The organism is Burkholderiales bacterium, assembly GCA_036262035.1.
In the GTDB taxonomy this organism is placed as follows: domain Bacteria; phylum Pseudomonadota; class Gammaproteobacteria; order Burkholderiales; family SG8-41; genus JAQGMV01.
Window position 1 is genome coordinate 568,789 of record DATAJS010000010.1, and the last position, 57,671, is coordinate 626,459.

Annotated in this window: 49 protein-coding genes (2 of these 49 only partly in view); 26 read left to right on the top strand and 23 right to left on the bottom strand. The window is 68.1% G+C overall.

The features are described 5' to 3' along the window. The 4 genes in view from VHP37_10640 to VHP37_10655 are tightly spaced (at most 52 nt apart) and all read left to right on the top strand, a layout consistent with a single transcriptional unit that may run on beyond the window. On the top strand, nucleotides 1–5,567 hold the 3' portion of the coding sequence (locus VHP37_10640) for a cadherin-like domain-containing protein (GenBank protein HEX2826793.1). 4,588 nt of this gene lie to the left of the window's left edge; only the last 5,567 of its 10,155 coding nucleotides appear in the window; its start codon lies beyond the left edge, outside the window; its stop codon occupies nucleotides 5,565–5,567. Next, nucleotides 5,564–8,824: an Hpt domain-containing protein gene (locus VHP37_10645; GenBank protein ID HEX2826794.1), complete on the top strand. Its 3,261-nt coding sequence runs from the start codon at nucleotides 5,564–5,566 to the stop codon at nucleotides 8,822–8,824. The genes VHP37_10640 and VHP37_10645 overlap by 4 nt, the downstream gene beginning before the upstream one ends. 52 nt (nucleotides 8,825–8,876) lie before the next feature. Further along, a complete protein-coding gene (locus VHP37_10650; protein HEX2826795.1) occupies nucleotides 8,877–9,323 on the top strand; it encodes a response regulator in 447 nt (148 codons plus the stop codon). Then, nucleotides 9,320–11,128: an EAL domain-containing protein gene (locus VHP37_10655; protein ID HEX2826796.1), complete on the top strand. Its 1,809-nt coding sequence runs from the start codon at nucleotides 9,320–9,322 to the stop codon at nucleotides 11,126–11,128. The genes VHP37_10650 and VHP37_10655 overlap by 4 nt, the downstream gene beginning before the upstream one ends. 54 nt (nucleotides 11,129–11,182) lie before the next feature. On the opposite strand, the gene VHP37_10660 is transcribed toward VHP37_10655, so the two are convergent. Beyond that, entirely contained in the window at nucleotides 11,183–12,169 is a 987-nt protein-coding gene (locus tag VHP37_10660) for a tripartite tricarboxylate transporter substrate binding protein (protein ID HEX2826797.1), read from the bottom strand. Between the two features lie 394 nt (nucleotides 12,170–12,563). After that, complete coding sequence (locus VHP37_10665; protein HEX2826798.1) at nucleotides 12,564–13,649, bottom strand: DUF1615 domain-containing protein; 1,086 nt, start codon at nucleotides 13,647–13,649, stop codon at nucleotides 12,564–12,566. Between the two features lie 54 nt (nucleotides 13,650–13,703). Between VHP37_10665 and VHP37_10670 the strand changes: the two genes are divergently transcribed. Together VHP37_10670 and VHP37_10675 are read left to right on the top strand one after the other, a co-directional pair. Beyond that, the gene (locus VHP37_10670) at nucleotides 13,704–13,892 is read left to right on the top strand and encodes a hypothetical protein (protein HEX2826799.1); all 189 of its coding nucleotides are present in this window, start codon (nucleotides 13,704–13,706) and stop codon (nucleotides 13,890–13,892) included. Next, a complete protein-coding gene (locus VHP37_10675) occupies nucleotides 13,885–14,559 on the top strand; it encodes a GNAT family protein (GenBank protein ID HEX2826800.1) in 675 nt (224 codons plus the stop codon). The genes VHP37_10670 and VHP37_10675 overlap by 8 nt, the downstream gene beginning before the upstream one ends. A 16-nt stretch (nucleotides 14,560–14,575) precedes the next feature. On the opposite strand, the gene VHP37_10680 is transcribed toward VHP37_10675, so the two are convergent. Beyond that, on the bottom strand, nucleotides 14,576–15,388 hold the full coding sequence (locus VHP37_10680; GenBank protein ID HEX2826801.1) for a response regulator: 813 nt from the start codon (nucleotides 15,386–15,388) through the stop codon (nucleotides 14,576–14,578). A gap of 242 nt (nucleotides 15,389–15,630) precedes the next feature. Between VHP37_10680 and VHP37_10685 the strand changes: the two genes are divergently transcribed. Continuing rightward, the gene (locus tag VHP37_10685) at nucleotides 15,631–15,885 is read left to right on the top strand and encodes a hypothetical protein (GenBank protein HEX2826802.1); all 255 of its coding nucleotides are present in this window, start codon (nucleotides 15,631–15,633) and stop codon (nucleotides 15,883–15,885) included. 93 nt (nucleotides 15,886–15,978) lie between these two features. On the opposite strand, the gene VHP37_10690 is transcribed toward VHP37_10685, so the two are convergent. Continuing rightward, complete coding sequence (locus tag VHP37_10690; GenBank protein ID HEX2826803.1) at nucleotides 15,979–16,929, bottom strand: fumarylacetoacetate hydrolase family protein; 951 nt, start codon at nucleotides 16,927–16,929, stop codon at nucleotides 15,979–15,981. A gap of 147 nt (nucleotides 16,930–17,076) precedes the next feature. Between VHP37_10690 and VHP37_10695 the strand changes: the two genes are divergently transcribed. From VHP37_10695 to VHP37_10710, 4 genes are read left to right on the top strand one after another with little or no spacing between them, the layout of a single operon-like run. Then, nucleotides 17,077–17,526: a hypothetical protein gene (locus VHP37_10695; protein HEX2826804.1), complete on the top strand. Its 450-nt coding sequence runs from the start codon at nucleotides 17,077–17,079 to the stop codon at nucleotides 17,524–17,526. Nucleotides 17,527–17,536: 10 nt separating this feature from the next. Further along, nucleotides 17,537–18,490, top strand: coding sequence for a tripartite tricarboxylate transporter substrate-binding protein (locus VHP37_10700; GenBank protein ID HEX2826805.1), 954 nt, complete (start codon nucleotides 17,537–17,539; stop codon nucleotides 18,488–18,490). After that, the gene (locus tag VHP37_10705; GenBank protein HEX2826806.1) at nucleotides 18,490–19,005 is read left to right on the top strand and encodes a DinB family protein; all 516 of its coding nucleotides are present in this window, start codon (nucleotides 18,490–18,492) and stop codon (nucleotides 19,003–19,005) included. The genes VHP37_10700 and VHP37_10705 overlap by 1 nt, the downstream gene beginning before the upstream one ends. A 47-nt stretch (nucleotides 19,006–19,052) precedes the next feature. Next, complete coding sequence (locus VHP37_10710) at nucleotides 19,053–19,361, top strand: monooxygenase (protein ID HEX2826807.1); 309 nt, start codon at nucleotides 19,053–19,055, stop codon at nucleotides 19,359–19,361. 46 nt (nucleotides 19,362–19,407) lie between these two features. Here VHP37_10710 and VHP37_10715 read toward each other — a convergent pair whose 3' ends face one another. After that, a complete protein-coding gene (locus tag VHP37_10715; GenBank protein ID HEX2826808.1) occupies nucleotides 19,408–20,265 on the bottom strand; it encodes an alpha/beta hydrolase in 858 nt (285 codons plus the stop codon). Nucleotides 20,266–20,325: 60 nt separating this feature from the next. Between VHP37_10715 and VHP37_10720 the strand changes: the two genes are divergently transcribed. From VHP37_10720 to VHP37_10730, 3 genes are read left to right on the top strand one after another with little or no spacing between them, the layout of a single operon-like run. Next, a complete protein-coding gene (locus tag VHP37_10720) occupies nucleotides 20,326–21,516 on the top strand; it encodes a hypothetical protein (protein HEX2826809.1) in 1,191 nt (396 codons plus the stop codon). Nucleotides 21,517–21,526: 10 nt separating this feature from the next. After that, entirely contained in the window at nucleotides 21,527–23,554 is a 2,028-nt protein-coding gene (locus VHP37_10725) for an ATP-binding protein (protein ID HEX2826810.1), read from the top strand. After that, nucleotides 23,551–25,659, top strand: coding sequence for an EAL domain-containing protein (locus VHP37_10730; protein ID HEX2826811.1), 2,109 nt, complete (start codon nucleotides 23,551–23,553; stop codon nucleotides 25,657–25,659). Before VHP37_10725 ends, VHP37_10730 begins: the two co-directional genes overlap by 4 nt. Before the next feature lie 102 nt (nucleotides 25,660–25,761). On the opposite strand, the gene VHP37_10735 is transcribed toward VHP37_10730, so the two are convergent. Further along, nucleotides 25,762–26,397 carry a tetratricopeptide repeat protein gene (locus VHP37_10735; GenBank protein HEX2826812.1) on the bottom strand — a complete coding sequence of 212 codons (636 nt, stop codon included), beginning with the start codon at nucleotides 26,395–26,397 and terminating at the stop codon, nucleotides 25,762–25,764. An 81-nt stretch (nucleotides 26,398–26,478) separates the two neighbouring features. Beyond that, nucleotides 26,479–27,126: a glucosaminidase domain-containing protein gene (locus tag VHP37_10740; protein HEX2826813.1), complete on the bottom strand. Its 648-nt coding sequence runs from the start codon at nucleotides 27,124–27,126 to the stop codon at nucleotides 26,479–26,481. A 145-nt stretch (nucleotides 27,127–27,271) separates the two neighbouring features. Between VHP37_10740 and VHP37_10745 the strand changes: the two genes are divergently transcribed. Then, nucleotides 27,272–28,345: a hypothetical protein gene (locus VHP37_10745; protein HEX2826814.1), complete on the top strand. Its 1,074-nt coding sequence runs from the start codon at nucleotides 27,272–27,274 to the stop codon at nucleotides 28,343–28,345. A 121-nt stretch (nucleotides 28,346–28,466) separates the two neighbouring features. Here the strand turns inward: VHP37_10745 and VHP37_10750 are convergent, their stop codons facing one another. From VHP37_10750 to VHP37_10785, 8 genes are all read right to left on the bottom strand, one after another. Then, nucleotides 28,467–29,780, bottom strand: coding sequence for a TRAP transporter large permease subunit (locus VHP37_10750; protein HEX2826815.1), 1,314 nt, complete (start codon nucleotides 29,778–29,780; stop codon nucleotides 28,467–28,469). Next, entirely contained in the window at nucleotides 29,777–30,310 is a 534-nt protein-coding gene (locus VHP37_10755) for a TRAP transporter small permease (protein ID HEX2826816.1), read from the bottom strand. Before VHP37_10755 ends, VHP37_10750 begins: the two co-directional genes overlap by 4 nt. A gap of 174 nt (nucleotides 30,311–30,484) precedes the next feature. After that, nucleotides 30,485–31,456 carry a TRAP transporter substrate-binding protein gene (locus tag VHP37_10760; protein HEX2826817.1) on the bottom strand — a complete coding sequence of 324 codons (972 nt, stop codon included), beginning with the start codon at nucleotides 31,454–31,456 and terminating at the stop codon, nucleotides 30,485–30,487. Between the two features lie 151 nt (nucleotides 31,457–31,607). Continuing rightward, nucleotides 31,608–32,144: a DUF3455 domain-containing protein gene (locus VHP37_10765; protein ID HEX2826818.1), complete on the bottom strand. Its 537-nt coding sequence runs from the start codon at nucleotides 32,142–32,144 to the stop codon at nucleotides 31,608–31,610. A 123-nt stretch (nucleotides 32,145–32,267) separates the two neighbouring features. Continuing rightward, nucleotides 32,268–33,209, bottom strand: coding sequence for a tripartite tricarboxylate transporter substrate binding protein (locus tag VHP37_10770; protein ID HEX2826819.1), 942 nt, complete (start codon nucleotides 33,207–33,209; stop codon nucleotides 32,268–32,270). Between the two features lie 71 nt (nucleotides 33,210–33,280). Further along, the gene (locus VHP37_10775; protein HEX2826820.1) at nucleotides 33,281–34,687 is read right to left on the bottom strand and encodes an NAD(P)/FAD-dependent oxidoreductase; all 1,407 of its coding nucleotides are present in this window, start codon (nucleotides 34,685–34,687) and stop codon (nucleotides 33,281–33,283) included. Beyond that, a complete protein-coding gene (locus tag VHP37_10780; GenBank protein HEX2826821.1) occupies nucleotides 34,684–35,004 on the bottom strand; it encodes a (2Fe-2S)-binding protein in 321 nt (106 codons plus the stop codon). The genes VHP37_10775 and VHP37_10780 overlap by 4 nt, the downstream gene beginning before the upstream one ends. Further along, nucleotides 34,982–36,121 carry an FAD-dependent oxidoreductase gene (locus VHP37_10785; GenBank protein ID HEX2826822.1) on the bottom strand — a complete coding sequence of 380 codons (1,140 nt, stop codon included), beginning with the start codon at nucleotides 36,119–36,121 and terminating at the stop codon, nucleotides 34,982–34,984. Before VHP37_10785 ends, VHP37_10780 begins: the two co-directional genes overlap by 23 nt. Before the next feature lie 233 nt (nucleotides 36,122–36,354). Between VHP37_10785 and VHP37_10790 the strand changes: the two genes are divergently transcribed. Beyond that, the gene (locus VHP37_10790) at nucleotides 36,355–38,067 is read left to right on the top strand and encodes a gamma-glutamyltransferase family protein (protein ID HEX2826823.1); all 1,713 of its coding nucleotides are present in this window, start codon (nucleotides 36,355–36,357) and stop codon (nucleotides 38,065–38,067) included. 171 nt (nucleotides 38,068–38,238) lie between these two features. After that, a complete protein-coding gene (locus VHP37_10795; protein ID HEX2826824.1) occupies nucleotides 38,239–38,961 on the top strand; it encodes an alpha/beta fold hydrolase in 723 nt (240 codons plus the stop codon). A gap of 4 nt (nucleotides 38,962–38,965) precedes the next feature. Here VHP37_10795 and VHP37_10800 read toward each other — a convergent pair whose 3' ends face one another. Then, the gene (locus VHP37_10800; GenBank protein HEX2826825.1) at nucleotides 38,966–39,925 is read right to left on the bottom strand and encodes a tripartite tricarboxylate transporter substrate binding protein; all 960 of its coding nucleotides are present in this window, start codon (nucleotides 39,923–39,925) and stop codon (nucleotides 38,966–38,968) included. A 130-nt stretch (nucleotides 39,926–40,055) separates the two neighbouring features. Between VHP37_10800 and VHP37_10805 the strand changes: the two genes are divergently transcribed. Continuing rightward, nucleotides 40,056–40,742 (top strand): glutathione S-transferase family protein, encoded by a 687-nt coding sequence (locus VHP37_10805; GenBank protein HEX2826826.1) that lies wholly within the window; start codon nucleotides 40,056–40,058, stop codon nucleotides 40,740–40,742. Here the strand turns inward: VHP37_10805 and VHP37_10810 are convergent, their stop codons facing one another. Next, nucleotides 40,743–40,937 carry a hypothetical protein gene (locus VHP37_10810; protein HEX2826827.1) on the bottom strand — a complete coding sequence of 65 codons (195 nt, stop codon included), beginning with the start codon at nucleotides 40,935–40,937 and terminating at the stop codon, nucleotides 40,743–40,745. It lies immediately after the preceding gene. A 321-nt stretch (nucleotides 40,938–41,258) separates the two neighbouring features. Here VHP37_10810 and VHP37_10815 point away from each other — a divergent pair, with 321 nt between their 5' ends. Together VHP37_10815 and VHP37_10820 are read left to right on the top strand one after the other, a co-directional pair. Continuing rightward, a complete protein-coding gene (locus VHP37_10815; GenBank protein HEX2826828.1) occupies nucleotides 41,259–41,969 on the top strand; it encodes a DNA repair exonuclease in 711 nt (236 codons plus the stop codon). 57 nt (nucleotides 41,970–42,026) lie between these two features. Beyond that, entirely contained in the window at nucleotides 42,027–43,295 is a 1,269-nt protein-coding gene (locus tag VHP37_10820) for a CinA family nicotinamide mononucleotide deamidase-related protein (protein HEX2826829.1), read from the top strand. A gap of 212 nt (nucleotides 43,296–43,507) precedes the next feature. Here the strand turns inward: VHP37_10820 and VHP37_10825 are convergent, their stop codons facing one another. Both VHP37_10825 and VHP37_10830 read right to left on the bottom strand, forming a co-directional pair. Beyond that, nucleotides 43,508–44,068 (bottom strand): polymer-forming cytoskeletal protein, encoded by a 561-nt coding sequence (locus VHP37_10825; protein HEX2826830.1) that lies wholly within the window; start codon nucleotides 44,066–44,068, stop codon nucleotides 43,508–43,510. A 535-nt stretch (nucleotides 44,069–44,603) separates the two neighbouring features. Further along, nucleotides 44,604–45,581: a tripartite tricarboxylate transporter substrate binding protein gene (locus tag VHP37_10830; GenBank protein ID HEX2826831.1), complete on the bottom strand. Its 978-nt coding sequence runs from the start codon at nucleotides 45,579–45,581 to the stop codon at nucleotides 44,604–44,606. A gap of 148 nt (nucleotides 45,582–45,729) precedes the next feature. Between VHP37_10830 and VHP37_10835 the strand changes: the two genes are divergently transcribed. Continuing rightward, on the top strand, nucleotides 45,730–46,062 hold the full coding sequence (locus VHP37_10835) for an HNH endonuclease (protein ID HEX2826832.1): 333 nt from the start codon (nucleotides 45,730–45,732) through the stop codon (nucleotides 46,060–46,062). 79 nt (nucleotides 46,063–46,141) lie between these two features. Here the strand turns inward: VHP37_10835 and VHP37_10840 are convergent, their stop codons facing one another. Then, the gene (locus VHP37_10840; protein HEX2826833.1) at nucleotides 46,142–47,524 is read right to left on the bottom strand and encodes a sensor histidine kinase N-terminal domain-containing protein; all 1,383 of its coding nucleotides are present in this window, start codon (nucleotides 47,522–47,524) and stop codon (nucleotides 46,142–46,144) included. After that, nucleotides 47,521–48,234, bottom strand: coding sequence for a response regulator transcription factor (locus tag VHP37_10845; protein HEX2826834.1), 714 nt, complete (start codon nucleotides 48,232–48,234; stop codon nucleotides 47,521–47,523). Before VHP37_10845 ends, VHP37_10840 begins: the two co-directional genes overlap by 4 nt. A gap of 41 nt (nucleotides 48,235–48,275) precedes the next feature. On the opposite strand from VHP37_10845, the gene VHP37_10850 reads away from it, so the two are divergent. From VHP37_10850 to VHP37_10860, 3 genes are read left to right on the top strand one after another with little or no spacing between them, the layout of a single operon-like run. Further along, nucleotides 48,276–49,550, top strand: a complete 1,275-nt coding sequence (locus tag VHP37_10850) for a TolC family protein (protein HEX2826835.1) — start codon at nucleotides 48,276–48,278, stop codon at nucleotides 49,548–49,550. Continuing rightward, on the top strand, nucleotides 49,547–50,683 hold the full coding sequence (locus VHP37_10855; GenBank protein HEX2826836.1) for an efflux RND transporter periplasmic adaptor subunit: 1,137 nt from the start codon (nucleotides 49,547–49,549) through the stop codon (nucleotides 50,681–50,683). Before VHP37_10850 ends, VHP37_10855 begins: the two co-directional genes overlap by 4 nt. Next, the gene (locus VHP37_10860; protein HEX2826837.1) at nucleotides 50,680–53,847 is read left to right on the top strand and encodes a CusA/CzcA family heavy metal efflux RND transporter; all 3,168 of its coding nucleotides are present in this window, start codon (nucleotides 50,680–50,682) and stop codon (nucleotides 53,845–53,847) included. The genes VHP37_10855 and VHP37_10860 overlap by 4 nt, the downstream gene beginning before the upstream one ends. A 47-nt stretch (nucleotides 53,848–53,894) precedes the next feature. On the opposite strand, the gene VHP37_10865 is transcribed toward VHP37_10860, so the two are convergent. Then, complete coding sequence (locus tag VHP37_10865; GenBank protein ID HEX2826838.1) at nucleotides 53,895–54,287, bottom strand: hypothetical protein; 393 nt, start codon at nucleotides 54,285–54,287, stop codon at nucleotides 53,895–53,897. Between the two features lie 41 nt (nucleotides 54,288–54,328). Then, nucleotides 54,329–55,486: an NAD(P)/FAD-dependent oxidoreductase gene (locus tag VHP37_10870; protein ID HEX2826839.1), complete on the bottom strand. Its 1,158-nt coding sequence runs from the start codon at nucleotides 55,484–55,486 to the stop codon at nucleotides 54,329–54,331. A 161-nt stretch (nucleotides 55,487–55,647) separates the two neighbouring features. Between VHP37_10870 and VHP37_10875 the strand changes: the two genes are divergently transcribed. Both VHP37_10875 and VHP37_10880 read left to right on the top strand, forming a co-directional pair. Then, nucleotides 55,648–56,229: a hypothetical protein gene (locus VHP37_10875; GenBank protein ID HEX2826840.1), complete on the top strand. Its 582-nt coding sequence runs from the start codon at nucleotides 55,648–55,650 to the stop codon at nucleotides 56,227–56,229. 59 nt (nucleotides 56,230–56,288) lie between these two features. Next, nucleotides 56,289–57,671, top strand: partial view of an ATP-binding protein gene (locus VHP37_10880; protein HEX2826841.1) — the beginning only. Its footprint extends 1,608 nt past the window's final position; 1,383 of the gene's 2,991 nt are visible here — the first part of the coding sequence; the start codon lies at nucleotides 56,289–56,291; its stop codon lies off the right edge, out of view.

The following is a 57,671-nucleotide window of genomic DNA, read 5'->3' on the forward strand; positions in this document are numbered from 1 at the left end:
GCGTCGACCTCGACGCGACCGCGCGCACCCTGGCGTTCAACGTCACCGCGGTGAACGACGCGCCGACCGGAACCAGCAACACCGTGACCACGAACGAAGACACCACGTTCACGTTCACGACCGCGCACTTCGGGTTCGCCGACGCGACCGACGCGAACGCGCACGGGCTCAAAGCGGTGAAGATCGCGACACTGCCCACCGCGGGCACGCTGGCGCTGAACGGCGTCGCGGTGACCGCGGGGCAGTTCGTCACCGCCGCCGACATCGCGGCGGGCAAGCTCAAGTTCACCCCGACGGCGAACGCCAACGGCACCGGTTACGCGAGCTTCACCTTCCAGGTGCAGGACGACGGCGGCACGGCGAACGGCGGCATCGACCTCGATCCGACCGCGCGCACCATGACGGTCAACGTGACGGCGGTGCAGGACGCGCCGACCCTCAACGGCGCGAACGATCTCACCTCGATCAACGAAGACGCGACGGGCAACACCGGCACGCAGGTGTCGACCCTGATCGCCGGCCGCTTCGGCGACGTCGACGCGGGCGCGCTGTCGGGCATCGCGGTGACCGCCGTCGACGACACCCACGGCACGTGGCAGTACTCGATCAACGGCGGCACGACCTGGAGCGACTTCGGCCTGACGACGTCCGGCAGCGCGCGCCTGCTCGCGGCCGACGCGCGGGTGCGCTTCGTGCCCGACGCGAACTGGAACGGCACGGTCGCCAACGGCATCACCTTCCGCGCCTGGGACCGCACGACCGGTGTCAACGGCGGCGTCGCGCCGACGATCTCGAACCCGGTGTTCCAGGACAACTTCAGCACGGTCTCGTACTCGAACAACGACGGCACCGCGGTCTGGAGCGGCTCGTGGAGCGATGCCGACCAGGACCCCAACGGCGGCCGCATCCGCGTGCGCAACGGCCTGCTCGAGATCAGCGGGAAGTCCGCGGCCGGCATCTACCGCGAGCTCGACCTCTCCGGCACGACCGGCGCGACGCTCTCGTTCACCTACGTCAACTCGCTCAATTCCAACGACGACGCGGTCATCACGATCCAGGTCTCGTCGAACGGCGGCGCGAGCTATACGACGATCGGCGCGTTCACCGCGACGAACGCCGGCATCGGCACTGCGTCCGGCGACATCAGCGCATTCCGCTCGGCGAACACCCGCATCCGCTTCGAGGTGACCACGCCCGACAACAAGGCGGGCACGGTGTACATCGGCACGCTGCAGGTCTCGGCGACCGCCCCGGGCAGCGGCGGCGCCACCGCGTTCAGCACCGCGACCGCGAGCAGCGACCTCACGGTCCTGCCGGTAAACGACGCGCCGGCGGGTGCGAACAAGACCGTGACCACGCTCGAAGACACCGCATACGTCTTCGGCGCCGCCGATTTCGGTTTCTCGGATGCGACCGATGCGGTGTCCAACTCGGGCGCGAACGCGCTCAACGCGGTGCGCATCACCACCGTGCCGGCCGCGGGCTCGCTCAAGCTGAACGGTGTCGCGGTCACGGCAGGACAGTTCGTCTCGGCCGCCGACATCGCCGCCGGCAAGCTCGTGTACACGCCGGGCGCCGATGCGAGCGGCAACAGCTACGCGAGCTTCACGTTCCAGGTCCAGGACAACGGCGGCACGACGGGCGGCGGCATCGATCTCGATCCCACCGCGGCCACGATGACGATCAAGGTCACCGAGGTGAACGACGCGCCGACCGGCGCGAGCACCACGCAGACCGTGCTCGAGGACGGCTCGTACGTCTTCAGCTCGGCGAGCTTCGGCTTCGCCGATACGCACGATACGCCCGACGACAAGCTGAAAGCGGTGAAGATCACCACGCTGCCGACCGCCGGCACGCTGACGCTCAAAGGCAACACGGTCACCGCCGGCCAGCTCGTCACGGCGAAGGACATCACCGACGGCAACCTCGTCTACCGCCCGGCGGCGAACGCGAACGGCGCGGGCTATGCGGGCTTCACCTTCCAGGTGCAGGACACCGGCGGCACCGCCAACGGCGGCGTCGATCTCGATCCGGTCGCTCGCACCTTCACCTTCGACGTCACCGCGGTGAACGACGCGCCGCGCGGCGCCGACAACACCGTGACGCTGCTCGAAGACACCACGCGCGCGTTCGCGCTCGCCGACTTCGGCTTTACCGACACCGCGGACGGCGGCGCGAACAACCTCTTCGCGGTGAAGGTCGTGACGGTCCCCGGCGCCGGCTCGCTCGCGCTCAATGGCGTCGCAGTCGTTGCAGGCCAGTCGGTGAGCGCCGCCGATATCGCGGCCGGCAGGCTCACCTTCCGCGCGGCCGCCAATGCGAACGGCGCCGGTTATGCCGCGTTCACCTTCCGCGTGCAGGACGACGGCGGCACGGCCAACGCGGGCATCGATACCGACCCGCTCGCGCGCACGATGCGTATGGACGTCACCGCGGTCAACGATACGCCGCGCGGCTCCGATACGTCCGTCGGAACGCTGGAGAACGAGCCCTTCGTGTTCACCGCCACGGCGTTCGGTTTCTCGGACGCGCGGGACGGCAACGCGCTGCTGGCGGTGAAGATCGCGTCGCTGCCGACCGCCGGGTCGCTCACGCTGAACGGCGCGGCGGTCGTCGCGGGACAGGTGGTGAGCGCGGCCGACCTCGCCGCCGGCAAGCTCGTCTATGCGCCCCCGGCGAACACGAGCGGGCTCGGCGTCGGCCGCTTCACGTTCCAGGTGCAGGACGACGGCGGCACTGCGAACGGCGGCATCGATATGGACCCCACGCCGAACACCCTCATCGTCGACATCGGCGCGATCAACCACGCGCCCACCGGCACCGACGCCACGGTGCAGATGAACGAAGACGGTCGCTTCGTTTTCGACGCGGCCACGTTCGGCTATTCGGACGAGAACGACGTGCTGCTCAACAACTTCGCGGCGGTGCGCATCACCACGCTGCCGAGCGCGGGCACGCTCACCCTGAACGGCGTCGCGGTGACCGCGGGTCAGTCCGTGTCGGTCGCCGATCTCGCGGCGGGCAGGCTCGTCTACGCGCCGGACGCCGACGCCAGCGGCAACGGCTACGCGAGCTTCACGTTCCAGGTGCAGGACGACGGGGGCACCGCCAACGGCGGCCTCGATCTCGACCAGAGCGAGAACACGATCACCTTCAACGTGCGCCCGGTGAACGACGCGCCGTCGGGTGCGGACCGCACCGCGCGCATCGACGAAGACACGAGCTACACCTTCGCGGTCGCCGATTTCGGCTTCAGCGATCCGGCCGAGGGCAACGGCTTCCGCGCGGTGCGCATCGACGGGCTGCCGACCGCCGGCGGACTCACGCTCGACGGCGTCGCGGTCAGCGCGGGGCAGACGATAGCCGCGGCGGACATCGCGGCGGGCAAGCTGGTGTATGCGCCCGCAGCCAACGCCGGCGGCGCGGCGTACGCGCGCTTCTCGTTCCAGGTGCAGGACGACGGCGGCGTCACGAACGGCGGTTCCGATATCGACGCGATCGCCCGCACGTTCACGCTCGACGTGACGGCGGTGAACGACGCGCCGGTCGGCACGAGCGCGACGGTCACGATGAACGAGGACGGTTCGCTGGTCCTCAACGCCGCCGCCTTCGGTTTCACCGATCCGGTGGATGCGCCGGCGAACGCGCTGAAAGCGGTGACCATCACGACCGTGCCCGTGACCGGGACGCTCGCGCTGAACGGTGTCGCGGTGACTGCGGGACAGTCGATCGGCGCGGCCGACCTCGCGGCGGGGCGCCTCGTCTACACGCCGCTCGCGAACGAAAGCGGCGCCGCCTACGCGACCTTCGGGTTCCTCGTGCAGGACGACGGCGGCGGCGCGGACACCGATTCGATCGAGCGCCTGCTGACGATCAACGTGCTGCCCGTGAACGACGCGCCGAGCGGCGCCGACGCTGCGCTCGCCGCGGTCGAGGACACGGCGATCGTGGTGCCTGCCGCGACCTTCGGCTTCGGCGACGCCGTCGAAGGCCACGGCCTGCTCGCGGTGAAGATCTCGACGCTGCCGAGCGCCGGCACGCTCACGCTGAACGGCTCGGCGGTCGCCGCCGGCCAGTTCGTGAGCGCGGCGGACATCGCGGCCGGCAAGCTCGTCTACACGCCGGGCGCGAACGGCAACGGCGCGGGTTACGCGAGCTTCACGTTCCAGGTCCAGGACGACGGCGGCACCGCGAACGGCGGCATCGACCTCGATACGGTCGCGCACCGGGTGAGCATCGACGTCGCCGCGGTCGACGACGCGCCGACCGGTCGCAGCACGACGGCGACGCTGAACCAGGACGGGAGCTACGCGCTCGCCGCGTCGTCGTTCGGCTTCAGCGACGATGCCGACCATCCGGGGCATACGTTCGTCGGCGTGAACATCTCGGCCACGCCGGGTGCGGGCACGCTCACACTCGGCGGCACGGCGGTGACGGCGGGACAGTTCGTGAGCCTCGCCGACATCAACGCCGGCAGGCTCGTCTACACTCCGTCCGCGGGCGGCAGCGGCAACGCCTACGCGAGCTTCAGCTTCAAGGTGCAGGACAGCGGCGCCGCCGGACTCAACGTCGACACGGTCGCCCGCACGGTCGCGTTCAACGTGACGCCGCGGATCGCGCCGATCGTCGTCGTCGAGACGCCGCCGGTCATGCCGGTGACGGCCCCGCCCGTGACGGTGACGCCGCCGCCGGTGCAGACGATCTCGCAGACGCCGTCTTCGAGCACTCCGTCCGGAACGTCGTCGGGGACGTCCTCCGGCGGCTCGTCGGGCACGTCGAGCGGCAGCTCGTCGTCATCGTCGTCCTCGTCGGACAAGCCGTCCTCGGGCACCACGCAGAGCGCGAGCAAGACGGTCGAGCAGGGCGCCTCGCAGCGCGCCGCGGCGGACGCCGCCGCGGGCGGTGCGGCGGCCGGCGCCGCAGCGGCCGCCGGCGCGGCGGGCGCTCCCGCGGGTCCCGGCGGCGCGGCCTCGATCGTCGTCGGCGCCACCGAAGTGCGCGCCATCGAGGCGACGGTGCAGGGCGTGGGCGGCGGCGTGCAGCGTCTCGACGGACAGGTGCGCAGCGAAACCCGCAACGCGATGGGCCCGGCGTTCAACGTGGTCTCCGACGCGCCGTTATTGCTGGCTCAGGTCCAGCAGGGCGACACGATGTCGGACCTCGGCAAGGCGTTCGGCCTCACCCAGTCGAGCTCGAGCTCGTCGTCGGCCCTGGCGGCGGCCAACGAGAAGCGCCACCTCGTCCAGCAGCTCGACGAAGTGCGCGACAACATCCGCGAGCAGCAGCGGCTCGAAGCGAGCACGGTCGCGGCGAGCGCGTCGGCGGCGGTCAGCCTCTCGGTCGGTTACGTGGTGTGGCTGCTGCGCGGCGGCGTGCTGGTGTCGACGTTCCTGTCGGCGATGCCGGCGTGGCGCCTGGTCGACCCGCTGCCCATCCTCGAGCGTCTCGACGAGGAAGGCGCCGAGGACGACGATTCGCTCGAATCGCTGGTCGCGCGCAACAACGTCGCGTCGACGGACAGCGACCAGCCCGCCGGGCCCGGCGCGCTCACGGTGGAGGCGGTATGAAGCTGAAATTCAAGCTCAACGCGAGGGCGTACGTCGCCTTCGGGCTGGCGTCGCTCGCGGCGAGCATCGTGCTCGTCTCGAGCGTGCTCGGCCTCTTCCCGGACCGCGACGGCGCGGTGCGCCAGGGCCGCGCGACCTTCGCCGAGACGCTCGCCGCGAGCGCGACCGTGCTCGTCGCGGACAAGCACATACCCCAGCTCGAGGCGCTGCTCCAGTTCACGGTCAAACGCAACGGCGACCTGTTGTCGGCCGCGGTGCGCACCGCCGAAGGCAAGCCGATCGTGTCGACCGCCGGCCACGAAGCGAATCGCGGCCATGCGGGGCAGTCGACCGATGCGTACATCGAAGTGCCGATCATGTCGAACGGCCAGCGATGGGGCCAGCTCGAGCTGCGCTACACGCCGCTCGGCGGCGGCATGTTCGACACCGCCTTGCTCCAGCTCGCGCTCTTCGTCGGCCTGTCGGGTTTCTGCTCGTTCTATTTCTATCTCGCGCGCGTGCTCTCTCAGCTCGATCCCTCGCGCGCGATTCCCGGCCGGGTGCGCGCGGCGCTCGACACGCTGACCGAGGGCCTGCTCGTCATCGACAAGCGCCAGAACATCGTGCTCGCGAACGAAGCGTTCGCGAACCTGCTGGGCACGACGCCCGACAAGCTGCTCGCGACGCTCGTCTCCAGCCTGCAATGGATGACCAACGACGGCGAGCCGCTCGCCGCGGAGAGCCATCCGTGGGCCAAGGCGCTGGCAGAGGGTAACGCGGTCACCAACGAATCGATCGCGCTGCGCGACGGCGAGGGCGTGAAGCGCACGTTCATCGTGAACTGCGCGCCGGTGCTCGGCAGCCGCGGCCGCGCCTCGGGCGTGCTCATCTCGCTCGACGACGTGACCCAGCTCGAGAACAACAAGGTCGAGCTGTCCGAAGCGAAGGAGCGCGCCGAGGCCGCCAACCGCGCCAAGAGCGACTTCCTCGCAAACATGAGCCACGACATCCGCACGCCGATGAACGCGATCCTCGGCTTCACGGAGCTGCTCAAGCGCGGGTATACGAAGAACGAGCGCGACGCGAAGAAGTACCTGGAGACGATCCACTCCTCGGGCAAGCACCTGCTCGAGCTCATCAACGACATCCTCGACCTGTCGAAGGTGGAAGCGGGGCAGCTCGACGTCGAGAAGCTCTCGTGCTCGCCGTACTCGCTGGCGCACGAGGTCGAGACCGTGCTCGGGGTGCGCGCGAAGGAGAAGGGCGTCGCGCTCGAGTTCGGCGTGGTCGACCGGATCCCCGAGACGATCACGACCGACCCGACGTACCTGCGGCGTATCGTGACGAACCTCGTCGGCAACGCGATCAAGTTCACCGAGAAAGGCGCGGTCGGCGTCGTGCTGCGGATGGACGGCGACAAGCTCGCGATCGACGTGAAGGACACCGGCATCGGCATCCAGCCCGACAAGGTCGCGAGCGTGTTCGAGCCGTTCACCCAGGCCGACAGCTCGGTGACGCGCCGCTTCGGCGGCACGGGCCTCGGCCTGACGATCAGCCGCCGCTTCGCGCGCGCGCTGGGCGGCGACATCGTCGTGGCGAGCGTCTTCGGCGAAGGCAGCACCTTCACGGTCACGGTCGATACCGGCTCGCTCGAGGGCGTGCGCATGCTCGCCGAGCAGGACCTCGCCGCGAAGCTCGAAGAAGGCGGCGACGCCAGCGAAGCGAGCTGGGCGTTCCCGCAGGACAAGCGCGTGCTCGTCGTCGACGACGGCCCGGAGAACCGCGAGCTGCTGCGTCTGGTGCTCACCGAAGCCGGTCTCGCCATGGACGAGGCCGAGAACGGCCTCGCGGGTGTCGAGGCGGCGCGCAAGGGCCGCTACGACGTCGTCCTGATGGACATGCAGATGCCGGTGATGGACGGCTTCACCGCCACGCGCACGCTGCGCGAGGAAGGCGTGACGATCCCCATCTACGCGCTCACCGCCAACGCGATGAAGGGCGCGGAGAAAGAGGTGCTCGCCGCCGGCTGCACCGCGCTCGTCGCCAAGCCGATCAACATCGATCTGCTGATGGAGACGCTCGCCGAGGTGCTGGGAGGCCGCCGCGTCGAAGGCGAAAAAGCGACGATCACGGTGCCGCAGTCGGTCGAGACCGAGGTTGCGGCCGCCGCCGACGGCCCGCCGGTCCGCTCGCGTCTCGCCGGCAATCCGCGACTCAAGCCCGCGATCGTGAAGTTCGCGAGCCGGCTCGACGAGCAGCTGCGGCTCATGGACCGCGCCCACGAGCAGGCCGACTACGCGCAGCTTGCGGCGCTGGCGCACTGGCTCAAGGGCGCGGCCGGCACGGTCGGCTACAACGAGTTCACCGAGCCCGCGGCGGAGCTGGAGGACGCGGCGAAGACCGGCAACGCGGGCGCGGTGCGCACGATGATGGCCGAGGTGAAAAGCCTGGCCTCGCGCCTGGAGACGCCGGACGCGCCGGCTGTAGCGGCCGATGCGGCTGCGCCGGTTCAGGCGCAGCCGGCCCGGCCGGTGCTCAAGGTCGTCGGCGCGCCGGTGCGCTCGCGCCTCGCCGGCAATGCGCGCCTGCACCCGGCGATCCTCAAGTTCACCGGCCGGTTGCAGGAGCAGCTCGCGGGCATGGAGCAGGCGCTTGCCGCGCAGGACGCGGCCGCGCTCGCCGCGCTGGCGCACTGGCTCAAGGGCGCGGCGGGGACGGTCGGCTACGTCGATTTCACCGAGCCCGCGGCCGGCCTCGAGGACGCGGCCAGGTCGCGGAACTTCCAGGCGATCGACGCGATGATGGAGGAAATCCGCAGCCTCGCGTCGCGCATCGAAGCCCCGGGTGTCGCCGCCGCTCCGGTCGCGGCACAATCTCCGCTTTCCGCACCGGTCGAGCCGCCCGCGGCTCAAGGCCTCATGGCGCCTGCCGTTGTTCAGAAACCGGAGTCCGGCGAGCCGGTGCGCTCACGCCTCGCGGGTAACCCGCGCCTGCGCCCCGCGATCCGCAAGTTCGCCGAGCGCCTCGACGCGCAGCTCAAGCTGATGGAAGAGGCGTACGCCGCGGAGGACCTCGCGCAGCTCGCCGCACTCGCGCATTGGCTCAAGGGCGCCGCCGGTACGGTCGGGTACAACGATTTCACCGAGCCCGCTGCGGCGCTCGAAGACGCGGCGAAGACGAAGAACCTCACCGCCCTGCCAGCGGTGATGGCGGAAGTGTGCGGCCTCGCCCGACGGCTCGAAACGCCGCCCGCGGACGAGCCGGCCGCCGTGGCGTAACCGCAACACCTGGGCGACGATGAAACGCACGATCCAGAACGACGAGAGGCCAGTGAACGTCCAGCGGACGTTCGCGAACGCGCTCGTCATGATGGTGGACGACGAGCCGCTCACCATCGACGTCACGCGCGTGCACCTGCTCGACGCGGGTTACAGCCGTTTCACCTCGACGACCGATCCGCTGCAGGCGCTCGACATGATCGAGCGCACGCGCCCCGACGTGCTGCTGCTCGATCTCATGATGCCGGGCATCAGCGGCCTGGAGATCCTGGCGCTGATGGAAGAGCGCGGGCTGCTGCGCTTCGTTCCGACGATCATGCTCACCGGCTCGCGCGATCCGGCGAACAAGCTCAAGGCGCTGTCGCTCGGCGTCTCCGAATTCCTCATGAAGCCGCTCGACCCGAGCGAGCTGGTGCTGCGCCTGACCAACACGCTCGCGGCCAAGGCGTACTGGCAGGGCGGCGCCGCGGCGCGCTGGCCGGTGAGGGACGCGCGATGACCGCGGTGAGGGCGATGGTCGAGCCGCTGCCGTCGATGCCGGCAGGCTCGCCCGCGGACGCGGCGCGCGACCGCGCCGGGGAGAGCCGGAAGCTCCTCGACGCGCTCGTCATGATGGTCGACGACGAGCCGCTGAACATCGAAGTCACGCAGATCCACCTCGAGGAAGCCGGCTACACGCGCTTCGTCTCGACGTCGAACCCGCTCGAGACGCTCGATCTCCTCGTCGACCGCAGGCCCGACGTGCTGCTGCTCGACCTGATGATGCCGGGCATGAGCGGCCTCGAGATCCTCGCGGCGATGGCGGACCGCAACATCCTGCGCGACGTGCCGACGATCATCCTGACCTCGTCGAAGGACGCGGCGGTGAAGTATCAGGCCCTCGAGCTCGGCGCGACCGACTTCCTGGCGAAGCCGGTCGATCCGAGCGAGCTGCTGCTGCGCCTGCGCAACACGCTCGCGGCGAAAGCGTATCGCGACCGCCTCGCGAACTACGACCTGCTGACCGGCCTTCCGAACCGCAACACCTTCATGGAGCGGCTCGACTGGGGCATGCGCCACGCGGAGCGCTACAAGCACAGCGGCGCGGTGCTGCAGATCGGGCTCGACGAGTTCAAGCGCGTGAACGAGGCGCTCGGCCCCGCGGTCGGCGACGCGATGCTCCAGGGCGTCGCGCAGCGTCTCGAGCAGTGCCTGCGCAACACCGACACCGTCGGGCGGCTCGACGAGGACAGCCCGCGGCCCAGCCTGTCGCGCCTGTCGGGCGACGAGTTCACCGTGCTGCTGCCGGTCGTGCGCAGCGGCGACGACGCCTCGCACGTCGGGCAGCGGCTGCTCGAAGCGATCGCCGAGCCGTTCCACCTCTCCGGTCACGAGATCAACGCCACGTGCAGCGTCGGCATCGCGGTGTTCCCGAGCGACGGCGTCGAGGCCGACACCATCCTCAAGAACGCCGGCGCGGCCATGCTGCACGCGAAGCAGCGCGGCAAGAACTATTCGGCTTTCTATTCGAGCGAGCTCAACGCGCGCGCGCTGCAGCGCCTCCAGCTCACCGCGCAGCTTCGCCGCGGGCTGGAGCGTGACGAGCTCGTGCTGCACTACCAGCCCAAGGTCGACGTGAAGACCGGCGAGGTGGTCGGCGCCGAGGCGCTCGTGCGCTGGCGGCATCCCGACCGCGGCATGGTGCCGCCGGGCGAGTTCATCCCGCTCGCGGAGGAGAACGGCCTCATCGTGCCGCTCGGCGAGTGGGTGCTGAAGAACGCGTGCCGGCAGATCCGCCAGTGGCAGGAAGCGGGCTACCGCGTGCCGTGCGTGTCGGTGAACGTGTCGAGCCAGCAGTTCAGGCAGGGCGACCTCACCGCCGTGGTGAGCCGCATCCTCGGCGAAGCGCAGGTCGACATCTCGCGTCTGTGCCTCGAGCTCACCGAAGGCGTGATCATGGAGAACGCGCAGCAGAACATCGAGACGCTGCGCGATCTCAAGGCGATGGGCGTCAAGCTCTCGATCGACGATTTCGGCACGGGGTATTCGTCGCTGTCGTACCTCTCGCGCTTCCCGCTGGACGAGCTCAAGATCGACCGCTCGTTCATCATGCAGATCAAGGCGCCCGACGATCGCGCCGCCATCGTCACCGCGATCATCGCCATGGCGCACAGCCTGGGACTGTCGGTCGTCGCCGAAGGCATCGAGACCGAGCCGCAGCTCGCGTTCCTCGGCGCGCAGGGCTGCGACGAGTATCAGGGCTACTTCAAGTCCAAGCCCGTGCCGGCGTCCGAGTTCACGCAGAAGTTTCTCGCGGCGGCGTAACAGCGCCTCGTCATTCCCGACGCGCGCCGTGCGCGCGATCGGGAATCCGTTCCGCTACTCCACCCTGATCCCGGCGCTCTTGATGATCCCGGCCCACGTCGCGGTCTCTTTCCTGATGCGCGCGACGAGCTCCTCCGGAGTGCTGGGCTCCTGTTGCAGGCCGAGGCGCTCCATCGAGGATCGCACGTCGCCGTTCTGCAGTGCCTTGACCGAGTCCTTGTGGATGTGCTCGACGATGCTCTTCGGCGTCGCGTGCGGCACCACCAGGCCGTACCACTGGATCGCCTCGAATCCCGGATAACCGGACTCGGCGACCGTCGGCAGGTCCGGTAGCGCATGGCCGCGCTTGGCGCCGGTGCTTGCGAGCGCGCGCAGGCGCCCGGACTTGATGAAGGGGAGCGTCGAGGCGGTGGAGCTGACGTTCATCTGGATCTCGCCCGCGAGTATGGCGGCGAGCGCGGGCCCTGCGCCTTTATACGGCACGTGCACGACGTCGATGCCGGTAGTCTTCTTGAACAGCTCGGCGGCGAGGTGGTTCGAGCTCCCCACGCCGGCCGATCCATGACGGAACGCGCCGGGCTTCTGCTTGGCCAGCGCGACGAACTCCTTGACCGTCTTGGCCGGAACGCCGGGATGCACCACGACGATCTGGTCGCTCACCGCGAGGATGACGACGGGCTGCAGATCTTTTTCGACGCTGAAAGGCAGCTTGTAGAGGCTCGGATTTGCGGTGAGCTGGGTGTCGAGCGCCAACAAGACCGTGTAACCGTCCGGGCTTGCGTGCGCGACAATCTCGCTGCCGATGTTGCCGGCGGCGCCCGTGCGGTTGTCCACCACCCAGTTCTGGCCCATCGATTCGCTCAGCTTCGGGGCGACGATGCGCGCCGTCGTGTCGACGCCGCCGCCCGGCGCGAAAGGCACGACCAAACGCACAGGTCGGGTCGGGTACGCGGAATCGGCTGCGTGCGCGACCCCGGCGGCGATGCAAAAGCCCAGCAGGGCAATGGCGTTCGTGATGCGACTCGGGGGAATGCGGTTCATCATAGTGCTCTCCTCGTTCTGATTCATTTCCCCCTTTTGGAAACGACAGTCGTCAAGCTGTTTGCTTACGCGACTGTATTGCGCGCGGGTTCGGAGATCAATCGCCGTGCCTTTCTCATCGTCATTCCCGACCCGCGACAGCGGAGGGGATCGGGAATCCATTTTGACTTTCAACCGCCGAACGGTGAACGGTGAACGGTGCGATGCGGCGACAAGAAATGGATTCCCGCCTTCGCGGGAATGACGATCATGCGCCTTCGCGGGAATGACGATCGTCCGCCTTCGAGGGGATGACGATCGTCCGCCTTCGAGGGGATGACGATTTGTCGCATTCGCGGGAATGACGATGTCCCGTGCGCGGGAATGACGGGCGCGTGCTTCGGAAGTGACGATCCTACGATGATGCGGCGCGCGTGAGGCACGCGCGATAGCGCGTGTCGACGCGATTGGCGAACCAGTCGGTGGTGAGCTTGCGCGTGATCTTCGGGCTGGTCAGCAGGATCTTCGGCAGCACGGCGCGCGGCGCGGGGTGGCCGCTGACTTTGTCGGCGAGCGCGAAGACCCGCGCGTAAAGCTTCGTCTTCTCGAACGCGAGAGTACGGCCCTGTTCGAGGTCGTCGCGGATCTCGCCGACGCTTATGCCGATGCGTTTACCCAGCGTGCGTGTCGCGAGCTCGGTCGCGCCGGGCTCTTTGGCGGGCTGGCCCTGCTCGTAGCGCAGCAGGTCGCCGTCGAGCGCGAGCGGCACGCCGGTGACGAGCGTCACCGCGTTCTGGAAAGCCGCGTTGCGGCTCGCGTAGTGCCCCGCGTTGTAATCGGCGAAGCGATAGAGGTGGCTCGCGTACGACGCCGGATAATCGAGGAGGTGCGCGATGCCGAAATACATGCCGCCGCGCCGCGTGAACACTTCATTGCGTATCGCGCCCGCTTTCGGATACGGATAGGGCCGCGAAGCCGCGTGCGATTCGGCGTACGCGATCGACACCTGCATCGGGCCGCCGGTGCGCACCGGGTTCCTGTCGGCGAAGAAGGTGCGGCCGAGCGGCACCATGCCGATGAAGTCATCGAAGATCTCCGAGAGCTGCTGCTCGGTCTTCACCGCGTCGATGCGCTCGCGGTAGCTCCTGCCGTTCGGCGACGGGATCATGAGCGCGCCCTGCAGCACCACGCCGGGCACGCCGGCGCGCTCGCGCTGGCGCTCGATCTCCTTCCACGCGATCTGCGAGAGATTCGGCACCGCCGGATCGACGCGGAAGTTCGACTCCTGGTCGGTGATCGCGACGACCGCGCACACGTTCTCGCGCGTCGCCGGTATCTCCATCGCGGCGAACGCGGCGTAGATGTCGGTCGCCCATGCGGGACGATTCGTGACGCCGCCGGGCAGCACGCGCGCGATGAAGGCGCGCGCCTCGGCCGGCGTCATCGTCTTGGCGGGCGGCTGCGTGGACGCGGGCTCCGGTGCGCTCGCGCAGCCGGCCACGACCGCGCAAGCTAGTGTCACAATGAGGGCGCGCAAGAAACGGGGAAGGGTGGCATGAAGACAGCGCGCATTATCGCTGCTTTGGGTCGCGCTTTCCGCGCCGATCAGGCAGACGGGGATGAAGGTGCGGTGATGCGTGGAAAGGTGACGGGTGAACTCGCGCGATCGCTTTTCGCCACCGCTTTACCCGTCACCGTTTTTCGTCACTTTTTTCCAACTGAAAAGGAGTTGACCGTTGGCTGATCTCTCGACCTGGCAGACGCGGCCGCGGCCGGAGCGGATTACGCTGGAAGGGCGGTACTGCCGGCTGGAGCCGCTGGACCCGGCGCGGCACGGCGATGCGCTGTTCGACGCGTCGATGGCGCCGGGTGCGGAGGAGCGCTTTCGATGGCTTCCCGACGGACCGCAGGACCGCGCGAGCTACCAGCAGTGGCTCGAGCGTACCGCGCGCTCGGAGGATCCCCTGTTCTTCGCGGTGATCGACCGCACGAGCGGGCGCGCGGAAGGGCGGCAGGCGCTGATGCGCACGACGCCCGAGCACGGCGTCATCGAGATCGGCAACATCCTGTGGGGCCCGCGCATGGCGCGCACGCGCATCGCGACCGAAGCCTTCTTCCTCCACGCGCGCTACGCTTTCGACGACCTCGGCTATCGGCGCTTCGAATGGAAGTGCAACGACCTGAACCAGCCGTCGCGGAATGCCGCGGCGCGCTTCGGCTTCACCTTCGAAGGCGTGTTCAGGCAGCACATGGTCGTCAAAGGCCGAAACCGCGACAGCGCGTGGTTCTCGATGCTCGACGGCGAGTGGCCGCGTATCAAGGCGGCCTACGAGCGCTGGCTCGATCCCGACAACTTCGATCGGGAGGGTCGGCAGCGCAGCGCGCTGGCGAGCTTCAGATCGGCCGTTTGATCGACCGCGTTCGCCCTTACGCCAGCGCGGCGTCCGCCGCCGCGATCAGCGCATCCGCATCGAGCGGCGCCGACGAGTCCGCGGTCGCGACGCCGACGCTCGCGTTAATCCTGACCGGCTGCACCGATGGATCGAACGGCTCGGCGAGCGAGGCGCGCATGCGCTCGGCCGCGGCCGTCGCTTCGGCCTTGCCGCAGGCGGGCAGGACCGCGAGAAATTCCGCGCCGGCCACGCGGCCCATCTCGTCGTAGGGCCTCAGGTGCGCGGTCATGCGCCACACCGCCTGGCGCACGCGCTCGTCGTCCACGGCTTCCGCGAGCTGCACGACGATCGCGCTGACCGGCGTACCCGTTCTGGCCGATTCGGCCAGCCGCTGCTGGAGCCTCTCGCGGATGCCGGCACCGTTCAAAAGGCCGGTCGGCTCGTCGATGGTCGCCTGCGCGCGCATCTCGTCCTGCAGCAGTAACACCCGCTCGGCCTTGTGCAGGCGCGCGCGCAGCTCCCGCGGGTCGAGCGGCTTGCGCAGGTAGTCGTCCGCGCCGCCCTCGAAGCCGTCGGTCACGTCCGACGCCCGGCCGCGCGAGGTGAGCAGGATCACGTATTGATAGGGGCGGCGGTTGCGGGCACGCAGGCGCCGGCAGATCTCGACCCCGTCGGGCGCGGGCATCATCCAGTCGAGCACGGCGAGCGCAGGCGCGTCGGGCGCTTCGAGGAGCTGCCAGGCGTGCGCGCCGTCCTCGCAGGCGACGACTTCGTGTCCGAGGCGCTCCAGCGCGGCGGTCAGCGCCGCGCGCGCCACCTCGTCATCGTCGGCGATCAGGACTTTCATGTGCGGTCATCCGGAAAAACGATCGCCGCATTATGCGGGATCACCCGAATGTGTGACGGCTGAATCGCATAGGGAATTCGGGGACGGCGATCTTTCCGATTTCGCCCGGCAAACACGCCGCCTACGATGCGTCCCATCAGTGGTTAAGAACTATAGATCGGGGTTACGAGGTCAACGGCGCGTCTCACTCGTAGAAACCCTGTCCATCGCAGAGGCGTGCTCGTGACCCAAAGGAGCTGATCATGAAACGTACGATGAAGATGGTGGTGCTTTCTTCGCTTGTGTTCGCGGTGCAGGGCGCGGTGGCGGCCGAGGTCGATCAACCGTACCCCTCCGACGCCGAAGCCAGCTACAGCCTGCCGGCGCTCGACTCGTTCGCCGACCAGATGGCGCGCGCCGGCCGCGCCAACGAGGAACCGCAGTCGTGGGGCGTGGGCAAGCGGCAGGTGACGCCGCACGACCCGTTCCCCTTCGGCGGCGGCTTCATCGACGACTAAAGCGCGCGCTGCGCGCGCGCTCGACCGGTAACGCCAAGGAGGGAAACCAAGGTGTCCCTCCTTGAACCTCCCTTCCTTTGAAAACCGCCTGACCTACGCCGGGCCGGTCGCTGTCCGCGCCGGCGCGTACTTCCCCGTCAGCTGCGGCGTCGTCCCCTTCAGGCCTTTCACCTCGCGATCGAGCCGCGTCTCGCGCGCCCACGTGCGCTTGAGCTCGTCCTTCACTTTCACCGTGAGCTTGCCCAGGCCTTCGACTTCGAGGTCGACGGTGTCGCCGTCCTGGAAAGCGGAGAGGCCGCGGTGGTTGGTGCCGGTGGCGAGAATGTCACCCGGCTCGAGCTCGTGGATCGTCGTGATCCATTCGATGCAGCGCGGGATCCTGTGCGCCATGTCGTCGGTGTTGTAGTTCTGCTTGAGCTCGCCGTTCACCCACAGCTTCACCTGCAGCTTCTGCGGATCCTTGATCTCGTCCCTGGTGACCAGATAGGGCCCGATCGGCGCGAACGTCGCGCGCGACTTCATCTGGTAGAAGGTGTTGCCTTCGGGCAGCACGCCGCGCGCGGAGCCGTCGATGAAGTTGACGTAGCCGAACACGTAGTCCATCGCCTGCGCGGCCGGCACGAAGCTCGCGCGCTTGCCGATCACCAGCGCGAGCTCGGCTTCGCCTTCGAAGATCGTCGCCGCGATGTCGGGCAGCACCATGGTGTCGCCGTGGCCGACGATGCAGCCCGGCGACTTGTGGAAGGCGTTGATCGGTGCCGGCGCCTTGCGCGTGCCGTCCTCCATGTAGTTGACGGCCATGCAGTCGATGTTGACCGGTTTCGGCAGCGGCGGGCGCAGCTTCACCTGCGTCACCGGCACGCCCTTGCCGCTGTCGGCGGCGCGCTGCAGCGGCCCGCGGAACTCCTCGAAGCGCGCGATCAGGTTGTTCATGAGATCGCCGGGACCGGTATGCGGGATCTTCTGCACGATCGAGGTGACGTCGACGACGTCGTTGCCCTTGAGCACGCCGAGACGGTAATCGTTGAACATGACAAGCTTCATGAGCCCTCCTTTGTAGGCGGATTTGTTCGGCTTGTTGTTGTCGTGCGCCCCTCGGACAGCGCCGTTTGCCGGAACATCTTAGGCCATCCCCGACGCGCGCCGCAAACGGGTTATGATGGCCGTGCGCCCAAGCAAACGGAGGAGTATGTGAAGACGAAAACGATTTCGCTCACCCGCCGACACCTCATGCTCGCGGGTATCGCCGGCGCCGCTGCGCCGGCGCTCGGTCTCGCCGAAACCGGTGCGCCGCCCACCGGCGCCGCGGCGCTCTCCCAAGTCTCCATCCATGCCGGCGACACGCTGCTCGTCTCGGGCCGCGTCGTCGACGCCGCGGGCAAACCGCTTCCCGGCTCGCGCGTCGAGCTGCTCCAGCACGGCATCGCGGGCGCGGCCGACGGCGACGGGCGCTTCGTGCTGAGCGCGAAGACCGCGCGCAAGAGCCGCGGCGTGCTGTGCCGCGTCAGCCACGGCGATCGCTCGCGCGTCACCTATCTCGCTTTCGAGCGCAAGCACCGCGGCCGCCGAGACGGCATCGCGATCCTCGACCGCGACGAGCGCGGCACGTGGCGCACCACGTGCGGCCTCACGGTCGTCTGAGGCCGCGCGCATGATGAAGTGGACTCTCGCCGCCGCGCTCGCGGCGGGCTGTGCAGCGGTGCCAGCGCTCGCGCAGGAGTTTCCGACCAGGCCGGTGCGCATCGTCGTGCCGTTTCCCGCAGGCGGCTCGTTCGACACCATGTCGAGGCTGCTCGCGCAGCGCATGCAGCTCGGCACGAACGTCATCGTCGAGAATCGTCCCGGCGGCGGCACGGTGATCGGCACCGAGTACGTCGCGCGCCAGCCCGACGCGCACACGCTGCTCTGCATAGGTCCCAGCTTCACGATGCTGCACGCGCTGCGCAGCCGCGTGCCTTTCGATACCGCGAAGGACTTCAAGGCGGTGACGCAGGCGATCGGGCTGACGATGATCGTCGCGGTGAACTCGTCGCTGCCGGTGAAAACCATGAAGGAGTATCTCGCGCTCGCGAAAGCGCGGCCGGGCGAGCTCACCTACGGCACGTCCGGTCCCGGCACCAGCCACAACATGCTCGGCGAAGCGCTCAACCTCGCGACCAACGTGAAGATCACGCATACGCCGTATCAGGGCGAGGCGCCGGCGGTGATCGCGGCGGTCGGCGGCCACATCACCGGCGTGCTCGTGAACGTCTTCTCGGTCGCGCCGCACGTGAAGACCGGCAGGCTGCGCGGTCTCGCGGTGACCAGCCCCGATCGCGACTGGCTGGTGCCCGAGGTGCCGACCGCGCGCGAAGTGGGTGTGCCGCAGATCGAGGCGATCAACTGGGCGGGCTACGTCGTGCCGTCGGGCGCCAATGCGGCGGCGATCGCGAAGCTCAACGCCGAGCTCGTGAAACACCTCAGCGCCCCCGACATCAAAGAGAACCTGAAGGCGCAGGGGATCGTCGCCATGCCGAGCACGCCGGAGCAGTTCGGGGCGTTGCTCAAGTCGGACGGCGATCGCTACACCCGGATCGCCAAGGCGGCCAACGTGAGGCTCGACTGATGATCACTACGAAGACGGCGCGCATGCTCGCGCGCTACAACCGCTGGTCGAACGACGTGTTCTTCAAGCACGTCGCCGAGCTTCCTGCCGAAGAGATCACCAAGCCGCGGCAGACGCTCTTCAAGAACATCGTCCACACGCTCAACCACATCTACGTCATCGACGACATCTTCCGCGCGCACCTCGAAGCACGCGCCCACGGATACACCGCGCGCAATACCGCCGAGCCGCCGTTGTTCGAAGACCTGCGCCGGAATCAGCGTGAGCTCGACGAGTGGTACGTCGCGTGGAGCGATCGGCAGAGCGACGGCTCGCTCGAGGAGATCGTGAATTTCACCTACGTCGGCGGCGGCGACGGCGCGATGACGCGGGGGCAGATCCTCATGCACGTCGTCAACCACACGAGCTATCACCGCGGCTTCGCCGGCGACCTGCTCTTCCAGATCCCGGGCAAGCGCGCGCCGACGACCGATCTCACCGTCTTCCTGCGCGACGTCCCGCAGGATGGGGTCTGACCCCGGCATCATCGGGGTCTGACCCCGGTTTGCTCCAGGAGGCTCCTATGATCGTGGCTATCGTGACATTCAAGCTGCCGAAGCGCTTGTCTGTAGAGGAAGCCGCTGCGGTGTTTCGCTCGACCGCGCCGAAGTACCTCGGCAAGGCCGGCCTGCGCAGAAAGCATTACTACGTGACCGAAAGCGGCGACCGCGCGGGCGGCATCTATCTGTGGGAATCGAAGGCGGCGGCCGAAGCGTGCTACACGCGCGAATGGCAGGCGATGGTGACCGACAAATACGGCGCGCCGCCGGAGATCGTTTATGCGGACGTGCCGGTGACGGTCGACAACGTGGCGAACCGCATCGAGGAATAGAAAACCCGGGTCAGACCCCGATGAAGCCGGGGTCTGACCCGCTCGGTTACAGCTCGCGGTGGACGAAGTCGATGATCTTCTCGAGCGCGTCGCGCGCCTGCTGCGAGTTGGGATCGTTGGTGATGAACGCTTCGCCGACGTCGTCGAAGAGGTGCAGCTCGACGCGCCCGCCCGCCTTCCTGTAGAGCTGGATGAAGTTGTCGCGGTTCGGCACGGGGTGCGCGACGTCGGCCGTGCCCTGCAGGTAGAGCACCGGCGGCAGCTCGGCCTTCTCACCGCGCTCGAGCGCGCGGGTCGGGTTGCCTTCGGCCATCGCCGCCTCGCTGCCCCAGAACTTGTCGTGGCACGCGATCCATTCCTTCGCGTGCTTCTCCAGCTTGCCCGTCAGGTTCTCTTTCGCATACTCGTAACGGCCGAGCGGATCGATCACCGGCCAGCACAGCACGACTGCCTGCACGCTCGCGTCGAAGTTACCGGCTGACGGCAGCGACGCATAACGTGCATCGCGCGGCCGCATCGCGGTGAGCATCGCCTGATGCCCGCCGCTCGATACGCCGAGCACCGCGACCCGGCCCGGATCGATCTTCAGCTCTTGCGCTTTCGACTTCGCCCAGCGGATCGCGTAGTTGATGTCCTGCACCGAGGCGGGGTACGCGCCGTCGGGCGGCATGCGGAAGTCGAGCGAGACGACGGTGACGCCGCTGCGGGCGAGCGGCGCGTCGGTGCCTTCGTCCGCGAGGCGATCCTTCTTGCACCACGCGCCGCCGTGCAGGTCGATCACCAGCGGGAACGGTCCTTCGCCTTTGGGCTTGTAGACCCTCGCGAGCAGCGCCTTGTCGCCATGACGCAGGTATTCGACGTCGCTTACATCGATGTCGTAAGTCGACAGCACCGCAGTGTTCATCGTGATCTCCTCCAAGCGTGGAACCCGGCATACTACGCGCAAAACAAGGGAGAGTTCGCAATGCGTGCCATCCGCCGCGCCTTCGCTTTCGCTCTGACTGTGTCCTGGGCCGTATCGTGGACCTGCGCGCTCGCGCAGACCCCGCGCGTGCCGCCTGCCGACGCCGCCAATCCCGTCCCGACGACGATCGTCACCAACGCCGCCGCTGCGGTGAAGGCCGGCGGTGTGCCGCTGTTCCAGGTCGATCCGTTCTGGCCCAAGGCGCTGCCGGGCAACTGGATCCTCGGCCAGGTGTCGGGTGTCGCGGTCGACAAGCGCGACCACATCTGGATCGTGCACCGGCCGCGCTCGCTCTCCGAGCGCGAGGTCGGCGCGCAGCAAAACCCGCCCTGGAGCAAGTGCTGTTATGCGGCGCCGCCGGTGCTTGTCTTCGATCAGTCGGGGAATCTCCTACGCGCGTGGGGCGGTCCCGGCCAGGGTTACGAATGGCCCGACACCGAGCACGGCATTTACGTCGACGACAACGATTTCGTGTGGACCGCGGGCAGCGGCGCGAAGGACTCGCAGATTCTCAAATTTACCCTGGACGGTAAGTTCGTCATGCAGATCGGGCGCAGCGGCCAGTCCAAAGGGAGCAGCGACACCCAGAACCTCGGCAGTCCCGCCGACATGTTCGTCGACACCGCAGCCAAGGAGCTCTACGTCGCCGACGGCTATCGCAACAAGCGCGTCATCGTCTTCGATTCCGAGACCGGCGCCTACAAGCGCCACTGGGGCGCCTACGGCAAGCCGCCGGTGGACGAAAAATTGCCTGCCTACGATCCGGCGCGTCCGCCCGCTTCGCAGTTCGGCAATCCGGTGCACTGCGTGCGCATGTCGCGCGACGGTCTGATCTACGTCTGCGACCGCGTCAACAACCGCGTGCAGATCTTCCGCAAGGACGGCACGTTCGTCTCGGAGCACGTCTTCGAGCGGCCGACGCGGCTCAGCGGCTCGGTGTGGGAATTGGTGTTCTCTCCAGACCGCGACCAGCGCTTTATCTACATGGTCGACGGCGTCAACAACGAGATGCGCATCGTCGCGAGGACCGGTATGGAGACGCTGGCGCGCGTCGGCAGGCCGGGCCGTTATGCGGGGCAGTTCCACGTCGTGCACAACATCGCGGTCGACCGCCAGGGCAACGTCTACACGACCGAGGTGAACACCGGGCAGCGCGTGCAGAAGTTCAGGCGGCTCGATCCGCAGAACTGACGCGCGGGCGATGCACCGGCTGCTCACCGATGTCCTGCCGCGGGCCGCGGCGCTCCTCGCGGTCGCGATCGCGGTCTGCGCGCTCTCCGGCTGGGCGTTGCACGTCGACGCGCTGAAGAGCATCGTCCCGCGCGAAGCGCCGCTCGAGGCGAACACCGCGGTGGGCCTGCTGCTCGCCGGCGGCGCGTTGTGGATGCTCCTCGCGCAAGAGCGCCCGCGCCGGCGCGACGTCTTCGTCGCGGTTGCGGTGCTGCTCCTCGGGCTGCTCACGCTCGCGCAGCACGTCTTCGATCTGGACTTCGCGATCGACGAGCTGCTCTTCGCCGATATCACCGACCTGCCCGGCAAGATCCCCGGCCGCATGTCGCCGTACTCGGCAGTCGCGCTGGTGGGTATCGGGCTCGCGCTCGCGGTGTTCAACGCGCCCACGCTGCGGCCGGTGGTCTGGGCGGCGGCCGCGCTGGCGGCGGTCATCGGCGCGGTGCCGCTGGCGGGCTACGTGTCGAACGCCGCCGCGGTGATCGGCAACCGCTGGCTCTCGCCGCTCGCCGCATCGGTCGGTTTCGTGCTGCTGGGCGGCGGCATCTTCGCCGCGTCGGTTCGCGGCGTGGAATGGCGGCGGCGCCGCGCACCGCGCAGCTCGGTCGAGCGCAAGGTGCTCGCGGCCTTCGCCGGCGCGCTGCTGCTGCTCGTCGCGGGCGCGCTCTTCACGTATCGCGCGAGCGTCGACTTCGCCGAATCGTCCGAAGGCATCTCGCGCACCGAGCAGCTTCGCGACGCGCTCGACGACCTCTACGTCGTGCTCTCCGGCGCCGAGTCCGCGCAGGCCGCGTATCTCCTCACCGGCCGCGTCCAGAGCCGCGAGGAGTATTCGCGGCTTGCGGCGAGCTCGCACGCGTACCAGCGGACGATCGCCGCCTTCGTCGCGGGCGACCCGACGCAGGCCGCCGATCTCGACCGGCTCAAGGCGCACGTACAGCGCAGGTTGAAGCTGCTCGAGGAAGTCACCGCGCTCTACGACGAGAACGGCCTGTCGTCGGCGCGCGAGGCGATCGCCTCCGACGAAGGCGCTGCGAGCATGCGCGCGATCCTCGAGCTCACCACGCGCATGGACGAGCGCGGCGAAGCGGTGCTGATCCAGCGCGAGAACACGCTCGCGCGCACGCGGCAGCTCACGCTGGGATCGCTGCTGCTCACGCTCGCCGTCGCGACGGGCATCTTCATCGCGCTCTTTCGCGGCATCAGCCGCGAGATGTCGGCGCGCGCCGATGCCGAGCTCGATCTGCGCGAGCGCAATCGCGAGGTGCTCACGCTCAACAGCGAGCTCGCGCAGCGCGCGGCCGAGGTCGAGGCGATGAACAGGGAGCTCGAAGCCTTTTCCTATTCGGTCTCGCACGACCTGCGCGCGCCGCTGCGCCACATCGACGGCTATATCGAGATGCTGCTCGCCGAAGCGGGGGAGACGTTGTCCGAGGAAGCGAAACGGCACCTGGCGGTCATCGCCGACTCGAGCCGCCACATGAGCGACCTCATCGACGACCTGCTGGATTTCTCGAAGAGCGGCCGGGTGGAGCTGCACGCCGAGCGCGTCGACCTCGGGCCACTGGTGAGCGACGTCATCCGCAGCCTGGAGATGGGCACGCGCGGGCGGGCGATCGAATGGGACATCGAGGACCTGCCCGCGGTCCGCGGCGACCCCGCGCTCCTGCGCCAGGTGTTCGTGAACCTCGTCGACAACGCGGTGAAGTACACGCGGCAGCGCGACCCCGCGGTCATCCAGGTGGGCTCCGCGGGCGTCCAGCAGGGCCGGCAGGTGGTTTTCGTCCGGGACAACGGGGTCGGTTTCGACATGAAGCACGCCGCGAAGCTCTTCGGCCTGTTCCAGCGCCTGCACCGGGCGGACGAATTCGAAGGTACCGGCATAGGTCTTGCCAATGTACGCCGTATCGTCGCCCGCCATGGGGGCACGGTGTGGGTGGAAGCCGAACCCGGCCGCGGTGCGACGTTTTATTTCAGCCTGGAGCCAGCACCGCCGTGAACACGCAGGCCGCCGCGAGCATCCCCTCCGAGCGGCCCGTTCGCGTACTCCATCTGGAAGACGATCCGCGCGACGCCCAGATCATCGCCTACAAGCTCAAGGCGGGCTGCCCTCACTGTGACATAGTCCACGTCGCAGACCGGGCGTCGTTCGAGGCCGCCCTGGCGCACGAGAAGTTCGACCTCGTGCTGTGCGACCACAATCTGCGCGATTACGACGGCATCTCCGCGCTGCGGCACTGCAAGGCGAGGCAGCCCGACACGCCGGTGATCATGATCTCCGGCACTTTGTCCGAAGATGACGCGGTCGAGTGTCTGAAGGGCGGCGCCACCGATTACGTGCTGAAGCAGCGGCTGCAGCGGCTCGCGCCGGCGGCTTTCCGCGCGGTGAAAGAGGCGGAGGAGCACCACGGCCTCGCGCGCTCGCAGGCCGACCTGCGGTTGCGCGACCTCGCGATCGATGCGGCGACCAACGCGATCTTCATCGTCGACGCGCTGGCGCCGGGTCAGCCGATCGTGCACGTCAACCGCGCCTTCGAGCGCATGACGGGCTACGCGGCGGAGGAAACCATCGGGCGCAGCGCGCAATTCCTCGAAGGGCTCGAGCGCGACCAGCCCGAGCTCGAGCGGCTGCGCCAGGCGCTCGCCACGGGCAACGAAGCGTCGGTCCTGTTACGCAACTATCGCAAGGACGGCACGCTGTTCTGGAACAACCTCCAGATCTCGCCGGTGCGCGACGACGCCGGCAAGGTCACCCATTACGTCGGCATCCAGAGCGACGTCACCGAGCTCAAGCGCTACCAGCTCGAGCTCGAGTACCGCGCGAATTACGACACCCTGACCGGGCTTGCGAACAAGAACCTGCTCGCCGACCGGCTGACTCAGGCGATGGCGTGGGCGAGCCGCACTCAGGAGCGCATCGCGATCCTCTACCTCGATCTCGATCGCTTCAAGGTCGTCAACGACAGTCTCGGCCATGCCAAAGGCGACGCGTTGCTCAAGAGCGTCGCGGCCAGGCTGAAAGTGAACGTGCGCGAGTCCGACACCGTTGCGCGCCTCGGCGGCGACGAGTTCGCGGTCATCCTGAACGGCGTCGAGGGACCCGCCGCGGTCGCCGCGCTCGCGCAGAAAGTGCTCGCGGAGCTTTCGCAGCCGATCGCCATCGACACGCACGAGGTGTTCACCGCCGCGAGCATCGGCTGCTGCGTCTATCCGGACGACGGCGCCGACGGCGAGTGCCTGCTCAAGAACGCCGACATCGCGATGTATCGCGCGAAAGGCAGCGGCGGCAACCAGGTGTGCTTCTACACCGAGGACCTCAACGCCAACGCGCTGGAGCGCCTGCGGCTGGAAGGCGATCTGCGCCGCGCATTGTCCGCGGGTGAGTTCGAGCTGCACTACCAGCCGCGCCTTGCGCTGGACTCCGGGCAGCCGACGAGCCTCGAAGCGCTGATACGCTGGCGCCGCCCCGACGGCCTGGTCTACCCCGCGCGCTTCATCCCGATCGCCGAGGAGACCGGCCTCATCGTGCCGATCGGCGAATGGGTCTTGCGGAGCGCCTGCGAGCAGATGAGGCGCTGGGCCGGCGACGGCCACTCTGCCTTGCGCGTCGCGGTCAATCTCTCGCCGCGCCAGTTCCGCCAGAGCGACATCGTGTCGACCATACGCGGCATCCTCGATGCGACCGGCGCCGACCCGTGCCAGCTCGAGCTCGAGATCACCGAGAGCGTCGCGATGCACGACCCGGAGAAGAGCCGTGTGCTGCTGCAGAAGCTGTCCGATCTCGGCGTCACGATCGCGATCGACGATTTCGGCACCGGCTATTCGTCGCTCGCGTATCTCAAGCGCTTCCCGATCGATCACCTCAAGATCGACCAGTCGTTCGTCCACGGCATACCGGCCGACGCCGAGGACAACAACATCGTGCGCTCGATCATCGCGCTCGGTAAGAGCCTCGGGCTCACGGTCATCGCGGAAGGCGTGGAGACCGAAGCGCAGCGCTCGTTCCTGCACGCCGAAGGGTGTGACGAGATGCAGGGCTACCTGCACAGCCGGCCGGCGCCCGCCGACGCAGTCGGCTTAACGCGCGTACACGCAGCGGCGTAGCCGTCATCGCGAGGAGCGCGGCGGCGCGACGCGGCGATCTCGTGGCGCACGCGATCGGACGCTCCGAGATTGCTTCGTCGCTACCGCTCCTCGCAATGACGACTACGTTCCCGGCAGCTTGCTCACCACTTCCGCCAGCATCGCTCGTACTTTGGGATCCTCATCGCTCGCCGCGAGCCTCGAATACACCCCCGCGGTCCGCTTCGGATCGCGCGCGTAGCTGTAGGCGGTGAGCACGAGCGCGACGCCCTGGCGGTGCTTGCCCTGCTTGGCGTAGATCATCCCCAGCGAGCCCCACGCGCTCGCGCGGTCGGGCGCCATCGACAGCGCGTCGAGGATGGGCTGTTCGGCTTCGGCGACGTGTCCCGACTTGATCAGCGAGTAGCCGAGGTTCTCCGCGATCTCGGCGTCGCCGGGGTCGGCTTCGCGCGCCTGCCGAAAGTAAGCCGCGGCTTCGTTGTAGCGGCTGCGCTGCCACAGCGCGAGACCGTGCTCGTTGAGGTCGCGCGCCTTGTGGCGGTTGCCTCGCGGCAGCCGCGCCTGCGCCTTGATCCTCAAAGCGATCTCGCCGACGCGCGCCCGATCGCCGTCGATCGCCGCGGCGACGAGCAACTCAACCGGGGATTTCTGTTCGGCCTGGTGCTGCGCGTTGCGCGGGCCGTTCGGATTCGTCACCGCCGCACACACGGCGCTCCCCACGAACAGCGTGACGAAGACGGCGGCGGCGGACGCTCTCATGCGCCCGATTGTACGAGTAGCGCAGGCGCCCCGCCTGCACAAACGGGCGCGCCGGTCGCAGGCGAAGGCGCCTGCGCTACATCAATGCGCGCCACGCAATGCGGCCGAAAGCCGGTAGAGATTCGATTCGTGCGACAGGGTGTCGCGCGGATCGACGGGGTCGTTCATGATCCGGACGAGCTTGCGCACGAAGACTTCGGGCTTGCGGCTGTAGCTCTTCGCCACGCCGGCTATCCATGCCTTCACCGCCGCCTCGGCCGCGACGCCGCGCTTGCGGGCGGCTTGGTACGCTTCGGTATGCTCGCGATACGCTTCCAGCGTCGCGAGCTTGGCCGCGACGAAATCGAACGCGTGCGCCTTGCTGTCGAAATGCGCGAAGCGCGACTTGCTGCGCCGGCACTCGAGCACGTACTGCTTGAGGCTGTTCGCCGCCGCCGGCACGAACTTCCACGCGAAGAGGTTGTTGGCGTGGATCGCGATGCGCGTATAGCCGTACCCCGATTCGGCGATCGCGATCGCGGCGAGGGCGCTCGCCGGGACGCCGTGGGTCTTCTCGGCCTTGACCGCGAGCTCGCTCACCTCGCGCACGAAGGCCGCGCGCTCCTCGGGAGTCGGGTGGCCGGGCTTGACGCCGTGACAGCTCCACGGCGCGGCTGTCGCGAGACACGGCACCAGCAGCGCCGCGGCCAGTAATGCGGTGACACCTCGATGTTGCGGTGCGGCATCCATTCGATCACCCGATGCACATCTTTCGCGATTGCGCCATGGGACCGGCCTGAAATAGCATTGCAGATTCCGCGATAGGGGAAGCAGCATTCGTTCCAGACCGCCGGCTTCCCGCCTGCCTCTCACTCATAAAAGGGGGAAACTCCAGATGCAACGCACTTACAAGATTCTGATCATGGGCGCGTCGTACGGTTCGCTGCTCGGCTCCAAGCTGGTCGCCGCGGGCCACACGGTCCACCTGATCTGCCTTCCCGCCGAAGCCGAGCTCATGAACGCCGAGGGCGCGCGCATCCGCATGCCGGTGCGCGGCCGCGAAGGGCTCGTCGACATCGACACCCGCAAGCTGCCCGGCAAGCTCTCCGCCGGCGGCACCGGTAACGTCAACCCCGCCGACTACGATCTCGTCGCGCTCGCGATGCAGGAGCCGCAGTACCGCTCGCCCGGCGTGCGCGAGCTGCTCGATGCGGTGGCGAAAGCGAAAGTGCCCTGCATGTCGATCATGAACATGCCGCCGCTGCCGTATCTCGCGCGCCTGCCCGGCCTGCCGATGAACGACATCCGCGCGGCTTACACCGATCCGACGGTGTGGGACAGCTTCGACCCGAAGTTCATGACGCTGTGCAGCCCCGACCCGCAGGCGTTCCGGCCGCCCGAGGAGAAAGTGAACGTGCTCCAGGTGCGGCTGCCGACCAACTTCAAGGCCGCGCGCTTCGAGTCCGACGCGCACACCCGGATCCTGCGCGACCTGCAGGCCGGCATCGAAGCGGCGCGCTTCGACGCGGGCGACGGCACCAGGGTCGAGCTTCCGGTGAAGCTCAAGGTGCACGAGTCGATCTTCGTTCCGCTCGCCAAGTGGAGCATGCTGCTCGCCGGCAACTACCGCTGCGTCGAGAAGGACACCATCCGCAGCATCAGCGACGCGGTGCACAGCGACATCGAGACCGCGCGCTCGGTCTACAACTGGGTGCAGGACCTGTGCGTCTCGCTCGGCGCCGACCGCAAGGACCTCGTACCCTTCGAGAAATACGCCAAGGCCGGCGAATCGCTGCAGGCGCCGTCCTCGGCGGCCCGCGCGCTCGCCGCCGGCGCGCCGAACATCGAGCGCGTCGACCGCCTGGTGCAGATCATCGCGAAGACCAAAGGGATGCAGAACGCCGAGGTCGACAGGACCGTGGCGCTGGTGGACGAATGGCTCGAAAGGAATCGGCGGAAGGCCGCCTGACGGCGAAAAGTGACGGGTAGAGCGGTGACGAGAACCGGTTCACCCGTCACCGTATCATCCGTCACTGCTTCACCCGTCACCGTATCATCCGTCACTGCTTCACCCGTCACCGCTTCACCCGTCACTTCTTAGCACTGCCAATGACCAGGTCGGGCAACCAGGTAACGATCTGCGGGAACGCGGTGATCAGCCCGATCGCGATCACCATCAGACAGAAAAACGGTATCGAAGCGTACGCGACATAGTTGCTGTCGCGCCCGCTCATCGTCTGGAGCACGAAGAGGTTGAAGCCGAGCGGCGGGGTGAGCTCGGCGATCTCGACCAGCAGCACGATGAAGATGCCGAACCACACCAGGTCGAATCCCGCTTTCTGCACCATCGGCAGGACGATGGACGTGGTCAGCACGATCATCGACACGCCGTCCAGCGCCGCGCCCAGGATGATGTAGATCAGCGCGAGCAGCGCGATCAGCATGTACGGATTCGGATTCATCCCCGCGACCCATTCGGCGAGCGCTTTCGGTATTCCCGTGAACGCCATGCACGAGGAGAGGAAGGCGGCGCCGGCGAGGATGAACATGATCATGCACGAGAGCCTCGTGGCGCCGATGAGGCTCTGCCAGAACGTGGTGCGGTCGAGCCCGCCCGACCACCACGCGATGCCCAGCGATCCCAGCACGCCGTAGGCCGCGGCTTCGGTCGCGGTCGCCCAGCCTTCGATCATCACCCACACGATGAACACGATGAGCGCGACGCACGGGATGAGGTGGCGGCTGCGGTGGAGCTTCTCGCGCAGGGGCACGCGCTCGGTCTCACGGGGCGTCTTGTCCGGGTTGAGCAGCGCCCACACGATGATGTAGCCCGAGAACAGCGCCATCAGCAGGAAACCCGGCAGGAAGCCCGCGAGAAAGACCTTGAGGATCGACACTTCGGCGGCGACCGCGTACACCACCATGATGATCGACGGCGGCAGGAGGATGCCGAGCGTTCCGGCGCCGCACAGCGAGCCCAGGCACGCCTTCTCGTCGTAGCCGCGGCGCTTCAGTTCCGGCAGCGCGACCTTGGCGATCGTCGCGCACGTCGCCGCCGACGATCCGGACACCGTGCCGAAGATGCCGCACGCGATGACGTTCACGTGCATGAGGCGTCCCGGCAGCCAGCCGAGCCATGGCGACAGCCCTTCGAACATCTCTTCCGACAGTTTCGTGCGATAGAGGATCTCGCCCATCCACACGAAGAGCGGCAGCGCGGCGATCGTCCAGTTGGCGCTCGATCCCCAGAACGCCTGGAAGAGGTTCGCTTCGGGCGGCGTGCTGGTGAAGAGCGAGAGGCCTACCCACGCCACCGCCGCGAGCGAGATCGCGATCCATACCCCGCCCATCAGCAGCACGAGCAGCAGGGCGAGCAGGACGAGCGCGATGGTGAGGGTGCTCAAACCATCTCCGAGAAGTCACCCGTCGCGCGGCGCTCTTCGTCCGCGAGCTGGTACGCGGGCTTCGCTCCGCGCAGCACCGTCATCCATTCGTCGAGCACCGCGACGAAGAAGATGGTCACGCCGACGACGAACGCGAGCTGAGGGATCCAGATGGGGATCTTGATGAGCCCTTGCGCGACCTCGTGGAACTGCCAGCTCTCGTAGACGAAGCGCGCGACCGCCCACAGCATGGCGCCGACGAAGAGCAGCGTGACCGAAAGCGCCGCGAGCTCGGCCCGGCGGCGCGCGCGCGGCCTGAGGCTCTCGATCCACAACCCGACGCGGACGAGCTCGCCGTGCCGGAAAGTGTGGCCGAGCGCGAGGAAAGCGGACGCCGCGGTGAGCCAGCCGGCGATGTCGTCGGCGCCTCGCACGAACACGCCGACCTCGCGGCCGATCGACTGCGCGAGCATGACGACGCACACGCCGGCGAGACAGAGCGCGGCGAGCGCGCCGGAAAGGGCGTACAGCTTGTCGAGCGCCGCGCGCACGCTTATCGGACGTTCCGGGATTGCTTCGTCGCTGCGCTCCTCGCAGTGACGGTTGCTGTCATCGCGAGGCGGCGCCGAAGGAACGCCGACGCGATCCCGTGGCGCACGTTACGGCCGCGCCGGGATGGCTTCGTCACTGCCGTCCCTCGCAATGACCGGCCGAGTCTCGGCCGGTCACTTGCCGCGATAGGCCTTGATCAGCGCCTCGCCGTCGGCGCCGGCGGACTTCTGCCATTCGACGAGCATGGTCTCGCCGACCTTGGTGAACGCCGCTTTCATCGCGGGATCGGGGTCGATCACGCTCATGCCGTTGTCGGCGAGCGTCTTGTTCGCGTTCTGCTCGCGTTGCCGCGACAAATCCCAGCCGCGCTTCTCGGCGGCCGCGGCCGCGGCGAGCAGCGCTTTCTTTTCGGCGTCCGGCAACCGCTGGAACGCGCGCTCGTTCACCACGACGACGTTCTTCGGATGGAACGCATTGGCCATGTAGTAGTTCTTAACGAACTCCCAGACCTTGGTCGACGTGCCGGTCGCGGACGAGGTGATCATGCCGTGCACCGTGCCGGTCGCGAACGCCTGCGGTACTTCCGGCACCTGGATCACCGTCGGCGCCGCGCCGAGAAGCTCGGCCATGCGCGCGGTCTGCGGGCTGTAGGTGCGCATCTTGGTGCCCTTGAGATCGTCGACCGTCTTCAGGGGATTCTTCGTATACAGCCCCTGTCCCGGCCACGCGACCGAGTACAGCAGCCGCATGCCGCGCCCGGCGAGCTTCTTCTCGAGCAGCGGCTTCTGCGCCTGGTAGAACCTGTAGGCGTTGTCGTAGCCGGTCGCGACGAAGGGGATGTTGTCGGCCGCGAACACCGGGTCTTCGTTGCCGAACTGGCCGAGCAGGAACTCGGCCATGTTGACCTGGCCGGTCGACACCGCGCGCAGCATGTCGGGGTGCTTGATCAGCGAGCCGTTGCTGTGCACGACGATCTCGAGCTTGCCGCCGGTCGCTTTCTTCACGTCTTCGGCGAACTGCTTCACGTTGATCGTGTGGAACTCGCCGTCGCTGTACGGCGTGGGCATGTCCCACTTCGTCTGCGCGGAGACCGCGCCGCACGCCGCCCACAGCACCATCGCTCCCAACAGCGCTCGCATGCCCATTCGACCCTCCCCGGCGAATCAGACGTCCGCGAATCATCGTGGGGCGTGCGTGCGGTTGTCAATGCGCGCTGTCGGTTGAAGAAGGAGGAGGTACGGGTGAGGAGATAGAGGTGAGGGAAAAACTCTCACCTTCACCTCCTCACCTTCACGATCACTGCGCCTGCACGTAAAAGAAATACACCGCCTTATACGGCACGCGCGCTTCCTTGCCCTTGTCCGCCGCGCTGCATCCCGCTGCCGGCGGCTTGCCGCCGGCGGTGTTGACGCGCTGTATCGCCTGAGTGCGGCCGAAGATGCCGGGGCCGGAGGCCGATTTCGTTACGAGCAGCAGCCACGGGATGGCGTTGGGATCGGGACCCTCGTCGCGGCCTTTGACTTCCGCGACGACCTTGCCGCCGGCGTTCGATTCCCAGGTCGGTCCGCCGTAGTGTTTGCCGATGGTGCGGCCCACGGTGTCGAAGAGCTGCGCTTCGGGCGCACGGAACGTCCATTCGAATTTCGCCGGATCGGCTTTGCCCGGCGCGCAGTCGTAGATCTGCACGCCGGTCGCGGGCACTTCCTGCGCGAGGGCGAGCTTGTCGGGGACGCGGATGCTCGCGGGGAGATCGGGCGGCGGTGTGAGCGGCGGGGTGGTGCAGGCGGGAAGCAGGGCGGCGAGCGGGACGGACACGAACCGGAAGCTGTGCATGGTGCCTCCTTACGGCGCGGTGCGTTAGCACGCACCCTACGCCAGACGACATCCCCGTGTCATCTCGTCACCGTTTCACCCGTCACCGCCTCACCCGTCACCGCTTTATCCGTCACTTCTTAATCAGTCGATCTTCGCCCCCGACTTCTTCACGATGTCGCCCCACTTCACCCGCTCTTTTTTCACGAACTGCACGAACTGCTCGGGCGAGCCGGTCGCGCAGACCGCGCCCTGCGTCGCGAGCGTGGCTTGCACCTTGGGCGCGACACACGCGCGCGCGATCTCGGCGTTGAGCCTGGTGACGATCGGCTTCGGCAGGCCCGCCGGTCCGATCATCGCGGTCCACGTGGTGATGACGTAACCGGGCAGGCCCGCTTCGGCCATCGTCGGCAGGTCGGGGAAGACGGTCGAGCGCACCGGGCCGGTGACCGCGAGCGGGCGCACGCGGCCGGCGCTCACGTGCGGCGCGATCGACGACTGGTTGTCGAACACGAGGTCGATCTGTCCCGCGAAGAGATCGGTCAGCCCCTGCCCGATGCCTTTGTAGGGCACGTGCGTCATGCGCGTCCCGGTCATCTGCTTGAAGAGCTCGCCGGAGAGATGCAGCGTCGAGCCGTTGCCGGACGACGCGAACGAGAGCTTGTCGGGATTCGCGCGCGCGTAGGCGATCAGCTCCTTCACCGATTTCACCGGCAGCGTGTTGCGCACCGCGAGCAGGTTCTGTCCCGAGGTGAACTGGCCGATGGGCGTGAAATCGCGATCGGCGTCGTACGGCAGGTTGGGGACGAGCGTGGAATTGATCGCGAGATACGTCATGTTGCCGTAGCCCAGCGTGTAGCCGTCGGGGCGGGAGCTCGCGAGGAGCTGCACGCCGATCAGACCGCCCGAGCTCGGACGATTGTCGATGACGAACTGCTGCTTGAGTTGCTGCGAAAGCTCGTTCGTGAGCAGCCGCGCCGAGATGTCCGCGCCGCCGCCCGGCGCCGACGGCACGATGTAGCGGATGGGACGCTCCGGATATTCGCCGTGAGCGGATACGCTGGCCAACAGCAGCAGCGTTGGCAACGTTGTTTGCCTGAAGAGGTTCGTCATGCCTTTCCTTTGCGTCCTTGGCGTCCCTGGCGGTTAAAAAGCTCTTACGTGCGCACGACGGCTTTCACCGCCGCTTCGTCCTTCGGCAACGCCGCGAGCTCGCCGACCGTGATCGGCTTCACCGGCGGGCGCAGGCGGTAGTAACCCACTGCCTCCGGCGACACGCCGCGCCCCTGCGCGATCAGATCGGTGACCGTCAGGCCGCACAACCGTCCCTGGCAGGGTCCCATGCCGCAGCGGAGGAAGATCTTCATCTGGTTGGGCCCGGGACAGCCGAGCGCGACGGTTTCCGCGATCTGCCGCGCGCTGATCTCTTCGCAGCGGCAGACGATCGTGTCGCCGGTCGGACGCCGGAAAGCGTCCGCAGGCCGATACAGCGCATCGAGGAAAGCGCGTCCGCGCAGCGCGCGCACGAGGGCGCTGCGTGCTGCGCGCTCTTCACCGCCGCTCGTCTTCGCACCCAGCGCTTTCGCGGCCGCGATGCCCGCGATGACGCCGCGCCAGCGCGCGGCTTCCGCGCCCGCGACGCCCGCGCCGTCGCCGGCGATCGCGATGCCTTCGACGTCCGACGCGCCGTCGGCGTCGAGCACCGGGTTGAAGCAGAGCTGCGACTCGTTCCAGCGATGCCGGATGCCGGCCGACATCGCGAGGTTCACGTTGGGCACCACGCCCTGGTGCAGCAGCAGCGTGTCAGCGGGAATTTCGATCTCGTCACCGCCGCGGCGATAAGCGACCGCCCCGAGCCTGTCGTTGCCGATCGCGCGCAGCGCTGTCACGCCTGAGATCAACGGCACTTCGCGTTTCACGCGGCGCAGGAGCTCGAGTCCTTCGCGGAGATAACCGGAGAACAGAAAGGGCAGCACATACGGCAGCGCCTGCGCGCGATTCGCCGCGGGCGTGGTGTCGAGCACCGCGTCGATCTTCGCGCCGGCATCGAGGTACTGCCGGGCGAGCAGCCAGAGCAGAGGACCGCAGCCCGCGAGCACGACGCGCCCCGAGGCGACGACGCCGGACGACTTGAGCAGGATCTGTGCGGCGCCCGCGGTCATCACGCCGGGCAGCGTCCATCCCGGTATGGGGAAAGGCCGCTCGAGCGCGCCGGTGCAGAGGATGATGCGGCGCGCGTCGACGATCTGCGAGCCGCCGCCGTGCGAGACGCCGATGTCGCGATCGCGCGTGACGCTCCACACCGTCGCGCCGGGCACGTATCGAGCGCCGCTCGCGCGGAACTGTTCGACCAGCGCTTCGCCTTGCCAGTAGCTCGGCCCGAGGACCGCGCGATTCGTCAGCGGCGTCTCGGTGATCGAGCGATAGATCTGTCCGCCCGCGCTCGGCTGCTCGTCGAAGAGCACCGTCGACAAGCCTGCGCCCGCGCATGTCGCAGCGGCGGCGAGACCCGCCGGGCCCGCGCCGACGATCGCGACGTCGCAGCGCTCGGCGAGCGTGCTCACGTGTCGATGTCGCGCTTGCCGCGCTGCATCTCGATCTTCATGCCGTCGCGCACGCGCACCAGACAGCCCTGGCGGTTGCCGACGCCGTCGATGGTGACGAGGCAGTCGAAGCACACGCCCATCATGCAGTACGGGGCGCGCGGCGCGCCGGAGACCGGCGTGGTGCGGCAGCGATCGACGCCTGCGGCGAGCATCGCCGCCGCCACGCTGTCGGTCGCGCGCGCCGGGTGCGGCTCGCCGTCGATGGTGATGGTCACGAGGCCGTCGGCTGCAGGCGAGGGCGCCTGCGCTGCATCAGGCGGCAAGCGCTTGAACATCGAAGCGTCGGGCGCTGAAAGGCTGCATGTCTTCGGCCAGGCGGCCGGCGGCGATCTGCGGCGCGAGCGCCAGTGCGTGCGCCGCGGCGAGCGTCACGCCGCTGTGACAGGCCGCGGAGAACGCGCCCGGGCACGTCGGGGACTCGTCGTAGATCGGAAAACCGTCCTTGGTCATCACGCGCAGCGCCGCCCAGGTGCGCACGATGTTGAGCTGCGCGAGCCGCGGGAACATGCGGACCGCGCGGTCGGCGAGGACCGAGATCACCGCGTGGGTGACCGTGGGATCCGCGCCGGCTTCCTCCTGCGAGTCGCCCATCATCACGCCGCCTTCGTCGGTCTGGCGCAGCGTCTGCACCGGGTAGTGCAGGAAAGGCGCGGTCTTCTCGGTGACGATGAGCTGGCCGCGCTGCGGACGCACCGGTACCGCGAGCCCGACCATCGGCGCGAGGCGCACGTTGTCGATGCCGGCGGCGAGGACGGCTCTGGGGACGCGTATTTCGGTCTTGTTCGTCGCGAGACGGAACGCGCCGTTCGCGTAGTCGATGCGCTCGACACGATGCTCGGGCAGATAGGTGACGCCGAGCTGCTGCATGCCGGCGTTGAGCGCGCGGAAGAGCCGCAGCGAGTTGCAGTGACCGTCGTAGCGGCTGTAGCTCGCGCCGGCGACCTCGGGGCCGACGTGCGGCAGCGCTTTCTTCACCGCGTCGCGGTCGAGCATCTCGTAATCGAAGCGCTGCATGCCGGGCTGCGACTGCAGGCGCTCGAGCATCGCCGCGCGCGCTTCGAGCTCGCGCTCGGACAGCGAGAGATTGAAGCCGCCCGGGCGCTGGAAGTGCACGTCGATGCCGGTGTCTTCCTCGAGCAGGCGCGCGAATTCCGCCCACGAGTTCGACGAGTGCATGGTCCACGCCGAATAGCGCGGCAGCCCCAGGCCTTTGCTGTGCACCCAGACGAGCGCGAAGTTGCCGCGCGAGGCGCGATACGCGATGTCGCCTTCGTCCAGCACCACGACCCGCTGCCCGCAGCGCGCGAGCCCCCACGCGATCGCCGAGCCCATGAGCCCGCCGCCGATCACGGCGACGTCGTGATCGCGGGTAGTATTGGAATCGGAAGTCACGGCATGGGCGGCGGCGGTGGAATACTGTGCCGATGGTGCCGACCGGACGCGCGAGCGTCAACGGGGTTGGGAAGGCGTCATTCGACGCAGAGGCGCACAGAGGAAGATCGAGCCCGTATCGTTCATCGTCATTCCCGCGAAGGCGGGAATCCATTTAAATCGCTTTTGACGTCAACATGGATTCCCGACAGTCCCGCTGTCGCGGTTCGGGAATGACGTATCACGGAGGAAACATGGCGACATACAGACCCACCATCACCGGCGCCCGCCACATGGTCTCGGCCGGGCATTACTCGGCCGCGCACGCGGCGTTCCAGATCCTCGAGGCCGGCGGCAACGCGATCGACGCGGGCGTCGCGGCGGGCATCTGCGTCGGCGTGCTCCAGACCGACCGTGTCAACTTCGCGGGCGTCGCGCCGATCATGATCTACCTCGCGCAGCCGCGTAAGGTGATCAACATCGACGGCCTCGGCACGTGGCCGAAGGCGGCTTCGATCGAGTACTTCCGACGCGAGCACGGCGGGGCCATGCCGCCGGGAATCCTGCGCACGGTGATGCCGGCTGCGCCGGCGGCATGGATCAAGGTGCTCGCCGAATACGGAACGATGTCGTTCGGCGAAGTCGCGGCGGCGGCGATCCGGCTCACGCGCGACGGCTTCTCGATGCACGAGTTCATGGCCGAGTACATCCGCGATCACGAAGCGTCGTACCGGCGCTGGCCGTCGAGCGCCGAAGTCTTCCTGCCGAACGGCCGGCCGCCGAAGGTTCCCGAGATCTTCGTGCAGAAAGAGCTCGCGGCGTCGATCCAGTACATGGTCGACGAAGAAGCCGCGCATGCGGCTAAAGGCCGCGCAGCCGGGCTGCGCGCCGCGCGCGATGCGTTCTACAAGGGCGACATCGCTCAGAAGATCGTGAAGTATCACAAGGAGAACGGCGGCTGGGTGACGGCCGACGATCTCGCGAGCTACGACGTGCGCGTCGAGCAGCCGCTCACCACGCGCTACCGCGACGTCGATCTCTACGCGTGCGGACCGTGGTCGCAGGGGCCGGTGCTCCCGCAGGCGCTCAACATCCTGCGTGAGGTCGACCTGAAGGCGCTCGGGCACAACTCGCCCGCGTACATCCATCACCTCGCCGAAGCGCTCAAGCTCGCCTTCGCCGATCGCCATCGCTACTACGGCGATCCGCGCTTCGTCGAGGTGCCGCTCGACGTGCTGCTGTCGCGTGAATATGCAACGGCCCGGCGCAAGCTCATCCGCGACGCCGAGGCGTGGCCGGAGATGCCGCCGGCGGGCAACGTGAAGGACTTCGCCGCCGCGCGGCCGCTGCCGCAGCCCACCGCGGGCGAGCCCGCGCCGCTCGCCGATACGTCGTATGCGGCCGTGATCGACGAGCAGGGCAATGCGTTCTCGACCACGCCGAGCGACGGCTCGAGCGCGACGCCGGTCATCCCCGGCACGGGGCTGTGCCCGTCGTCGCGCGGCTCGCAGTCGTGGACCGACCCCGAGCACCCCGCGGCGCTCGCACCGGGCAAGCGGCCGCGCCTCACGCCGAATCCGGCGCTCGCGCTGAAGAACGGCAAGATCTACATGCCGTTCGGCTCGCCCGGCAACGACATCCAGCCGCAGGCGATGCTGCAGGTGTTCCTCAACGTGGTGCTGTGGGAGATGGAGCCGCAGGCGGCGGTCGAAGCGCCGCGCTTCGCGACCTACAGCTTCCCGTCGTCGTCCGAGCCCCACGCGTATCACCCGGGCCGCTTGAACCTCGAAAGCCGCATCGATGCCGCAACGGTGCACGCGCTCGCGAAGCTGGGCCACAAAGTTGCACCGTGGTCCGAGATCGCCTGGCAGGCGGGCGCGGTGTGCGCGATCCGCGTGAACGAAGACACGGGCCTGCTCGAGGGCGCCGCCGATCCTCGCAGGCCGTGCTATGCCCTGGGTGTGTAAAAGCGTATTTAACCGCCAAGGACGCAAAGGACGCCAAGGAAAACCATGAAGAATCTTTTTGATCGTTCTTCCTCCGCGTCCTCAGCGGTCAATTCGATTTTGAAGTTCCTTTGCGTCCTTGGCGTCCTTTGCGGTTCATTGCTTTTACAAGCCCCGGCCTTGGCGCAGGGCATGAACGGCGCGGTGATCCTGCACGGCAACGGCGAGACGCCGCAGACCGTCGCGGCGCTCGCGGATGCGATGCGCCGCGAGAATCTCCTCGTCGCGATCCCTGAGCTGCCGTGGTCGGCGCGGCGGTTCTACGATCGCGGCGTGCCCGATGCCGAGCGCGAGATCGATGCCGCGGTCGCGCAGGTGCGCAACGAGGGCGCTCGCCGCGTGTATCTCATCGGCCTGGGCGTGGGGGCCAACTTCGCGCTGCGCTCCGCGGCGCGCCCGGGCGTCACCGGCATCGTCGCGATCGCGCCGGGCTTCGCGCCCGAAAGCCCGTTGTTCGCGCAATCGTTCGCGGACGATCTGCGGCGCGCGCGGGATTTCGTCGCGAGGGGCCGGCCGCAGGAGGTGCTCGAATTCCTCGACTGGCAATGGGGCAACCGGCGCAACCGCACGCGTGCGCCGGCGAGCTCGTTCCTCAGCTATTTCGACCCCGCGGGTCCGCTCAATCTCACGCGCAGCGTCGAGCAGATACCCCCGCAGACGCTGATGCTGTGGATTCTCCCGGCGCAAGATCCGGGCGCCGAGCAGCGCGCGAACGAGCTGTACGCACGCGCCCACGTCAATCCGGGCTCGCGCATCGTGCAACTCAGCGCCAGCTACCAGAGCGCCATGACGCCGACGGTACGCGCGATCGTCGACTGGATGAAGGACAGCACCGCTTACATTCGCAGCGACTGAAGGCTCACTCCACTTTCGCGCCCGAAATCTTCACCACCTTCGCCCACTTGTCGCGCTCGACCTTGAGGAAGGTGCCGAACTCGGCCGGCGCGCCGCCGCTGACTTCCATGCCGATCGCTTCGAAGCGCTCCTTCATCTCGGGCAGCGACTTGTTGATGGTCCCGTTCAATCCTTCGACGATGGGCCTGGGCGTCTTCGCCGGCGCGACGAGCCCGTACCAACCGATCACTTCGTAACCCGGCAGGCCCGATTCACCGATCGTCGGTATCTGCGGCGCGATGATCGAGCGCTTCGGCCCGGTCACTGCGATCGTCTTGAGCCGTCCGGCCTTGGCGTGCGGGATCGCCGCGCCGCTGGTGAAAGACAGATGCACTTCGTTCGCGATGAGCGCATTGAGCGCCGGCGCGCCGCCTTTGTACGGCACGTGCACGAACTTCACGCCCGCCATCGTGTTGAAGAGCTCGCCCGAGAGATGGTTGGCGCTGCCGATGCCCGAGGAGGCGTACGAGAGCGGCTGCGGCCGCGATTTCGCGTAGGCGAGCAGCTCCTTCACCGACCCGACCGGCAGGTTGTTGCCGACCGACAGGTAGTACTGCGCGAACACCACGAGCGCGATCGGCGCGAAATCGCTGATCGCATCGAACCGCAGGTCCCTGTAGAGGCTGGGGTTGACCACGTGGGTCGGCGTGACGACGAGGAGCGTGTAGCCGTCGGGCGCCGCTTTCGCTGCAAGCTCGCCTGCCACGTTGCCGCCGGCGCTCGGGCGGTTGTCGACGACGAACGACTGGCCGTACACCTCGCCGAAGCGCTGCGACACCATGCGCCCGACGCTGTCGGTGCCGCCGCCCGGCCCCTGTCCGACGAGCACGCGCACCGAGCGCTGCGGATACTGCTGGGCGTGCGCGGCGTCGAGCGCGGGAAGCAGTGCGGCGACGGCCGCGCCGGCGAGTGTGAGCGTCTGCATTGCGGCTCCCTCCCTGGGTTTTGTGGGCGCGATGAGGCTCCTGCAAACCCATTCTAGGCTCCGCCCGGCCGCGATGGTCAAACGGCCCCGCGTGTGACAGCATGGAGGTTTCCGCGGAGAGGAGGGTCACATGGCAGCGAAGTTCAGGCTGTGCAGCTTCAAGACGTGCCCATGGGTGCAGCGTGCCGCGATCGTTCTGCGCGCGAAAGGCATCGAATACGACATCGAGTACATCGACCGCGACAACCGTCCCGCATGGTTCCTGGCGGTATCGCCGCATGCGAAGGTGCCGGTGCTGCAGATCGACGGCAAGGAAGCGCTGTTCGAATCGAACGCGATCGCCGAGTATCTCGACGAGGTGGCGTCGCCGCGCCTGCATCCGGAAGACGCCGTCATGCGCGCCCGCAACCGCGCGTGGACCGATTACGTGCCGACGTTCGCGTCGGCGATCTCGAACGCCGCGTATTCGGACAGCGAGCAGGACTTCGCCACGCGCGCGCAGAAGATCGCCGATCCGTTCGCCAAGCTCGAGGGCGCGTTAGCCCAGCGCGGCAACGACGGACCTTATTTCAACGGTACCAGGCTGTCGCTCGTCGATTGCGCGTACGCGCCTTTCCTCCAGCGCTATACGTTCATGGACAGGCTGCGCCCGCTGGGGATCATCGAGCGCTTCCCGAAACTGGCGGCGTGGCGCGACGCGCTGATGGCGGCGCAGGCGGTGCGCGCCTCGACGGTGCCGGAGATCGAGCAGGCGTGGCAGGAGAACCTGGTCGCGCGCGGCCGCTGGCTGGGGACGCTGCTGGCCGCTACCGCCTGATCAGTGGTGGAAGCGCCGGAGGAGATGCATGAGGAAGCGCGTCACTCCTTCGGCGCGGAGCAGGTTCAGCGCCGCGGCGAGCGCAGGCAACGCGAAGATGCCGGCGACGAGCAACACGAGCGCGGTGACGCAGATCGCGAACGTCGGGTCGGCGACGTCCACGCCTGCGGTGCTGATACCTTCAACGAATGACATCGCGGCCTCCGGATATTGCTTGCGATCTTAGCTGCAACAGCGATGTGAATCTGTCGGGCAAAGCCCGACCGGCATCGCTTCATCATCGACAACCCTCACGCCGCCTATAGTCGCTCCTCGATATCGCGGGAAAGTCTCGGCGGCGTTCACAGTGCGAACCATGGCTCGGCGCCGCGCCGGCCACGCCAAACGGAGGGCAACTGCGACGGCGCACGCGGGGCGTCGGCCGCGCCTGCCGGGTGAGCGACCACCATGCGGACAGGCCGCCTCACACGCGGGTTCGCCGGCGTGCAGCACCGGCGCGGATGCTACGATTCGCCGATGATTCGCCCCCTACGCATCGCACACACCTCCGACGTGCACCTCGGCAACGGCCAGGAAGGCGCGGCCGCACGCGCAGCCTTCTTGCGCGTCGTCGACGCGGTCAACGCCACGCGGGCCGAGCTCTTCCTCATCGCCGGCGACCTGTTCGACCACAACCGCATCGACCGCTCGGTCATCGATTTCGTCTACGAAGCGCTGATGCAGGTGAGCTGCCCCACGGTGATCATCGCGGGCAACCACGACTGCTGGGAGGAGCGCGCGGTATTGAAGCGCATGAACTTCGCCACAGCGGGCGAGCACGTGACGCTGCTCGACGAAGTCGAAGGGCGGACGGTCGAAATTCCGGAGCTGCACGCCACGGTGTGGGGCCGCTGCATGGTCGACCACGACCGCACGAACAAGCCGCTCGCCGGCACGCCGGGGCGCACGCGCGACCTGTGGCACGTCGGCATGGCGCACGGCCTGTACTCGGACGAGCCCGATTGCGAGCGCTCGTCGCTCATCACGCCCGACGAGATCGAGGCTTCGGGTTTCGACTACCTCGCGCTCGGCCACGTGCACGCGCACCGGCGCATGAGGCACGGCGCGACGCTCGCGTGCTATCCCGGCGTGCCCGCGCCGTCGTACGGCACCGAGTCGCACGGCTCGATGGCGCTGGTGGAGCTGCGGCCGGGTGAGCAGCTCGAGATCACAGAACATCGCCTGTAACGGCGTAGGGTGCGTTAGCTGCGACGCGGCGTAACGCGCCGCAAGGGAGGAGAAGCGATGCGTATCGAAGTGATCTGCACCGGCGACGAAGTGCTCACCGGCAAGATCGTCAACACCAACTTCAGCTACATCACCCAGAAGCTCGAGGATTTCGGCCTCGGCGTGAGCTGGGAGACGACGGTCGGCGACGATCGCGACGACCTCCTGCTCGCGTTCCGGCTCGCCGGCGGCCGCGCCGACGCGGTCATCGTCAACGGCGGTCTCGGCCCGACCGTGGACGACCTGTCGCAGGAGATCGCGGCGAAGGCGGCGGGTGTGGAGCTCGAGCTCAGCCACGAGTGGCTCGAGAAGATGAAGGCGTATTTCGCCCGCCGCAGCCGCGTGATGCCGCCGAACAACGTCAAGCAGGCGATGCTGCCGCAGGGCGCCGAGCTTCTCGACAACCCGGTCGGCACCGCGTGCGGATTTTCGGTGACGATCGGCAAGGCGCGGTTCTACTTCACGCCGGGCGTACCGCGCGAGCTGCGCCGCATGCTCGAGTCCGAGATCATCCCGCGCCTGCTCGCGAAGAGCGGCGAGCACACCGCGATCCACCTCAAGCGCTTCCACTCCTACGGCATCGGTGAATCGCACGCCGATTCGCTGCTCGCAGGGATCGAGTCGCTGGCGCCCGACGGCAGCGTCAAGCTCGGTTTCCGCGCGCACTACCCGCAGCTCGAGACCAAGCTCACCGCGCGCGGGCTGGACATGGACGACATCCGCAAGAAGCTCGCACCGGTCGAAGCGGAGGTGCGCAAGCGTTTCGGCAACTTCATCCTCGCCGAAGACGACCGGACCCTCGAAGGCGTCGTGCTCGATGAGCTGGCCAGGCAAGGCGCGACGCTGACGATCGCCGAGACGTTCACCAGCGGCCAGATCGCCGGCCGCATCGGTCACCTGCCCGGCGCGGAGAACGTGGTGCGAAGCGCGGTCGTGTCGCGCGACCTCTACGAAATCTTCAGGGCGGTCGGCGCGCTCGCCGATCCGACCGACATCTCGCGTGAAACCGCGGAAGCCGTGGCGAAGGCCGCGCTGCGCAGGAGCGGCGCGACCCACGCCCTCGCGGTGCTGATCGACGCCGACGAAGGCGCCGACCGCATCGAGTTCGCAGGCACGGTGTGCCTGGCGATCGCGACCAAGGACGACGTCGAATCGCGCCGCAGCCGCATCGTCGGCGGCCGCGACTGGGTGCGCCTGGGCGCGGTCGAGATGGGGCTGGACTGCCTCAGGCGCTACTTACAGGGCCTGCCGGTGTACGAGCGCATCGACTTCGAGAAAGTCGAATGATGTGTTGACCGCCAAGGACGCAAAGGACGCAAAGGAAAGCTAGTCGGCCGCTACGCGACGGGACGTGCGCTGTAACAAGGAGCAGGGGAGACTCTATTGGCGCGTTGCCTTGCGGGCGACGCACCGTACGTTGCTAGAGCACGAGATCCGTTGTCTAGCGACCGCTTCGGATTCCCTTTGCGTCCTTTGCGTCCTTGGCGGTCACAAAGCCGTTACGCCTTGACCTGGGCTTTCTCCTGCTTCACCGGCTGGTAGTTGTTGTCCTTCTTGTGCCCCGACGACAGCGTGCTGATGTCGCCCGACAGCTCGCCGCCTTCTTCGACGCGGATCTTGCCGTAGCGCACCGTGCCCGAGACTCGGCCCGTCGCGTAGACGACGAGCTGCTTGCGGGCGGTCAGGGTGCCTTCGAACGAGCCCCAGATCTCCGCGACGTCCATCGTCGCGGTGCCGTTGAAGATGCCGTTCTGCGCGATCTGGACGACGCGGCTGTCCATCGACGCTTCGACCCGGCCTTCGACGACCAGCGTGTCGCAATCGGTGATCTCGACGCCCTTCAACTTGATATCGGGGCCGACGATGAGCTTGCTGCCCGCGAGGTCGTCTTCCTTCGCCGGCATCGGCGGCTGGGCTACCGTGCGCTGCGCGGTTTCCTCGGGCGGCTGGACGTTCGCACGCACGGCGCCGCGCAGGTCCGGCGTGATGTTGACGGCGACTCCGCGCGGGTTGGGCGTGGGGGCATCGTCTTTCTTGCTGAAAATATCCTTGTTGAACACTCTCTTCTCCTTGGGTGCGTGCATCGCCGCGGCGGCGCCGCGCGTAGCGTGACAGCCACGCTGCGCAGCAGGGCGAGCGGTCTTTTGATTAAGGAAGGAACGCGGCCGAAGGCGGAGGGCATCAATCGAGAAGCTGCGGCCATGCCAGGCGCAGGAGTGCCAGCGCGATGATCGCGGCGAGCGCGACCACGAGCTGCATGGGCTGAAGCAACGAATTGTGCAATGTCGGCTGCGTCTTTTGATTCCGCCGAGCGGGACTCGGCGACGCCGCCACGTTCGCAAGGACTATGCCATTTCGCGGATGTCGCTGCGCGCTGCGTACATGCACGGCAGTGCCGCGACGTAAGTGTGTCGGAGCAAAGAGGTTTTCGAAAGGAGCGTGCGCGCGCGCCGCGGCGTTCGACGAGCGCGCGCACGAAGCGCGATGTCGTTGTGCAACGACGTGGTGCGCGCGCATTGAGCGGTGCGCGAGCGCGTATTCAGGCTAAACGTTCGCCTCGCCAGACAAAGTTGTCATGTCTTGCATAGGCGACAGTCATTCGGCCTTGAGCCCGGCGTCTTTCGCGACCTTGGTCCAGCGTGCGAGCTCGGCGCGATACATCCTGTCGAACTGCGCCGCCGACGGGCCGGTGGGCTCCATGTCCTGCTGCTCGATCTTCGGTTTGAGGTCGGGACTGTGGACCGCCTTGACGAGCTCGGCGTTGATGCGGTTGGTCAGCGGCGCCGGCGTGCCGCCGGGAGCGAAGACGCCCTGCCACGTCGTCACCACGAAGCCCGGAAAGCCCGACTCTTCGAGCGTGCGCAGGTCGGGCAGCGAGGCGATGCGCCTGGCGCCGGTGACGCCGAGCGCGCGCAGCCGCCCTTCCTTCACGTGCGGCACCGCCGTGAGCACCGCGCCCATGAGGAACTGCGTCCTGCCTGCGACGAGGTCGACGAGCGACGGCGCCGTGCCTTTGTACGGCACGTGCTGCGTCTGTATCCCGGCGCGCTGCGAGAAGAGCACGGCCGCGAGATGCGTGCTGGTGCCGGTGCCCGACGAGCCGTAATTGAGCTGCCCGGCGCGCGGCTTGGCGTAATCGACGAACTCCTGCGCCGTCTTCACCGGCAGCGACGGATGGACGAGGAAGATGAGGCAGCCGGCGCCGATCTCGGTCACCGGCGTGACGTCCTTCAGCGGGTCGTAGCCGAGCCTGGTATAGAGCCCGGGCGAGAGCGCGATCGCGTTCGACGAATAGAGCAGGGTGTGTCCGTCGGCGTTCGACTTGGCGAGAAGCTCGACCGCGATGTTGCCCGCCGCGCCGGGCCGGTTGTCGACGACGATGCGCTGGTTGATCTGCGCCGCGAGCTTGTCGCCGACGAGACGCGCGACGATGTCGGTGGGACCGCCTGCCGGGAATCCGACGAGGAGCCGTATCGGCTTGGCCGGCCACGCCGGCTGTTGCGCATGACACACGCCGCCGGACGCGGCAACATACGCGGCGGCGAGCGCCGCGAGCTTCACTCGTGCGAACATCGCTCCTCCCCTTGTTCCGTTTCGGTCGTCCGAACTTCTGGCGGCGCGCGGGCTCACATCAGCAGTCGCCTTACGGGAAGCTTATATGCGCAGGATGTTCTGGAGCATCTTCGGATTTTTCGCGGCCTTGACGGCCGCCGGCGAAAGCGTGGCTGCGGCGGCCCCCGCCGATACGCGTAGCTTCAAGGCCGAAGTGCTGTTCCGTCTCCAGAACCCGTGTCCGTCCACCGGCGAGACGCGCGGCGAGTGCAGGGGCTACGTCATCGACCGCGTGATCCCGGTGGTGTGCGGCGGCGCCGAAGACCCGTCGAACATGCAGTGGCAGACGCTGGCGCAGGCGCGGGAGAAAGACCGCTGGGAGAAGATCGGCTGCAGGCACGGACGGAAGCTCGTGCTGCCCACGCCGGCAGTGCCCGCGGAAGTGTTTCCGATGGAGGAAGCGCCGACGGCGCCGGAGGTTCAGCCGCTACCGCAGGGCTGAACGGCTACGGGTGAGCGTGCGCCTCGCGATGACAGTCGTTGCGAGGAGCGGAGCGACGAAGCAATCCCGGAGCGTCCGGCTACACCGCGAACCTGACGCGGGCGCGAAGTCCGCGGCCGTTGGCCCCGCTCTCCAGCACGAGCTTGCCCGCGTGCCTGCGCACGATCTCGTTGACGATCGATAGCCCCAGCCCGCAGCCGTCTCCCGAGCTGCCGCGCACGCGGTAGAAGCGCTGCGTCACGCGCTCGCGCTCGCTCTCGGGTATGCCCGGACCGTCGTCTTCGACGTACACCTCCGGCTCGCCGCTCAGCACGCCGACGGTGACGTGCCGCCCCGACGCGCCGTAGCGCAAGGCGTTATCCAGAAGGTTCGCCACCGCTTCGCGCAGCAGTTCCTGGGCGCCGCGCACGAGCACCGGCGCGCCCGCGCCCGCATAGCCGAGGTCGACGCCCGCGGCCACCGCGTCGTCAATGCGCCGCTCGACTTCCTCGCGCGCGATGAGATCGATGTCGACCGGGGCCTCGGTGCTCGGCTCGGCCTTGCCGTTCTCGTCGGCCCTGGCGAGCGTGAGCAACTGATGCAGGGTGCGGCTCATGCGCGCGAGCTCGCGGACCGCGTCGTTGACCGCCGTGGTGTGACGCTCGGGATCTTCCTCGCGCAGCGCGATCTCGAGCTGAACGCGCAAGGTCGCGATCGGCGTGCGCAGCTGGTGGGCGGCATCGGCGATGAACCGCTGGTTGAGCTCGTGCGCGCGCGACAGGTTGTGAATGAGGGTGTTGATCTCCTCCACCAGCGGCTGTACTTCCACGGGAACGTCCGCGCCGGCCGGGATGGGCGAGAGCGGGGCGGCCGCGTGCACGGTGCGGATGTCGCGCACCGCTTTGTTCATCGACGCCATGCCGCTGCCGATCGCGAGCCACGTCACGATCGCCGACACGATCGCGAGGACGATCGACAGCGCGACGCTGATCCACAGCACCTGTGTCGCGAGCGCGTCGCGCTTGTGACGCGTCTCGGCGACTTTCACGATGACCGTCGCGCCGCCGGGCTCGTCAACCGCGACCGCGAGGGCGCGCACGCGGTTGCGCGACTGGATCGACTCGTAATACACCGGATGCTCGGGCGTCGGCTGCATCGGGGGTGCGGCGATGAGGCCGTTGTAGATGAGGCGCTCGCCGCGCTCGGAGATCACTTCGTAATAGAGGCGGTCGACGGTGTCCCACTCGAGGATCTCGCGGGCCCCTTCCGGGAGGTCGATCTCCGAGCGGCCGTTCTCCCACTTCACGCGATTGGCGAGCGAGATCGCGTTGTCGTACAGCCAGTGGTCGAGCACGACCTGCGTGAAGTAGTGCGAGAGCCCGTACGCCGATCCTCCGCCGAGCGCCATGATGAGCACCAGCGGCCCGACGAGGCGCGCGAGCAGCTCGCGCCGTATGCTCGGGGCGGCCGCCGCGCGGCTCATGCGTCGCCTTCCTCGAGGCGGTAGCCGAGCCCGCGCACGCTGCGGATCGTCACGCCTGCGCCGGCGAGCTTGTGCCGCAGGCGGCTCACGTGCACTTCGAGCGCGTTCGGCGCCGACTCGGTCTCGACCGGGAACACCGCGTCGAACAGCGCCTGCTTGCTCACCACCTTGCGCGCCTTGGACAGGAGCTCGTCGAGGATCGCGACCTCGCGCGCGGTGAGATCCACGTCCTCGTCGCCGATCAGCGCGCGCCGCTCGGTCACGTCGAAGCGCAATCCCCCGAGCTGCTTCCAGCCCCCGTGCTCGTCCTTGCGCCGCAGCAGCGCTCGCAGCCGCGCTTCGAGCTCGCCCAGCGCGAAAGGCTTGACGAGATAGTCGTCGGCGCCGGTGTCGAGCCCGCGGATGCGGTCGTTCAGCGCATCGCGCGCCGACAGCACCAGGATCGGGAAGACCACGCGCTGGCTGCGCAGGTCGGCGAGCAGATCGATGCCGTCGCGATCGGGGAGACCGAGATCGAGCACCCCGATGTCGAAGTCCTCGGTGCGTGCGAGGTCGAGCGCGTCGGCCGCGGTCGGCGCGACCGTCACCGCGTAGCTGCTCTGCAGCAGCGCCGCCTCGATGCCGCGCGCCAGCGCCGCGTCGTCCTCGACCAGCAGCAGCCGGTGCGCGCCCTCGACAGGTTCGCGACAGCCTTTATCGTGCGCGGCCACTTAGAATCGCCGTCCGTCTTCTCACGTCTTCATTATCCCAGATGCACGCGTGTCTCCTGCGCCTCGCCGCGGCAGCGCTCATCGCGGTGGTGCTGCCGGCATACGCGGCCTCCCCCGCGGTCGATCCGCGGCGCCTCACGTTCGACCAGGCCCAGGTCCTCATGCTGGAGCGCAACCGCGAGCTGCAGCTCGCGCGGCTCGCGGTCACCGGCGCGGAAGCCGACGTGACGATCGCCGGCGCCGCGCCCAATCCGGTGTTCTCGGTCGGCAACTCGCGGATGGGCTCGGGCAACTCGGACGCCGGTCCGTTCGTGAAGCGCATGGAGCAAAGCGTCGGCGTGAGCCAGCTCTTCGAGCGCGGGAACAAGCGCGAGCTGAGACGCGAGGTCGCGCAGCACACGGCGTCCGCGGTGCGCATCGAGCAGTACGACGTCGCGCGGCAGCAGCGCATCGCGCTCGCCCAGGCCTATTATGATCTGCTGCTCGCGCAGGAGCGCGGCCGCATCGCGGCCGAGACCGCCTCGACTTTCGACAACACGCTCGACGCCGCGCAGCGCCGCGTCAAAGCGGGCGATCTCTCGCGCTCCGATCTTTCGCGCATCACCGTCGACGCGCTGCGCGCGCGCAACGAAGCGCAGGCGATCGCGCTCGAGCGCGACAAGGCGCAGCTCGCGCTCGGATATCTCATCGGCCTGGAGCGCGATGCGAAGCTCATCAACGCCGGCGACGCGTGGCCGCCGCTCCAGTCTCCCGCGACGCCCAACGTCGATCGCATCGTCGACCAGCGCGCCGACGTAAAGGCGGCGCAGGAGCGCGTGCGCGCCGCCGAGCGCAATCGCGACCTCGCGCAGTCCTTACGCACGCGCGACGTCACCGCCGGCGTGCAGTACGACCGCACGCCCAACGACGCGGTGCGCAACAGCGTCGGCTTCACGCTGAGCGTGCCGCTCTTCACGCGCTATTACTACGAAGGCGAGATCCGCCGCGCCGAAGCCGATTACGACGCCGCGGTCGCCTCGGTGGAGCGCGCGCGCGCGACCGCGCTGACCGAGCTCGGCACGGCCGCCGCGACGCTCGACAACGCCGCTCAGCGCGTGCGCCGCTTCCAGGAAGGTTTGCTCAATTCGGCGGAGCAGGCCGCGGCAGGCGCCGAGTTCGCCTATACGCGCGGCGCGATCGGCGTCATGGACCTGCTCGACGCGCGCCGCCAGCTTCACGCACTCAGGCTCGAATCCGCGGCGGCGCTCGCCGATTACGCGCGCGCGGTCGCGGCATGGCGCGCGGCCACCGAGCCTGTTCCCGGGAACATTCAGTGATTCGTACATCGTTCATCGCGTTGTTCAGCGCGGCGATCCTCGCCGCCGCATGCACCAAGGAAGCCGTCCAGGAGAGCGCGCCCGAGCCGGTCGTGCAGGGCGACACCATCACCTTTCCGGCTGCGGACAAGGCCCCGAAGCTCGGCACCGCGCCGGTGCTCGAGGAGCGCGCGCCGGCGCTGCGCCTCAACGGCCGGCTCACGTGGGACGAAGAGCGCACCGTGCGCGTGTTCTCGCCGTTCGCGGGCCGCGTCGCGCGCATCCTCGTCCAGCCGGGCGACCGGGTGAGCAAAGGGCAGACGCTCGCGGTGCTCGGCTCCCCCGAGTTCGGACAGGCGCAGGCCGAGGCGCGGCGCGCCGACACCGACGTGCAGCTCGCGGAGAAGAACCTCCAGCGCCAGAAGGAGCTCGAAAACGCCGGCGTCGCGCCGCGCAAGGATCTCCAGACCGCGGAAGCCGAATTCGAGCGCGCGAAATCCGAGCTCGAGCGCGCGCGCGGGCGCGTGCGGCTGTACGGCAGCAGCGCCAAAGGCGTCGACCAGTCCTTCGCGATCGCCAGCCCGGTCGCCGGCGTCGTCGTCGAGCGCAACATCAATCCCGGGATGGAAGTGCGGCCCGACCAGATGACGTCGAACGCCCCGCCGCTGTTCATCGTCACCGATCCCACGCACCTGTGGGCGCTGCTCGACGCGACCGAGAAGGACCTCGCGGCGGTGCACGTGGGCAAGATCGTCACGGTGCGCACGCCGGTGTACGAGGGTGAGTCGTTCAGGGCGACGCTGGTCAACGTCTCCGACGCGCTCGATCCTGCGACGCGCACCCTGAAGGCGCGCGCGACGCTCGACAACAAGGACCGCAAGCTCAAGGCCGAGATGTTCGTCACCGGCGAGCTCGACACGCAGCAGCCGGTGCGCATCATGCTGCCCGCGAAGGCGGTGTACTTCCAGGGCGGCAAGCACTACGCCTTCACCGAGGAAGGCCCCGGCCGCTACACGCGCCGGGTCGTGAAGATCGGCGACGATCACGACGGCAAGGTCGAGGTCGCCGCAGGTGTTACGCCTGGCCAGAAAGTGGTGATCGACGACGTGCTCATGCTCCAGCAGATGCTGCAGCCGCGGCGCGTTCAGAAATGAGCCAGCGCACCCACTCCAACGCGATCAAGCGCATCGTCTCGTTCGCGCTGAACCAGCCGCTGTTCATCGTGCTGGGGATGATCCTCTTCATCGGCGGCGGCATCGCCGCGTTCAAGAACCTGCCGGTCGAAGCGCTGCCGGACGTGACCGACACCCAGGTGACGGTCATCACGCTCTACCCGGGGCGCGCGGCGGAAGAAGTCGAAAAGCAGGTCACCTTTCCGATCGAGGTCGCGCTCGCGGGCATGCCGAACTCGATCCGCATGTTCTCGCACACCCAGTTCGGGCTGTCGTTCATCATCCTCACCTTCGACGACAAGGCGAACCCGTACTTCGCGCGCCAGCAGGTGCTCGAGCGGTTGCGCGAAGCCGACCTGCCGCCGAACGTGACGCCGCAGCTCGCGCCGTTGTCGACCGCGGTCGGCGAGATCTACCGCTATCGCGTCAAGGGCGCCGGCGTCCCCGATCACGAGCTGCGCACGATCCAGGACTGGACGATCGCGCGGCAGCTGAAGCTCATACCCGGCGTCGCGGACATCGTGAGCTTCGGCGGTTTCATCAAGCAGTACGAGGTGAGCCCCGATCTCGCCAAGCTCAAGTACTACAAGATCAGCCTGCAGCAGCTCTTCTCCGCGCTCGAGCGCGGCAGCTCGAACGCCGGCGGCGGTTACGTCGAGCAGGGCCGCCAGCAGTTCCTCATCCGCGGCATCGGCCTGGTGCGCTCGCCCGAGGAAGTGCTCGACGTGGTCGTGGCCGAGAGGAACGGCGTGCCGGTGCTGGTGCGCCACATCGCGACGCTCTCCATCGGCGCGGTGCCGCGGCAGGGCGTGATCGGCCAGGACGGCGATCCCGACATCACCACCGGTGTCGTGCTCATGCGCCGCGGCGAGAACCCGTCGGTCGTGCTCGAGGCGGTCAAGCAGAAGGTCGACCTCATGAACCGCACGATGCTGCCCAAGGGCGTGCAGATCGTGCCGTACTACGACCGCACGTGGCTGCTCGACAAGACGCTGAAGACGGTTTTTACGAACCTGGTCGAAGGCGCGATGCTGGTGACGCTGATCCTGTTCCTGTTCCTCGGCAACCTGCGCGCGTCGCTGATCGTCGCGTCGATCATCCCGCTGTCGCTGCTGGGCACCTTCCTCGGCCTCACGTTCCTCGGCGTGCCCGCGAACCTGCTCAGCCTCGGCGCGATGGACTTCGGCATCATCGTCGACGGCGCGGTGATCGTGGTCGAGAACATCTTCCGAAGGCTGGGCGAGCATCCGGCCGCGGATCGCAAGCAGCGGCTGAGCACGATCCTCGAAGCGGCGTCCGAGGTCGGGCGGCCGACGCTGTTCTCGATGCTCATCATCATCGCCGCGCACATCCCGATCTTCACGCTCCAGCGCCACGAAGGCCGCATCTTCGCGCCGATGGCGTACTCGGTGACCTCGGCGCTCGTCGCCTCGCTGATCTTCTCGCTCACGCTCGTGCCGTTGCTCTGCCTGGTGCTGATGAAGAAGCGCGTGCCGCACGACGAGAACCGGCTGGTGCTCTGGTGCAAGAAGCTCTACAAGCCCGCGCTCGAGTGGTCGCTCCGCAGGCGCAAGCTGGTCGTCGGCGGCGCGATCGCCACGCTCGCGCTCGCGCTCGCCCTGGTGCCGCGCATCGGCACCGAGTTCCTCCCCGAGCTCAACGAAGGCTCGATCTGGATCAACGTGCCGCTGCATCCCAGCCTGTCGGTCACTGAGGCGCGCGACCAGATGTTCCGCATCCGCAACGCGATCGCGAACATCCCCGAGGTGAACACCATCGTCTACAAGGCGGGGCGTCCCGAGGACGGCACCGATCCCAAGCTCATCTCGATGGCCGAGATCCTCGTCGATCTCAAGCCCGAGTCGGAGTGGAAGCGCAAGACGAGCAAGCAGGAGATCATCCGCGAGATGGACGCGGCGTTCGACAAGCTGCCCGGCGTGCAGGCGAGCTTCTCGCAGCCCATCCGCGACAACATCCTCGAGAGCATCTCGCAGATCGACGGCCAGATCGTGGTGAAGGTCTTCGGCGACGACCTCGGCGTGCTGCGCGACACCGCGGCGCAGGTCATGGGCGCGATCGCCGACGTGCCCGGCCTCGCGCGCGCGATGGTCGATCGCCAGGGCGAGCTGCCGCAGGAGCTCATCGAGATCGACCGCGCGCAGGCGGCGCGCTACGGGCTGAACATCGGCGACATCCAGGACGTGATCGAGACCGCGCTCGGCGGCCGCGAGGCGACGCGCATCTGGGAAGGCGAGCGCAAGTTCGGCGTCGTGGTGCGGCTGAAGCCCGAGGAGCGCTCGCTGACGCAGTTGCGCGACATCCTGCTCACCACGCAGTCGGGCGCGTTCATCCCCTTGAACCAGGTCGCGACGTTCAAGACGATCGGCGGCAGCATGAACATCAGCCGCGAGAACGGCGGGCGCGTGATCGCGATCGGCGTGTTCATCGAAGGCCGCGACATGGGCTCGGTCGTGGCGGACATGCAGAAGCGCGTCGCCGAGCGCGTGAAACTGCCGGCGGGCTACACCATGAGCTGGTCGGGCGAGTTCGAGAACCAGGAGCGCGCGATGTCGCGGCTCGCGGTGATCGTGCCGATCTCGATCCTGCTCATCTTCCTGCTGCTCTTCGACGCGTTCAAATCGTTCCGCGGCGCCTTGCTGATCGTGCTCAACATCCCGTTCGCGCTGATCGGCGGCATCGTCGCGCTGCTCGTCACCGGCATCCCGCTGTCGGTGTCGGCGGCGATCGGCTTCATCGCGCTCTTCGGCCAGGCGGTGCTGAACGGGGTGGTGATGGTGTCGTACTTCAATCAGCTCAAGAGCCAGGGCAAATCGCCCGAGGAGGCGGTGATCGAAGGCTCGCTGGTGCGGCTGCGCACCGTGCTGATGACCGGCCTGCTCGCGATGTGCGGCCTCTTACCGATGGCGTTGTCGCACGACATCGGCTCGGAGACCCAGAAGCCGCTCGCCGTCGTCGTCATCGGCGGTCTCATCTCCGCGACCATCCTCACGCTGATCGTCCTGCCGACGCTCTACGTCATCTTCGAGCGCCGCTATCACCACGGCCACGCGGCCGACCGCCGCAACACGCCGCGCGGCGGCGCGCACGCCCCCATCGGACCGCACTCGCCGCACGACGGCGAGTAGTAAATGGGGTCAGGTCCACATTTCAACGAAATGTGGACCTGACCCCGTTAAAGACGCTGCATCAGCGCTTCGCGGATCGCGTTGTCGCTGTGCATGCCGTCGGTGCGCTGCGCGTAGGCGCAGTGCATCTCCAGCACGCCGTTGTCGAAGGTGAGAAGCATCGCGCCCTTGTCCTTCACGTTCTTGAGCCTGATGAGCTTCAGGCCTTCGCGCACCGCTTCCTTGCCGAGGTCGTCCACGCAGATCGTGCGCAGCGCCATGTTGAGGCGGTGGCACGAGAGGTTGTCGAGGAAGTTGAGTCCCTCGGCGTCGTCGGCGAGGCTGCCCCAGTCGACTTCGTACGGGATCGGCTTGCCGCAGATCTCTTCGATCTCGCGCACCCGATCCGGCAGCGTGACTTCCTGAAGCTCCTTGATCTTGCGTTTTTCCGCGAGTCCCATCGTATCCCCCTTCGGTTGACCGTCAGTTCCACACTTCGCCGCTAGGTATCGTTCCTGCGGGCATAGTCCTCTGCGACGCTGGCGTAGCGGGCGCTCGTCCCTGCGGGATCGAACACCCCTTTGTGATGGAAGTACACGACGCTCGCCGCCGCGCGCAGCGGCCGGGTGTGCAGCAGCAGGTTGAAGAGCGCGTCGCTCTGGAAGCGGTCGAACAGGAAGCGCAGCATGCGCTTGGCGCGGAACTTCGGATACGAGCGCACGAACCAGCCGCTCGGATCTTCGCGACGTCCGCCCAGGTAATCGGCGATCGCATGGCCTGCCGCGAGCCCGTGCTTGAGCGCGGTGTGTATGCCGCCGGCGGTGACCGGCGACACCATGCCCGCCGCGTCGCCGACCAGCAGCACGCGGCTCGCGGCGACCGGGCTCACCGTCCCGCCGCACGGTATCCTGCCGGCGCGCACCGACGCGGGCTGCACGTCGCGCAGGTCGATCACCGGCGCGATCTTCTCCAGAAATCTTTCCAGCGCCGCGACCGCGGGCATGCGCTCGCCGTGCACGCGGTGTGCGAGACCGACCTGCACCGCGCCCGGCGCGGCGGCCACCCAGCCGATGTATCCCGGCGCGAGCCTGCGGTCGACGAAGCAGTGGAGCATGTTCGGCTCGGCAAGCTCCACGCCGGCGTACTCGTGCTCGATGCCGAACAGGAACTGCCGGCTGCGCCCGAGGCCCAGCGTCTTCGCGACGGTCGAAGTCGGACCGTCGGCGCCGACGAGATAGCGAGTGACGCCGTGCTCGCCGAGGTCGAAGCCGCTCTGCACGCGCGCCGCGCTCCTGAATGGCGCGCGATACGCGATGCGTGCGCCGGCTTCCTCGGCGCGCTCGGCGAGCCAGCGCATGACCTGCGGCGTATCCGTGGTGAGGAAGTAATAACCCGGTGCGGAGAGGTCGACGTGGTTGAGGTTCGGCGCGTACAGACGCACGCCCGCCACGCGGCGCACGTGCTGGGCAGGCAGCCGGTCGAGCAGCGCGATCTGGTCGATCGCGTCTTTCACGATGATGCCGGTGGTGTGGAGCTTGTCGCCGGCGTCCGCCTTTTTCTCGAGCACCGTGACGCGCACGCCGGCGCGCGCGAGCGCGGTGGCGCACGCGAGGCCGGCGAAGCTCGCGCCGACGATGGTGCAGTCGTGGTCCGGGGGCATCGCTGAACGGGAAACGGTTTCGCGCGACGCTATCACAGAACGTCGGCGGCGGCCGTGCAGAGATGCACGTCACGCGAGTCACGCCCGCGGCCAGGCACGCCGCCTGCGGCATGGCGTGCGATTTCGAGTGAACGTATGATCCGCGAAACCCGGAGGACGCAGTGGTCCACACACACTACGTAGCGGTCCCGCCGCCCGAAGCGTGGGTCGCGGCGCGGCCGGAACCCGCGGGCGTCGAGCTGATGCTGCCGGAATACCTCGCGGTCGAGGTCGCCGCCGCGAGCGGCGGACGGGACGTCTTCAAGGTGCTCGAAGGCGTCCACGCGGGAAAGACCTTTTCGGTTCCGGCGGGCCGGCTGCGCGCCGGCAATCCCGGCTGGCAGGGACCGGCGCGGCTCGCCTTCAACATCGGCAAGCAGCGTCTGAACTTCCCCGGCGGGCAGGTGCGCGCGAGGACGACCGCGCAACATCCGATCACTCCCGGCACCTATCCGATCCACCTCCCGGATTATCCGCACGACATCGGCGGACAGGGCACGGCGTCGAACGCGCGGAGCTGGTTCTATCTCGGTCGCGGCGTCCCATCGCTGGTCGGCAGCACGGGCTATCTCTCCACGATCCGCGCGAGCGACGGCGGCATCACCGTGGAAGCGGCGGACTGGCCCGCGCTCTACGCGTACCTCATACTCTGCCGCAATACGGACGGTAGAACCCTCGGGTCGATCTCGGTCATTCGCGTCTAGGCGCGCGCCTTGCCGAGGGCTTACCGTCCGGTCCACGTACGGAATACCCGTTGTCCGACTTGCCTGCGAATCTCCCGGAAAGCCCGACACGCGAGCTGCTCGCGACCACCGACTGGTCGCGCACCCCGCTCGGCCCGCGCGACGCGTGGCCGCAGGCGCTGCGCATCGCGGTCGGCATCTGTCTGAACTCGCGCTTTCCCATGTTCGTGTGGTGGGGGCGCGAGCTCATCAACCTCTACAACGACGCGTACGTGCCGACGCTCGGCAAGCGCCATCCCGCCGCGTTCGGACGGCCGGCGCGGCAGTCGTGGGACGACATCTGGGACGTCGTGGGGCCGCAGGCCGAAGCGGTGATGACGCGCGGCGAAGCGACGTGGAACGAGCGCGTGCTGCTCGTCATGGAGCGCCACGGCTATACCGAGAACACCTGGTTCACGTGGTCGTACAGCCCGATCCCCGACGACCGCGGCGGCATCGGCGGGCTCTTCTGCGCGGTCACCGAAGAGACCGGCCGCGTCGAAGCCGAGCGCGAGCGCGACCGGCTGCTGCAGCAGGTGGGCGAGGAGCGCGCGCGTCTCGCCGAAGCGTTCGAGCAGTCGCCGGCGTTCCTCGCCGTCCTCGACGGGCCCGGGCACGTCTTCGAGTTCGCGAACGACCGCTACTACGCGCTCATCGGCCGGCGCGAGATCATCGGCAAGCCGCTGCGCGAGGCCTTGCCGGAAGTGCGGGGACAGGGGTTCTACGAGGTGCTCGATCGGGTCTACGAGACCGGCGAGCCTTTCGTCGGCAACGGCATGCGCCTCATGGTCCAGCGTGAAGGCGGCGGCGCGCTGGCGGAAACCTTCGTCGACTTCGTCTACCGGCCGCTGCGTGGTGCCGACGGGACCGTCGCCGGAATCCTGGCGCACGGCGTCGACGTCACCGAGCGCATGCAGACCGAGGCGCGAGACCGTTTCCTGCTGCTCCTCGAGGAGACGATGCGCTCGCTCACCGATCCCGAGGAGATCACCGCCGCGGGCGCGCGGCTGCTCGCCGAATACCTCGAGGCCGATCGCTGCAATTACGCCGACGTCGAGGCGGACGAGAATACCTTCACGATCGCGGGCGACTACAGCCGCGCCGTGCCGCACGTCAGCGGCCGCTATCGTTTCTCGGACTTCGGCCAGGACATGCTGCGGGCGATGCGCGACGGACGCCCTCACGTCGTCGACGACATCGAAACGCACCGGCCGCCGCTCGGCGATCTCACGCCTTACCGGCAGATGCAGGTGCGCGCCTATGTCTGCGTACCGCTGAGGAAGGGCGGCCGTCTGGTCGCGGTGATGGCCGTGAACCAGACGACGCCGCGCGACTGGACGCGCGCGCAGGTCGAGCTCGTGCTGCACGTCGCGAACCGCTGCTGGGAATCGATCGAGCGCGCGCGCGTCGAGCGCACGCTGCGC

Excerpts from the sequence above, each read along its gene's own strand:
- VHP37_10780 (HEX2826821.1), bottom strand. The coding sequence starts at position 35,004 with ATGTTCAAGCGCTTGCCGCCTGATGCAGCGCAGGCGCCCTCGCCTGCA.
- VHP37_10830 (HEX2826831.1), bottom strand. The coding sequence starts at position 45,581 with ATGTTCGCACGAGTGAAGCTCGCGGCGCTCGCCGCCGCGTATGTTGCC.
- VHP37_10820 (HEX2826829.1), top strand. The coding sequence starts at position 42,027 with ATGCGTATCGAAGTGATCTGCACCGGCGACGAAGTGCTCACCGGCAAG.
- VHP37_10645 (HEX2826794.1), top strand. The coding sequence starts at position 5,564 with ATGAAGCTGAAATTCAAGCTCAACGCGAGGGCGTACGTCGCCTTCGGG.
- VHP37_10720 (HEX2826809.1), top strand. The coding sequence starts at position 20,326 with ATGCGTGCCATCCGCCGCGCCTTCGCTTTCGCTCTGACTGTGTCCTGG.
- VHP37_10800 (HEX2826825.1), bottom strand. The coding sequence starts at position 39,925 with ATGCAGACGCTCACACTCGCCGGCGCGGCCGTCGCCGCACTGCTTCCC.
- VHP37_10860 (HEX2826837.1), top strand. The coding sequence starts at position 50,680 with ATGAGCCAGCGCACCCACTCCAACGCGATCAAGCGCATCGTCTCGTTC.
- VHP37_10760 (HEX2826817.1), bottom strand. The coding sequence starts at position 31,456 with ATGGGCATGCGAGCGCTGTTGGGAGCGATGGTGCTGTGGGCGGCGTGC.
- VHP37_10810 (HEX2826827.1), bottom strand. The coding sequence starts at position 40,937 with ATGTCATTCGTTGAAGGTATCAGCACCGCAGGCGTGGACGTCGCCGAC.
- VHP37_10705 (HEX2826806.1), top strand. The coding sequence starts at position 18,490 with ATGATCACTACGAAGACGGCGCGCATGCTCGCGCGCTACAACCGCTGG.
- VHP37_10700 (HEX2826805.1), top strand. The coding sequence starts at position 17,537 with ATGATGAAGTGGACTCTCGCCGCCGCGCTCGCGGCGGGCTGTGCAGCG.
- VHP37_10765 (HEX2826818.1), bottom strand. The coding sequence starts at position 32,144 with ATGCACAGCTTCCGGTTCGTGTCCGTCCCGCTCGCCGCCCTGCTTCCC.
- VHP37_10725 (HEX2826810.1), top strand. The coding sequence starts at position 21,527 with ATGCACCGGCTGCTCACCGATGTCCTGCCGCGGGCCGCGGCGCTCCTC.
- VHP37_10795 (HEX2826824.1), top strand. The coding sequence starts at position 38,239 with ATGAACGGCGCGGTGATCCTGCACGGCAACGGCGAGACGCCGCAGACC.
- VHP37_10745 (HEX2826814.1), top strand. The coding sequence starts at position 27,272 with ATGCAACGCACTTACAAGATTCTGATCATGGGCGCGTCGTACGGTTCG.
- VHP37_10815 (HEX2826828.1), top strand. The coding sequence starts at position 41,259 with ATGATTCGCCCCCTACGCATCGCACACACCTCCGACGTGCACCTCGGC.
- VHP37_10685 (HEX2826802.1), top strand. The coding sequence starts at position 15,631 with ATGAAACGTACGATGAAGATGGTGGTGCTTTCTTCGCTTGTGTTCGCG.
- VHP37_10865 (HEX2826838.1), bottom strand. The coding sequence starts at position 54,287 with ATGGGACTCGCGGAAAAACGCAAGATCAAGGAGCTTCAGGAAGTCACG.
- VHP37_10710 (HEX2826807.1), top strand. The coding sequence starts at position 19,053 with ATGATCGTGGCTATCGTGACATTCAAGCTGCCGAAGCGCTTGTCTGTA.
- VHP37_10870 (HEX2826839.1), bottom strand. The coding sequence starts at position 55,486 with ATGCCCCCGGACCACGACTGCACCATCGTCGGCGCGAGCTTCGCCGGC.
- VHP37_10660 (HEX2826797.1), bottom strand. The coding sequence starts at position 12,169 with ATGAACCGCATTCCCCCGAGTCGCATCACGAACGCCATTGCCCTGCTG.
- VHP37_10850 (HEX2826835.1), top strand. The coding sequence starts at position 48,276 with ATGCACGCGTGTCTCCTGCGCCTCGCCGCGGCAGCGCTCATCGCGGTG.
- VHP37_10805 (HEX2826826.1), top strand. The coding sequence starts at position 40,056 with ATGGCAGCGAAGTTCAGGCTGTGCAGCTTCAAGACGTGCCCATGGGTG.
- VHP37_10680 (HEX2826801.1), bottom strand. The coding sequence starts at position 15,388 with ATGAAAGTCCTGATCGCCGACGATGACGAGGTGGCGCGCGCGGCGCTG.
- VHP37_10740 (HEX2826813.1), bottom strand. The coding sequence starts at position 27,126 with ATGGATGCCGCACCGCAACATCGAGGTGTCACCGCATTACTGGCCGCG.
- VHP37_10715 (HEX2826808.1), bottom strand. The coding sequence starts at position 20,265 with ATGAACACTGCGGTGCTGTCGACTTACGACATCGATGTAAGCGACGTC.
- VHP37_10840 (HEX2826833.1), bottom strand. The coding sequence starts at position 47,524 with ATGAGCCGCGCGGCGGCCGCCCCGAGCATACGGCGCGAGCTGCTCGCG.
- VHP37_10670 (HEX2826799.1), top strand. The coding sequence starts at position 13,704 with ATGAAGACAGCGCGCATTATCGCTGCTTTGGGTCGCGCTTTCCGCGCC.
- VHP37_10735 (HEX2826812.1), bottom strand. The coding sequence starts at position 26,397 with ATGAGAGCGTCCGCCGCCGCCGTCTTCGTCACGCTGTTCGTGGGGAGC.
- VHP37_10790 (HEX2826823.1), top strand. The coding sequence starts at position 36,355 with ATGGCGACATACAGACCCACCATCACCGGCGCCCGCCACATGGTCTCG.
- VHP37_10655 (HEX2826796.1), top strand. The coding sequence starts at position 9,320 with ATGACCGCGGTGAGGGCGATGGTCGAGCCGCTGCCGTCGATGCCGGCA.
- VHP37_10690 (HEX2826803.1), bottom strand. The coding sequence starts at position 16,929 with ATGAAGCTTGTCATGTTCAACGATTACCGTCTCGGCGTGCTCAAGGGC.